This window comes from Yimella sp. RIT 621, from assembly GCF_004146205.1.
Classification (GTDB): Bacteria; Actinomycetota; Actinomycetes; order Actinomycetales; family Dermatophilaceae; genus Yimella; species Yimella lutea.
On record NZ_SEIP01000001.1, the window covers coordinates 111,885 to 168,642 of the forward strand.

A 56,758-nucleotide genomic window follows, 5' to 3' on the forward strand; every position below is an offset into this window, starting at 1 on the left:
AGATCAAACCGTGATGGACGCCCGTTCAAGACGAGTCGGGGTCAGGAGGCGCCGACGCGCTGACCGGAGCCGGTGAGCCGGTATACGTCGAACACGCCGTCCACCTTGCGCACTGCCCGGATCACGTGGTCGAGGTAGCCGGCGTCGCCCATCTCGAAAGTGAACCGGGAGACGGCGACGCGATTGTTCGCGGTCGACAGGTTCGCCGACAGGATGTTGACGTGCTGTTCGGACAGCACCCGGGTCACGTCGGAGAGCAGGCCCTTGCGGTCGAGCGCCTCGACCTGCAACTGCACCATGAACACGCTCGCCGCGGACGGCGCCCACGCGACCTCGACCAGCCGATCCGGCTGGGACTTCAACTGGGCGGCGTTCGTGCAGTCGTCGCGGTGCACGGACACGCCATGACCGGTGGTCACGAAGCCGAGGATGTCGTCGCCGGGCATCGGGGTGCAGCACCGGGCCAGCTTCACCCAGACGTCGTCGGTGCCCACGACCGTGACTCCCGGGTCGCCCGCACGCCGCCGCGTCTCGGCGCGGGTGATGATCGGAGCGCTCTCGGGAGTCTGCTGCGGCTCCGGCTCGTCCGGACCGACGGCCTCGCGCAGCAGCTTGGAGACGTGTTCGGCGGAGACGTGGTTGTCGCCGATCGCGGCGTACAGCGAGTCGACGTCCTGGTAGTGCAGACCGGTCGCGACCTTGGCCATGGTGTCGACATTGGTCAATCGCGCGATGCCCTGACCCTGTTTGCGCAGCGCCTTGGTCAGCTGGTCCTTGCCGGAGTCGATCGCTTCCTCGCGACGTTCGCGGGAGAACCACTGGCGGATCTTGCTTCGGGCGCGCGGGCTGGCGACGAAGCCCAGCCAGTCACGACTGGGCCCGGCGCCGTCCGCCTTGCTGGTGAGCACCTCGATGACGTCGCCGTTCTCGACCGGCGACTCCAGCGGCGCGAGCCGTCCGTTGATCCGGGCCCCGATCGTGTGGTGACCGACCTCGGTGTGCACCGCGTAGGCGAAGTCGACGGGGGTCGACCCGACGGGTAGACCGACGACCTCACCCTTGGGCGTGAAGACGTAGACCTCCTGACTGCCGACATCGAAGCGCAGGTTGTCGAGGAACTCGTCGGGGTCGGCGGTCTCGCGCTGCCATTCCAGCAACTGGCGGAACCAGGCCATTTCATCGAGCTGCCCGCCGTCGGACGCCGCCGGGACCGGCGCAGCAGCCGACTTCGCATCGTCCTTGTACTTCCAGTGCGCCGCAACGCCGTACTCGGCCCGGTGGTGCATCGCGTGGGTGCGGATCTGGATCTCCACCGACTTGCCGTCGGGCCCGATGATCGTCGTGTGCAACGACTGGTACATGTTCATCTTCGGGGTGGCGATGTAGTCCTTGAACCGCCCCGGCACCGGGCTCCACCGGGTGTGCAGGGTGCCGAGCACCGCGTAACAGTCGCGCACCGAGTCGACCAGGATGCGCACCGCGACCAGGTCGTAGATGTCCTTGAACTCCCGGCCGCGCACGATCATCTTCTGGTAGACCGAGTAGTAGTGCTTGGGCCGACTGGTGACCGTCGCGTCGATCCGCGCCGCCTTGAGGTCGGTACTGACCTGTTCGCGGAAACCCTGCAGATACTGCTCGCGCGCGGGTGCGGCGTCGGCCACCAACCGGGCGATCTCGTCGTACAGCTTGGGGTGCAGCACCGCGAAGCAGAGGTCTTCCAACTCCCACTTGATGGTGTTCATGCCCAGTCGATGCGCGAGCGGAGCGTAGATCTCGAGCGTCTCGTTGGCCTTGCGGGTCGCCGACTCCACCGACACGTAGCGCCAGGTGCGCGCGTTGTGCAGCCGGTCGGCGAGTTTGATGACCAGCACCCGGATGTCCTTGGCCATCGCGACGACCATCTTGCGGACGGTCTCGGCCTGCGCCGCGTCGCCGTACTTCATCTTGTCCAGCTTGGTGACGCCGTCGACCAGGAGGGCGATCTCCTCGCCGAAGTCCTCGCGCAACTGGGTCAGTGAGTAGTCGGTGTCCTCGACGGTGTCGTGCAGCAGCGCGGCGGCGAGCACGGCCGGCTGCATGCCGAGTTCGGCCAGGATCGTGGTGACCGCGAGCGGGTGGGTGATGTACGGGTCGCCGGACTTGCGGGTCTGCCCGCGGTGGGCGTGTTCGGCCACGGCATACGCGCGTTCCAGCAGCGTGACATCGGCCTTGGGGTGAGAGGCACGGACGGTGCGCAGCAGCGGGCCGAGCACCTTGTGCTGCGGTGTGCGCGGGGCGCCCAGCCGCACCAGACGGGCCCTGACCCGCGACCCGGAACGCTCCTGCTCGACCATGAATTGATCTTAGTGCCGCGGCGCGGCAGAACTGACCGCCGTGCCGTCACACGGTCGCGACGACCGAGACCTCGTGACCCTCCAGCAGCCGACGCCCCTCCAGGAACCCGACCTCGAGCAGGAACTCGATCCCGACGACCGCCGCGCCCGCCCGTTCCAGCAGCGAGACCGCAGCGGCGGCGGTGCCCCCGGTGGCCAGCACGTCGTCGACCAACAGCACGCGCTTGCCCTCGCACGCGTCGGCCGGGATCTCGATGGTGGCGGTGCCGTACTCCAGGTCGTACGTCTGGTCGATCGTCTCCCCCGGCAACTTGCCAGCCTTGCGCACCGGCAGGAAACCCACGCCCATCCGCTGGGCCAGCGCAGCGCCCACGACGAAGCCGCGAGCTTCGATGCCGGCGACCAGGTCGATCGTGCCCTCCCAGCCGGACGCCACCTCGCCGAGCACGAGAGCGAACGCGTCGGGGTCCGCGAACAGGGGGTTGAGGTCCTTGAACAACACGCCCGGCCGGGGGAAGTCGGGGATGTCGCGCACGCGCTCCAGGAGCACCTGCGAGGCGTTGCTCACGCGTCGTCCTTCGTGGCCCACGGGTGCACCTCACGCTTACGGGCGGTGCGTTCCTTGCGGGCGGCGACGAGTTCCTTCTCCCGCTCCGGGTCGACGACGCCGGACGAGGTCTCGGCGGTGCCTGCGTGGTCGGCTCCGGTCGCTTCCTGGTACTGCGCCGCGCGCCGGGCCAGTTCCTTGTTGGCGGGCTCACGGTTGCGCAGCGACACCAGCAGCGGAGTGGCGATGAAGATCGAGGAGTACGTGCCGACGGCGATGCCGATGAACAGCACCAGCGCGAGGTCGAGCAGGGTGCCCGGGCCGAGCATGGTGAATCCGACGACCAGCAACGCCAGGATCGGCAGCAACGCGACGACCGAGGTGTTGATCGAACGGACGAGCGTCTGGTTGACGGCGTAGTTGGCAGCCTGCGCGTAGGAACGCTTACCGGTGGCGTGCGCCTCGTCGACGTTCTCACGCACCTTGTCGAACACGACGACGGTGTCGTAGATCGAGTAACCGAGGATCGTCAGGAAGCCGATCATCGTGGCCGGCGAGACCTCGAACCCGGACAGCGCGTAAATGCCGACGGTGAACGCGAGGTCGTGCATCAACGCGACCAGCGCGGCGACCGCCATCGCCCACGTGCGGAAGTAGATCGCGAGCACGACGGAGACCAGCACCAGGAAGACGATCAACGCGATCAGGGCCTTGCGGGTGACGGTCTCACCCCAGGACGGTCCGATGTACGAACTGTCGATGGAGGTGGCCGGGACACCGAACTCCTCGGCCAGCGCGTTCGAGACCTTGTCGGTCGTCGCGGCCGAGTTGTCGCCGAGTTTCTTGGCCTGGATGCGCACCTGGTTGTCACCCAGTTTGGTGACGTTGAGCGAGTCGTTGGCACCGGTGGCGGAACTCACGGCGTCCTTGGCGCGCTCCTCGTAGTTGTCCATCTGGGTGACGCCCTGGACGCGAAGCTCCGAGCCGCCCTTGAACTCCAGGCCGAGGTTCAGACCCCGGCCGAGCAGGCCGGCGGCCGCGACGACGAGAAGGATCGCGGAGATGACGTACCAGGTCTTGCGGCGTCCGACGAAGTCGAATTGACGGCGTCCGGTGTAGAGGTCGTTACCGAACTGCGCGAAGCTCGCCATCAGAGCATTCCTCCTTCGGCCGCAGCGGCCTTGCGATCGGCGATCGTGACGCGTCCGCGCCCGGCGTAGGTCGCACCCTTGGCGCCCAGGCGCTCGGGGTCGAAGCCGGACCACTTGTGTCCGTCGCCGAAGAACTTGGTGCGGGCCAGCAGCGACAGCACCGGGTGGGTGAACATCACGACGACCAGCAGGTCGATCAGGGTTGTGACACCGAGGGTGAACGCGAACGCCTTCACGCTGGATTCGGACAACACGTACAGCACCGCGGCGGCGATGAAGTTCATCGCGTCGGAGATCAGGATCGTGCGGCGGGCACGGGCCCAACCCGTCTCGACGGCGGCACGCAATGGTCTTCCGGATCTGACTTCGTCCCTGACTCGTTCGAAGTAGACGATGAAGGAGTCGGCGGTGATACCGATCGCGACGATGAGGCCGGTGATGCCGGCCATGGTCAGACGGAAGTTGTTCGCGTAGCCCAGGAAGGTGACCGCACCGTAGGTGAGCAGACCGGCCACGATCAGCGAGGCCACGGTCACCAGGCCGAGCGCGCGGTACTGGAACAGCGAGTAGAGGACCACCAGGAGCAGACCGATCGCGCCGGCGATGAGTCCCTTCTGCAACTGGTCGGTGCCCAGCTGCGGGCTGATCTGGTCGGAGGTGAGTTCCTTGAAGCTGAACGGCAGCGCGCCGAACTTAAGTTGATCGGCGAGGGTCTTCGCGCTGTCGGAGGTGAAGCCTCCGCTGATCTCGGCGCGGCCGTCGACGATCGGGCCGTTCGTACCGGGAGCGGAGATGACGACCCCGTCGACGTTGATCGCGGAGCGGTTCTGGTCCTGCTGCAGGGAGGACAGACGACGGGTCATGTCGCCGAAGGCCTTCTTGCCCTCTTCGTTGAACTCCAGGTTGACCGCGACCTCACCGGTGGCGATGCCCTGCTGGTTGGTGCGCTGGCCGAAGGAAGCGTCGGTGATGGTGGAACCGTCCACCTCGACCGGACCCATCAGCAGAACCTCGTTGCCGTCCTTGGCACACGCGACGGAGGGCTCGTCCTCGGGCGCCTGCGCGGAGATCTCACGGAACTTCGCCGCGGTGGGGCCCTTCTTCGGGTCGGTGTTGCGGCAGCTGAACTGCGACATCAACTGCTGGTAAGTAGTGCCCTTCTTGGCCAGCCCGTTGGTCACCCAGATGTCGGCGACCGGCTTGGCGCCCCACTGCGGGTCGCTGGGCGTGGCCGGAATACCGGCGTCTTCGGCACCGGGCAGCGTCGGCTGCGCGGGAACCGGGTCGGCCGGAGCAGCGGGCGTAGTCGCGGCGGTCTTCGACGTGGTCGCAGGCTTGGAGGTCGCAGGCTTGGAGGTCGCAGGAGTGCTCGGCGCCGGAGTGCTCGGTGCGGCCTTGGCGTACGCCTCGGGGAACGGAGCGTTCGCAGAGGTCGATGCTGCCGGTGCAGAGGTGCTCGGCTTGGCCGGAGCGCTCGTGCTCGGCTTGGCCGGAGCGGTCGAGGGCGAGCCGGACGGAGTCGAGGGCGCGCTGCTGGTCGACGGCTTCGCCGTTGCAGCGGCATCCGCCACCGGCGGGGTCGTGGCGATGACCGGACGGATCGTCAGCTTGGAGGACTGCGCGAGAGAGTCGAGGATCTCCTTGGACGGGTTGCCCGGGATCGCCACCACGATGCTGCGGTCACCCAGGGTGCTGACCTCCGCCTCGGCGACGCCCGTGCCGTCGACGCGCTGGCGGATGATGTTCACCGCCTGGTTCACCTGGCCCGAACTGACCTGCTGGCCGCGTCCGAGCACCGGCTCGAGGACGACCTGGCGGCCACCTTCGAGATCGAGGCCGAGCTTCGGGGTCCATTGTCCGGCCGGCTTGGCCCAGACGGTGGTCGCCGCGATGCCGCCGAAGAGCGCGGCGATGATCAAGAAGAGCAGGATCAGCGTGCGCTTCGGTTTGGAAGCCGGTGCACGACGAGCACGGGTTGCACGGGTTGCCACGAACTCAGGCCTTCTTGTCGTTGGATTCGGGGGTCGCCTCAATGACCATGCTGCGCGGCACGACCGCCCGGCGGTCGAAACGAAGTTGTACACCGTCGGCGACCTCGAGCGTTGCGGTCTGGTCGTCCATGGCGACCAGTCGGCCGTACAGGCCGGACGTGGTGGTGACTTCGTCGCCTACCGTGATCTGCGACTGCGCCTGCGCGAACTGCTTCTGCCGGCGACGGCTGAACCAGAACATCACGGCGAGCAGCGCCAGCGGCAGCAGCAACAAGACCATGCCGCCCGAGTTCTGAGTGCCGGTCTCGGCGACGAGTGCGTGCATGTGAGTGGTGCTCCCTGCGATCGATAGATGTGGCGACGGCCCGGACGGTTGTGCTTCGCCGGTGCGATCGGACGCGTACGCCGACGGGTGAGTCTAAGTCAGGTGTGCGGCTGCCCCAACTTCGGGTGTGAGGCGTGTCATGCCCGAGTTCGAGCAATACCCGGCGGATGGATCGGAATGTTCAGTCCGAGAAACGACCTTCACCCTCAGGCAACGACAACTGCGTCGCCCACGTTCCGGCATCCTTGGGCGGCGTCAGCCCGAGGTGCGCCCACGCCTGCGCCGTCGCGGCACGTCCGCGCGGTGTGCGCAACAGATATCCCTCACGCACCAGGTACGGCTCGGCGACCGTCTCGACGGTGTCGGGTTCCTCGCCGACGGCCACCGCGAGGGTCGTGAGCCCGACCGGTCCCCCGCCGAACCGCTTGCACAACGTCTCCAGGACGCCGCGGTCGAGCCGGTCAAGGCCCTTCTCGTCGACGTCGAACAGCTTCAACGCAGCCATGGCGGACGGTTGATCGACGACCTCGCTGCCATGGATCTGCGCATAGTCGCGCACCCGCCGCAGCAACCGGTTGGCGATACGGGGTGTGCCGCGGGAGCGTCCGGCGATCTCGGCGATGCCCTGCCGGGTGGCGTCGACCCCGAGCAGACCGGCACTGCGGTGCAGGATGGCCGCGAGATCCTCGGGTGTGTAGAAGTCCAGGTGTCCGGTGAAGCCGAAGCGGTCTCGCAACGGGGCCGGCAGCAGACCGGCCCGGGTGGTCGCACCGACCACCGTGAACGGCGGCAGTTCGAGCGGGATCGCCGTTGCGCCAGGGCCCTTGCCGACGATGACATCGACGCGGAAGTCCTCCATCGCCAGGTACAACATCTCCTCGGCCGCACGGGCCATACGGTGGATCTCGTCGAGGAAGAGCACCTCGCCCTCGGCCAGCGAGGACAGGATCGCCGCCAGGTCACCGGCGTGCTGGATGGCGGGGCCGCTGGTGATGCGGATCGGCTGCTCGAGTTCGGCGGCGATGATCATCGCCAGGCTGGTCTTGCCGAGGCCGGGCGGACCGGACAGCAGGACGTGGTCGGGCGTCGTGCCGCGACGCTTCGCCGCCGCGAGCACGAGTCCGAGTTGCTCGCTGACCCGTGGCTGGCCGGGGAACTCCGCCAACCGCCTCGGACGCAGTGCCGCCTCGAAGTGGCGTTCATCGGGTGCGACGCCGGGGTCGACGATGCGGGCGCCGGCCTCGTAGGAGGAGTCGTCGTACTCGCTCATCGGCCCAGGCTACGAAGGGTCACTCGCAGCAGTTGCGAGACATCCGTGGGGGCGTCGTCGGCCTTGGTGACCTTGGCGACGGCGTCCTGCGCCTGTTTGGTGGACCAGCCGAGGCCGACGAGCGCATCGACGACCTGTTGTTGCGTCTCGTCGGCGGCAGGCACCTGCGGCTGCGGCAACGAGGAAGATCCGCCGCCGGTGAGGGCACCGACCTTGTCCTTGAGTTCCAGCACGATGCGCTCGGCGCCCTTCTTGCCGATACCGGGCACCTTCATCAGCGTGGGCACATCCCCACCGGCGATCGCCCCGCGTAGGGCATCCGGTGCGTGCACGGCGAGCATCGCCAGTGCGAGCCGGGGACCGACGCCGCTGACGGTCTGGACCAGTTCGAACAGCTTGCGTTCGGAGTCGTCGCCGAACCCGTACAACGTCAGGGAGTCCTCGCGCACGACCAGCGTGGTGAAGAAGGTCGCTTCGGTGCCGACGCGCGCTGACGCTGCATGCGCGGGCGTGGTGTGAACGAGCAGGCCCACTCCCCCGACCTCGACGACGACATTGTCGAGACCGGCACTCAACACGCTGCCGCGGATGGAAGAAATCATCGCGCGTACCTGTTTGACGCCCGGACCAACGGAGCCTCTTTCGGTCGTGAGTTTCGTTGTGCAGCAGCGGCGTTCGCAATGCGTGCCTGCGCACCCCCGCGCCAGACATGGCAGATCGCGAGAGCGAGTGCGTCCGCGGCGTCCGCCGGTTTGGGCGCGACCTCGAGCCGCAGGATACGGGTCACCATCGAAGTGACCTGGGCCTTGTCGGCCCGGCCGTTGCCGGTGACGGACGCCTTCACCTCACTGGGTGTGTGCATCACCAACGGCAACCCGCGACGCGCGGCGGCGAGCATCGGCACGGCGGACGCCTGCGCGGTGCCCATGATCCCTTTGATGTTCGCCTTGGCGAAGACCCGCTCGACCGCGACCACGTCCGGTTCGTAGTCGGACAACCACTGGTCGAGTTCGGTCTGCAGGGTGAGCAGTCGCTCGGCCGGGTCGTCGCCGACGGGCGTACGGATCACGCCGACGCCCACGAGCCGCACCGGTTGCCCGATGCCGCCGTCGACCACTCCGATGCCGCACCGGGTCAGCCCCGGGTCGACGCCGAGTACACGCACAGTCCACTCCTCGCACAAATGTTCGGTTCCAGGAACGTTAACCCGTACCGGCGGGGCGATTCACGCAGGCGCGCCGGACTGGGATGAGCCGGGTGCATCGACATCGAGCACGAGCGCCGCATGATCGGTGTGCCCCTCGATCCGCGGTGTCTGATCGCGGTCGCATCGCCGGACGACGGAGCCTTCGGTGACGAACGCGTGGTCGTATCGGCAGCCGAGTCCGGTGTGATCACGGCCGACGACATGACCGAGTACCCAGCCTGGCGGCAGACGGCCTCGATCAACCGTGACCCCTCGCCGCCGCCGATCTCGGTCAGCACCCACACGTCTTCTGCGCGCGGCCACAGCCAGTGCAGGAGCGCCTGCGCCTTCACGCGCGACGGATTGGAGAGATTCAGGGTCAGCAGTCCGGGCACCGACCCATCATCGAGGAAGAAACGACTCGACCCGGCGGAGCGAGTCTGCCGGGTCGAGTTCGAGGTGGAACGGGATCAGTCCTCGGCGTCGAGTTCGGCGAGCACCTCGTCCGACACGTCACCGTTGGCGAACACGTTCTGCACGTCGTCGGAGTCCTCGAGCGCCTCGATGACGCGGAACATCTTCTTGGCGCCTTCTTTGTCGAGCGGCACCTCGACGGTCGGCAGCCAGGACGACTCGGCGGAGTCATAGTCGACACCGGCCGCTTGCAGCGCCTCACGCACGGCAACGAAATCGCTTGCCTCGGAGACGATCTCGAACGATTCGCCGTGGTCGTTGATCTCCTCGGCGCCGGCGTCGAGCACGATCTCGAGCAGGTCGTCCTCGGTGTTGTCGCCCTTCGGGACGATGACGACACCCTTGCGATGGAACTGGAAGGCGACCGAGCCGGAGTCGGCCATCGAGCCGCCGTTCTTCTGCAGCGCGGTGCGCACCTCAGCCACGGCGCGGTTCTTGTTGTCGGTCAGGCACTCGATGAGCAGCGCGACTCCCCCGGGTGCGTAACCCTCGTACATCAGGCTCATGTACTCGGCGGCGCCCGCCTCGGCGCCCGAACCACGCTTGACGGCGCGGTCGATGTTGTCGTTGGGCACCGACGACTTCTTGGCCTTCTGGATCGCGTCGTACAGCGTGGGGTTACCGGCGGGGTCACCGCCGCCCTGACGCGCGGCCACCTCGATGTTCTTGATGAGCTTTGCGAAGAGCTTGCCCCGCTTGGCGTCGATCGCAGCCTTCTTGTGCTTGGTCGTCGCCCATTTGGAGTGACCGCTCATGTCTCCCTCTACACACTCGTACGTTCGCTTCGGCCCACAGGCCGTCGGCCATCCTAATTGACCGGACGGGCGTCAGGCGCCGACGGACGACGGCGCGCTCTCCCCGTCTCCTCCGGCGCGCAAGGCGATGATGGCCAGCGACAGCATCAACCGATCCCGCGGCTGCGTCAGCGAGCGCCCGGTGAGGTTCTCGATCTGCTTGAGGCGGTAGATGACGGTGTTGCGGTGACAGAACAGTTCCTGGGCGGCGTGGGTCGGTGAGCCCCCGTGCCGCAGCAACGCGCCGAGGGTTTCCAGCAACATCTGGCGCGTCGAGTCGGACTGCTGGTTCAGACGCCCGAGCGTCTCCTGGACCAGGAGCACGGTTGCCTCCGGGCTACCGGTGAGCAGAATCTCCGGCAGACGATCCCGGACGTCGACCACCTCGCGACTGCCACGGGGCAGCGAGGACGCGGCCCGCGAGGCCAGCTGTCGCGCGACCGCGAAACCCTTCAGACCGTCGCTGCACAGCGCGACGGCGGCCCGCCCCCGCGCCGCAACTTGGAGATGGTCGATGACCGGCGCCGGGTCACGACCGGCGAGGTCGATCAGCCCCACGGTCTGCGCGCCGAGTTGGAGCCAGTGCGACTGGACCCCGATCTGCTCCAGGCGTTCCTCGGCCCACCGGGTGGGCTGATCGGCCTCGTCGTCGTTGATGCAGCTGATCGCGAGCAGGTCCTCGTCGATACCGACGCTCAGTACCTGGCGGGCCTCCGAGGCGAAGTCAGGCTCGGACCCACGTCCCTGGACCAGCCCGTCCAGCACGGTGAGCTGGCGTTGCAGGTCCCGCCGTTGCAGCAGCGCTTCCTCGCGACGGTAGGACTCGCAGGCGGTTGCGTTCTGCACGTCGAGCGCGCTCCACAACTGTTGTCCCATCAGGATGAGCGTCTCCGCGCTCACCTCGCGCACGGTGCCGGAACCCTGGAGCAGCACGGTCTCCCACAGGGCTCTCGCGCCGTAGCTGTAGGCGTTCAACACTTGTTCCAGTGGCACGCCCTGTTGTGCGCGCCGGCGCCCGGTTTCGCGCCAGACGTGGATCGCGCGATCGTCCGGGGCTGCCAGGCCGGCCATCGTGAGCAATCCGGCCCGGACGTGGCGGCGGGTGCTGGTGCGAACCTCCTCACGCAGTTCGCTGGTCACCTGCTGGTAATAGGCCTCGTCGCGCCCGAACAGTTCGAGAGTGATCGCGTCCGCGATGATCTCGGCGTCGTCGAGCATGCTCGCCCACGCACGTCGGATCGCCTCCCGCTGGGCGGCGGGAATCTCGTGCCGGGAGGTCGACGGACTCGACTCGGTGGGCGCGGCCATGGGCCGAGAATGACACCGGCGCACAAAAAGCGCTAGAGGCAGATCCCCAGGATGATCGCCTGCACCACAGATATTGTGCGCTGCGCCCATACCCCTTCTTGTGCGTAGCGTCCAAAGTTGGGTCACCCGCACTTCCACCCCAGGAGTCAAAGTGAGCGCATCTGCACCAGACGGTGCACCGGACCGCGCAGCCCTCGCCTCGCCCACGACCATGCTCACGCTGCAGGACATCACCGTTCGCTTCGGCGGCATCGTCGCGCTCGACAGCGTCGGTCTCGAGGTCCGTCCGAGCGAGGTCCACGGCGTGATCGGTCCGAACGGCGCCGGCAAGACCACGTTGTTCAACGTCGCCTGCGGCTTCGTACAACCGTCCTCCGGCACGATCACCTGGAAGGGCGAGCAGCTCAACGGCCTGCGGCCCCACCACCTGGCCCGCCACGGCATCGCCCGCACCCTGCAGGGTCTCGGCCTGTTCGACGGCATCAGCGTGCTTGAGAACGTGATGGTCGGAGCCGACCGTCACGGCCGGGCCGGATTCTGGTCGGGTCTGCTGGCGATCCCACGCAGCACCGGCGACGAGAAGGCACTGCGCGAGCGCAGCCTCGAAGTGCTGCGTGAACTCGACATCGAGGGATACGCCGACCGTTCACCGGCCAGCCTCCCCTACCCGATCCGCAAGCGTGTCGCCCTGGCACGCGCCCTGGTCAGCGAGCCGGAGTTGCTGCTGCTGGACGAGCCGGCGTCCGGCCTGTCCGAGTCGGAGATGACCGAGCTCGGCGACATCATCCTCGGGCTGTCCGACCGGGTGTCGGTGATGCTCGTGGAGCACCACATGGATCTGGTCATGCGGGTGTGCAGCCGGATCACCGTGCTCGACTTCGGCCGAGTCATCGCCCGCGGCACACCGGACGAGGTCCGGGAGGACCCGGCCGTCCTCGCCGCCTACCTCGGCAACGAGGTGACCCACGACGACGGTGAGATCGACGACGACGCCGACGACCGCGACCCGAACCGTTCCCTCGACCGTGACGACGCGAACGGAGACCGACGTGCTTGAGGTCTCGGAACTCTCTGCCTCCTACGGACCGGTGAAGGCCCTGCAGGGCGTCTCCTTCGAGGTGCCCGACCGCACGATCACCGCCGTGCTGGGCGCCAACGGCGCCGGCAAGACCACACTGCTGCGCACCGTGTCCGGCCTGATCCGTCCGCAGTCCGGCACGGTGACCCTCGACGGCGCTGACATCACGCACGCGGCACCCGAACGCATGTCCCGCCTCGGCCTCACCCACGTCCCCGAGGGCCGCGGAGTGATCACCGAACTCACCGTGACCGAGAATCTCCGGCTGGGTGAACTGGGACGCGCCAGGAACGGTGACCCCGTCTCCATGGATCGCGTCTGGGAGATGTTCCCCAAGCTCGCCGACCGGCGCTCGGCCTTCGCCGGGACGCTGTCCGGTGGCGAGCGCCAGATGCTGGTCATCGCGCGAGCGCTGATGGCCACCCCGAAGGTGCTGCTGCTGGACGAACCCTCGCTCGGCCTTGCGCCGCGCATCGTGGCGCAGATCTTCGACCTGGTGCGCACGCTCGTCGACGAACAGGGCCTGTCGGTCCTGTTGGTCGAGCAGAACGCGCGCAGCGCGCTGTCCATTGCCGACCTCGGCGTCGTCCTCAACCTCGGCAAGGTCGTCACGACCCAGGAGGCGCACGCCCTCGCGGCGGACGAGGGTCTACGCCACGCCTACCTCGGGTTCTGAGAAGGGAACCGTCGTGCAACAGTTCGTCACAACCATCCTCAACGGCATCACCATGGGTGCCGTGTACTCGGCGTTCGCGCTGGCACTGGTGCTCATCTGGCGCTCCACCCGTATCGTCAACTTCGCGCAGGCACCGATGGCCATGGTCACCACCTACGTCGCGATGAACCTCATCGAACGCGGGATGAACTACTGGATCGCCTTCATCGCGGCGCTGGTCGCGGGCTTCCTGCTCGGCGCGTTCGTCGAACGAGTGATCGTCCGCCCGGTCGAAGGCAAGTCCGACATCAACGCGGTGATCCTGACCCTCGGTCTGTTCATCGTGCTGCACTCGGCGGCGGCGCTCATCTTCGGCAGCGACTACAAGTCCTTCCCGGCGGCCTTCGGAGTCCGCGGCATCACCGTGGGCGGCACGAACCTGGCGATCACCCCGTTCGGCATCTTCACCATCCTCGCGGTGTTCGCGGTGATGCTGTTACTGCTCGTGCTCTTCCAGAAGACCGACATCGGTCTGCAGATGCGCGCCTCCGCGTTCAACCCCGAGGTGGCCCGCCTGCTGGGCGTCCGGGTGAGCACGATGCTGACGCTCGGCTGGGCGCTCGCCGCACTGGTCGGTTCACTGTCCGGCCTGCTCATCGCGGGAGGCAACCTGGTGCACCCCGGCTACATGGACTCGGTCGTCGTCTTCGGCTTCGTGGCGGCTGTGATCGGTGGCCTCGACAGTCCGTTCGGTGCCGTCGCCGGCGGCATGATCATCGGGCTCAGCCTCAGCCTCGTCTCCGGATACCTAGGCTCCGGGCTGGTCTCCTTCGCCGCCCTCGTCATCCTGGTCCTGGTCCTGCTCGTGCGGCCCGGCGGCTTGTTCTCCCACACCTCCGAGCGGAAGGTCTGACATGCGTTCCGCAGTGACAACCGTCCGGGGCAACCCCCTGCTCCGGCACCTGCTCCTCGGCCTGCTGGCCGCGGCCCTCGTCATCCTCGTCATGGAATCGGTCGACCCGTTCCGGCAGGGACAGCTGGCGATGATGGCGTACTACGCCATAGCGGCCGGCGGTCTGACGATCCTCACCGGCCTGAACGGTCAACTCTCCCTGGGTCACGGCGCGTTCATGGCGATCGGCGCGTACACCACGGCCTTGTTGCTGCAGGATCGCGAAGGCGCCCTGCCGACGCTGTTGATCATCGCGCTCTCGGCACTGGCCGCCACCGTGATCGGCGCCGTGGTGGGGGTCGCCGCTGCTCGTCTGCACGGTCCGTACATCGCCGGTGCCACGCTCGCACTCGCCGTTGCCGTGCCCGCTCTGGCGCTGCATTTCTCCGAGACGCTCGGCGGTGAACAGGGCCTCAGCGTGATGGTGCCCGAGGTACCGAAACTCGCCGACGACGCGCTGTACTTCCTGACCGGCACGGAGACCACACCCTCGGAATGGGTCGCGTACTCGGGGTGGTTCCTGCTGATCTTCGTCTACATCCTGCTGGCGAACCTCTCCTCCAGCCGGGTCGGACGACGCTGGCGTGCAGTGCGTGACGACGAGGTCGCCGCGTCCCTGGCCGGGATCAACCTCGGCCGCGATCGGGTCATCGCGTTCGTCGTCAGTGCGGCGTGCGCCGGAATCGCGGGCGCTCTGCTCGCCCTCGCCAACCGGCTGGCGGCTCCCGGATCGTTCTCGTTGACACTGTCGCTCACCCTGCTCAGCGCGGTCGTGCTCGGCGGGCTGGGCAGTCTGACAGGAGCCCTGCTCGGTTCCGGATTGCTGGCCCTGCTGCCCAACTTCGCGACGAACGCGGGCACTTCGGCCGGTCTGACCGACATCCAGGCGGCTCAGCTCGCACCGCTGATCATCGGTCTGACCACGATGTTGGTCATTCTGCTCATGCCCGGCGGAATCGTCGGCGGCATCAGGAAACTGTGGGCTCGACGTCCGGGTCGTGGCGGTGGTCCCGGCGCAGCCGCGGACACCCCGACCGTGGAAGCCGACTCGGCCCACCCCCAGGACACCGGGAAGCACTCATCAGCTCCCGGAGCGGCGCCGGCCTCCCGCGCACCGCACACCGCAACACCCACCACTGACCTCGCCCGCGAGGAACAACCGCCGAGGAGGCACCAATGATGAGAAGGTCCAAGAAGGGCACGGTCGTCGTGAGCATGGCGCTCAGCACCGTTCTGCTCGCCGCTTGCGGCGCAGGCGGCCGCGACGACAAGGCTTCCGAGGACGGCGGGTCCGCCGGTTCCACGACCGGCGTCACCGACACCACGGTCAAGATCGGTGCGCACTACCCGCTCACCGGCGTCGCCGCACCCGGCTACAGCGAGATTCCGTCGGGCGCGAAGGCGTACTTCGACTACGTCAACTCCAAGGGCGGCATTCACGGGCGCAAGATCCAGTACGTCGTCAAGGACGACGGGTACATCCCCACCAACACCACACAGGCCGTCAACGAGCTGGTGCAGAAGGACCAGGTCTTCGCAGTCGTCGGTGGTCTCGGCACCCCCACCCACTCCGCGGTCGTCGACTTCCTCAACAGTGAGAAGGTGCCCGACCTGTTCGTCTCCTCGGGGTCGATCAAGTGGGGTGACGACCCGAAGAAGCGCCCGATGACGTTCGGCTGGCAGCCGGACTACGAGATCGAGGGCAAGATCATCGGGAAGTACATCAAGGAGAAGATGCCGAACGCCAAGATCGGCCTCTACCTCCAGGACGACGATCTCGGCGCCGACGGGGCCAAGGGCCTGAAGCAGTTCGCCGGTGGGCAGGTCGTCAAGGAGGTCAAGTACACGACGGGTAACACGGACGTCGCGCCGCAGATCGCCGCGCTGCAAGCGTCCAAGGCCGACCTCATCGTGGGCTTCAACGTCCCGTCCTACACCGCCCTCAGCCAGCTCACCGCGATGAAGCTGAACTACAAGCCGAAGTGGTTCTACACCAATGTCGGATCCGACCCGAAGCTCGTCGGGGAGTTGCTCGCGAAATTCTCCAAGGGCAGCGTGAAGAACGGCAGCTCGGCTCTCGACGGCATCATGACGACCGAGTACATCCCGGGTGTCGACTCGGCCGACGACCCGTGGGTCAAGCTGTGGCAGAAGGTCTGGAAGGAGTCCGGCGGCAAGGGCGAACTGACCAACTACCGCATCTACGGCATGTCCCAGGCGTACGCGTTCGTCTCGGCGCTGCAGGCCTCGGGCAAGAAGTTGACCCGTGAAGGCATCATCAAGGCGATCGAGCAGAACGGCGCGAAGTGGAAGGGCCCGCAGAAGCTGCCCTTCCGTTACTCGGCCGACAGCCACCTCGGTATCTCCGGTGTCGAGGTCGTCGAGATCCAGAACGGCATCGGCAAGGGTCTGCAGTCTCCGATGGTCACCGACCTGGGTGACGCGGCGATCAAGCCGGACGCCGGGACGGCCGCTCAGGCGCCGAACGCGTCCGGTCTGCCGGACGACATCAAGGCCACCGAGTGATCTCGCTGTCCTGATCGTCGATCAGTTCAGGAATGCCGCGGACGTTCGTCCGCGGCATTCCTGCGTCCGGCCTCAGGTGTGCCCGGACCATGTCGGCGAAGTAGGCGTGCACGCGGTGGTCACCGGTGACCTCAGGATGGAACGAGGTGGCGAGCAGGTTGCCCTGGCGCACCGCGACCGCTCGCCCCGACGCCGCACCATGACCCTGCGGGACCCGGGCGAGAACCTTCACGGCGTCGTCCGTGGCTTCGACCCATGGCGCTCGGATGAACACGGCGTGCACCGGGATGTCACCGAGCGCAGGCATTGGCAGGTCGCACTCGAACGAGTCCACTTGTCGGCCGAAAGCGTTGCGGCGCACCGTGATCGCCATACCGCCGAGAGTCTCCTGGTCAGCGGTGCCACCGACGATCGAGTCAGCCAGCAGGATCATCCCGGCACACGATCCGTAGACCGGCATCCCCTGTGCTACGCGCTCGCGGATCGGATTCCGCAGGTCGAAGATGCGCAGCAGCTTGTCGATCGTCGTCGACTCGCCACCGGGCAGCACAAGACCGTCGACTGCGTCGAGTTCGGCGGGCCGTCGCACCGCGACCGTGGCGACTCCCGCTGTGCGCAGGGCGTGCAGGTGTTCACGGACATCGCCCTGCAGAGCCAGGACGCCGACGGTAACCTGCCGAGCATCCGGCACCGATGCAGCGGTCACTTGGTTAGCCTCCTGTGGTGTCCGTGATCATCCGTCCTCGCCTCGAGTCGGACCTGCCGCAGCTGGTCGAGCAGCTGCGCGCCCAGCAACCGGTCTCCGAGTACCCCCTGCGCTGGCCACTGCCGTTGCCCCCTGAGCAGTTCATCGTCCGCGACACCGAGTTGGTTGCCTTCGTCGCGCAGATCGACGATCGGGTCGTGGGCCACGTGTCTGTCACCCGGGTGAGCGACGACCCGGACGGGGCGTTCTGGTCGCGCGGAACCGGCCGGCCGATCCAAGCGCTGGGCTGTCTCTCGGTGCTTTTCGTCGGACCGGAGGCTGCCGGACTCGGGGTCGGTGGACGACTGATGGACACCGCTGTCGCCGAGATCCGTGCCCGAGGTCTGACTCCTGTACTCGACGTCACCCAGAGCAGGTCGAGCGCCACCGCGGTCTATCGACACCGGGGCTGGCGATTCCTCGGCCACAGCCGTCCCGACTGGTTGCCCGACTGGGCGCCTGATGTCCAGTTCTTCGCCCTCCCCGACGATATCGGTCGAATTCTGTTGTCCGGCACAGTCGTTCGAGGTCATGGGGTTGCCTCCGGCACCGGCCGCGACGCGAGACATCCGGGTGGAACGATCGCCGCCCAGACGCCCCACTTCACCTCGCGCGGCGTCGACCTCGCCGGGCTCGAGCCCGCCACGATCAATCTCTCGCTCGACGCTGCCACCGTGCAGATGGTCCGCCCGACCATCACGCTGGCGGGCCTCGCATGGACCGATCAGCATGACGCGGAGACCTTCTCGCTCGTTCGGTGTTCTGCACTGAACGGTGATCAGCGGTTCGGGGGCTACCTCTATTGGCCGCACCCGGAGACCAAACCCGATCATTTCCAACCGGATTCAGTCATCGAGTTGCTCATGCCGCGCATCACTGGTCTGACGTACGGCGACCGCCTGACGGTAGACCTGCCCGCCGGCGCCATCCGGATCAGCTAGGACTACCAGCCCCGTTCGGCCAATCGGTGCGGCGCCGGGATGTCATCGACATTGATGCCGACCATGGCTTCTCCGAGGCCGCGCGAGACCTTGGCGATCACGTCCGGGTCGTCATGGAAGGTGGTCGCCTCCACGATCGCGGCTGCGCGCTCGGCGGGATTGCCGCTCTTGAAGATTCCCGACCCGACGAAGACGCCTTCCGCGCCCAGTTGCATCATCATCGCGGCGTCGGCCGGGGTGGCGATGCCTCCGGCGGTGAACAGGACGACGGGCAGCTTGCTGAGCTCGGCCACCTCCTTGACCAGCTCGTACGGTGCCTGCAGTTCCTTGGCGGCGACGTACAGCTCGTCCTCGGGCAGGTTCTGCAACCGACGCAGCTCCTGGCGGATCTGACGCATGTGCGTGGTCGCGTTGGAGACGTCGCCGGTGCCGGCCTCACCCTTGGAGCGGATCATCGCCGCACCCTCGGTGATGCGGCGCAACGCCTCGCCGAGGTTGGTGGCGCCGCAGACGAAGGGGACGGTGAACTCCCACTTGTCGATGTGGTTGGCGTAGTCGGCCGGGGTAAGCACCTCGGACTCGTCGATGTAGTCGACGCCGAGGCTCTGCAGCACCTGCGCCTCGACGAAGTGACCGATCCGTGCTTTCGCCATGACCGGGATGGAGACAGCCTCGATGATTGCGTCGATCATGTCCGGGTCGCTCATCCGGGAGACACCGCCCTGGGCGCGAATGTCGGCGGGAACGCGCTCCAGCGCCATCACCGCCACGGCTCCCGCGTCCTCGGCGATCCTCGCCTGTTCGGGGGTGACGACATCCATGATCACGCCGCCCTTGAGCATCTCGGCCATGCCGCGTTTGACGCGAGCGGTGCCGGTGCGCGTGAAATCGGTGGTGTGGTCGGCGACCTGGGTCACGGCGGAACTCCTCGTTCGAACCTCGGTGGTGTTGCTTGAAGGCTAGACCCGTGCGGAGTCCACTTCGAGCCACATCGTCGGATATGGCACCTTGCTGCCAAGGCAGCGTCCAGACAGCTCAGAAGCTGTCGATGGCCGCAGGGTCGGAGTCGAAGTCGACGACCCGCGGCATGGTGGTGCGGCCGGCGAGCCGGAAGGCACGGACCGGCGGCTGTGCCCGCACCCGACGCACGGCGCGTACTGCGTCGTCGTGGAACGCACGAGCCAGGACGACACGCTGGCCCGCCTGCTGCACCCGCTGCGTCAACGCGTGCCCACCCTTGTGCGTCTCGATCTCGCGGACCGCGTCCGGCGTGAGCGTGAGCCGCAGCGTTTGGCTGAGCGCAGACTCGGCGGTGGCTCGTTCCCGGTCGATGCCGAAGTCACGCACCTCGTCGTGCACCTCGGCGTCGTCGGCGAAGTCGAGCGAGCCGGTGGCCGCTTGCGCGAGCAACATCGAACTTGCGGGATCGAGTACACCGGAGTGCGCGAGTTCCATGACCGCCTCGGCCCGGCGCACCAACTGGGCATCCAGTGCCGACACCGAACCCTCCAGCCTGGAGTGCAAGCGGTCCAACCGTGCCGCGGTGTAGGAGAGGTACCAGGCGACGAGCGCGAGGACCGCAACGACGAGCATGACCCAGAACCACACACGCATCAGCTCTCGCCTCTCCACCAACGGACCGGACGGACATCGGATCTGCCCATCCTTGCCGGAACAGTTGCTGCACAAACGGTTTCGTACACCGAGAAAACGTCGGACGCGACCCGCGACCAGTCGAAGCGACGCGCACGTCTGCTCCCCTGTGCCGCGAGTTGCAATCGGTCGGCCGCGTTGGCGAGGAGTTCGAGGACGACGTCCGCGAGTTCACCCGGCTGCTCGTTGGCGAACAACGCACCCGCCCAGCCGTCGTCGAGCACCGCGCGGAAGGCCCTGATGTCACTGGCGACCACGGCGGCGCCGGCACTCATCGCCTCGACCAGGATGATGCCGAAGCTCTCGCCGCCGGTGTTGGGCGCGATGTAGCAGTCGACCGACCGCAGGAACGACTGCTTGTCGGCGTCGCTGATGGGGCCGAGGAACTCGCAGGCGTCGATGACCTTGCGCGGGCGTCCCTCGAGAACCTGCTTGGGGTCGCCCGGCCCGGCGACGATGAGGCGTAGCCCAGGTCGCGCAGCCAGCAGCGCAGGCATGGCGTCGAGCAGCACGTGCAGGCCCTTGCGCGGCTCCTCGATGCGCCCGAGGAACGCCAGCGTCGGACGCTCGTCGGTGCCCTGCCAGGCCGGATTGACCGGGGCGTTCGCGAACTGGTCCACGTACACCCCGTTCGGGATGATGACCGCGTCCCCGCCGATGTGTTCGTGGACGAACCGGCGCGCTTCCGCCGACACCGCGATGCGTCCCATGAGCTTCTCCAGGCCCGGTTGGAGCATCGGGCCGACAGCCAGCAGAGCCCGTGACTTGGTGTTGCTGGTGTGGAAGGTCGCCACGATCGGTCCTTCGGCGGCCCACATCGCGAGCATGGAGACGCTCGGACTCACCGGCTCGTGGACGTGCAGCACGTCGAAGCGGCCGCGTTCGATCCAGCGGGTCACGCGGCTCGCCGTCACCGGGCCGAAGGTCAGCCGCGCAACCGAGCCGTTGTAGGGCACCGGAAGCGCACTGCCCGCGCTCACCACGTACGGCGGCAACGGTGTGTCGGGTTCGGACGGCGCGAGCACCTCGACGTAGTGACCGCGTCCGATGAGGTAATCGGCAAGATCGCGCACGTGCAACTGGACGCCGCCCGGCACGTCGAACGAGTACGGGCTGACCAGCCCGATTCTCATCGCCGCTCCTGCAGGCCGCTGTCGAAGTCGTCGAGGAAGATGCGCTGCATCATGTGCCAGTCCTCGGGGCGCTGCCTGATCACGTCCCCGAGCGCGTCCACGCATTGCTGGGTCATCGCACGCACCTGGTCGGACCGGTCGCCGTCCGGCACGATCACCCGGTCGCCGAAGTGCGCGACCACGCGTTGTGCCGCCCGACCCGGCACGGGTTCGTAGGTGAGCGCGAGCGGGAACAGTGCTGCGCCGGTGTCGAGGGCCAATCGCGCCGGGCCGGTGGCCGCCTTGATGCGGTGGCCGAGCAACCGCACCTCGACGCCGTTGGACGTCAGGTCTCGATCGGACAGAAGCGGGACGAACCCGCCGGCGTCGAGGGCATCGACCAGGCGTCCGTAGGTGTTGTCGCCCCCTGTCAGCGGAAGGATCGTCATGCCCAAGGACTCCCGGAAGGCCAAGAACTCCCCGAACAGTTCCTCGGGCTTGAGGCGTTCGGCGACGGTCGTGACGGGCGCGAAGTAGGTGGTCGACCAGGCTCCGGCGAGGTCCCAGTTGCCCATGTGGCCGAGGAACAGGATGATCGGCTCGCCGCGCCCGACGATCGCCCTGGCCTGCTCGTCCGCGCCGGTCAGCCGCATCCGCTCGGCGAGTTCCTCGGGCGAGTGCACCGAGAGCCGGAAGGCGTCGCACCAGTACCGCATATAGGAACGAATCCCGTTGCGCACCAATGCATCCAGCTCGCCATCGGACAGTTCGGGACGAACTCTGGCGTAGTTGGACCGCATCCGCTCGACCGACTTGCCGCCGCGCTTGTAGGTGGCGTCGGCGATACGTTCGAAGAGTCCGTAGGCCGCGGACTCGGGCAGTCTGCAGACGAGTTTCCAGGCCGTCCGGAACCCGGCGACCTGCAGCGAATCGGCGAAACTCACAGAGCTTTGCCGAGCGCCTGTTGACGCACGGTGAGCATCCGCTGCAGCACGGTGATGAAGCTAGCCAGCGCGAGCAGGCCGAGGACGACGCCCATGATCCAGGTTTCCCAGGGCCGCAGAAACCATCCGCACAGTCCGGTGGCAACCAGCACGACGACCAGCCGTTCGGCGCGTTCGGCGATGCCGACATTCGCGGTCATACCGAGGCCTTCGGCGCGTGCCTTGGCGTAGGAGACCACGCTGCCGAAGATCAGACAGGCGAGTGCGAGCCCGGCCAGCAGCATGTTGTGGCCCTGGTCGCCGGCGTAGTACAGGACGAGTGCTCCGAAGATGGCTGCGTCGCCGACCCGGTCGAGGGTCGAGTCGAGGTAGGCGCCCCAGACGCTGGAGCGACCGGACATGCGAGCCATGACACCGTCGATCGTGTCGCTGAACACGAACGCGGTGATGACCAGCGTCCCGATCAGGAATTCGTGACGCGGGTAGAACGCCAGCGCGCCGAAGCAGACGCCGAGGGTGCCGATGATCGTCACGACGTCGGGGCTGATCCCCATCTTGAGGAAGAGCTTGGCGACAGGGGTGAAGACCTTCGTGAAAAACGCCCGGGCGTACTTGTTCAGCATGGTGGTCCCAGGTTACCGAGCGACCGGTTCAGTTCTTCGGCCATGCTTCGGCGAGCCGCGACCTGGCGTCCTCCAGCAGCTGGGGCAGCGCTTTGGTCCGGGCGATGATCGGCAGGAAGTTCGAGTCGCCGCCCCAGCGCGGCACGATGTGCTGGTGCAGGTGAGCGCCCACCCCGGCGCCGGCGACCTCGCCCTGGTTCATACCGAGGTTGAAACCCATCGGCGCCGACACGGCCTGCAGCGCGCGGATGCCCTCCTTGGTCAGCTTGGTGAACTCGGCCGTCTCCTCGTCGGTGAGGTCGAGGTACAGCGGCACGTGTCGGTAGGGGCAGACCAGCAGGTGACCGGGATTGTACGGGAACAGGTTCATCACCACGAAGCAGCGTTCGCCGCGGTGCACGATCAGCCCGTCGGCATCGTCCTTCTTCGGCGCCGCACAGAAGGGGCAGGCTTCGTCGTCGTGGTCGGCCGGCCGGTCTGCCTCGATGTAGACCATCCGGTGCGGGGTCCACAGGCGCTCGAAACCGTCGGGCGAGCCGGCGAAGTCGTCGGGTTTCTCGGACTGCACGGTCGAGTCGGTCGAATCGGTCGGATCGGTCACGGCGTCGATCCTAAGTGGCCCCATCTGGAATAGCCTCGGTGGCACCGGCCGTTGCCATGCATCATGGTGCGGACGGTTGCACCGCACGTACCGATCGACACGTTCGAAGGAGTTCGTCATGCCGTTGCAGGGTGAGTACGCGCTGGAGAAGACGCCATGGGTCGCGCAGCAGTTGGCCGCGATCGAGGATGCCGGCACCACCGAGGTGGCCGACGTGCAGGGAATGTCTGTGGTCGTCTACACGATCCGTGGCAAGAAGTCGGGTCTGCTGCGCCGGGTTCCGCTGATGCGGGTGGAGAAGGACGGCGTCTACGCCGCGGTGGCGTCCAAGGGTGGCGCTCCGGAACACCCGGCGTGGTATCACAACATCGTCGCGAACCCGGACGTCGAGGTTCAGGACGGCTCGCGTCACCTGGACGGTGTCGCGCGGCGGATCTCGGGCGCCGAACGGGACGAATGGTGGGAGCGCGCCGTTGCTGCTTTTCCGCCCTACGCCGAGTACCAGACCAAGACCGACCGGGAGATCCCGGTCCTCCTCATCGAGCCGAGCTGACCGCTGCCGGACGCAATTCCATCAGTCGCTCGTCGGGGGCGGTGAAGCCGAGCCGTTCGTACAGCGAACGTGCTGGCGGACGCGCCGTCAGCTGGTAGCGCTCGATCCCGTTGGTCGTACCCCAGGCGATCATCGCGCGCAGCATCTGTTCGGCGAGGTCGTTCCCACGCGCGGCCGGGGTGACGAACACCTTCTTCACGTGCACCCAACCGGTCGTCGGCCGACGCAGGCTGGGCAGTTTCGACACCCAGTTCGTCTGCACGAATCCGACCGCGGATCCGTCATCGCCGAACGCGACCCAGGTCGGCATGGATTCGAACTCCTCCAACCACGCATCCGCGAACTGCGCAATGAACCCGGCACGGTTCGTGCCGCCGTCCTCCAGATCGGCCTGCAGCGTCAACGCGCCCAGGATGAAGGCGTGTTCACGCTCGGCACGGACGATTCTGCTCACCTGGGCATCGAAGCACACCTGCGTCGAAGTCATGCAGAGCGCGCCGGATGTGGCGCGCTCTGCATGAGGCCCGTCAGTGCTGCGGAGCGGTGGTGATCTGCGCCTTGGACCCGATCGCGGCTCGGATCTCTTCGATCGCCTCGCCGACCGGCACACCGTTGCGCTGCGAGCCGTCGCGGTAGCGGAACGACACCGCGCCGGCGTCCTTGTCCTCGGCGCCGGCGATGAGCACGAACGGCGCCTTCGACTTCGACGCGTTGCGAATCTTCTTCGGAAAGCGGTCGTCGCTGTCGTCGAGCTCGACCCGAACTCCGTTGTCGCGCAACTGCTTCAGAACGTCGTTCAGGTAGTCGGCGAAGTCGTCGGCCACCGGCACACCGAGCACCTGCACCGGCGACAACCACACCGGGAAAGCCCCCGCGTAGTGCTCGACGAGCACACCGATGAACCGCTCGATCGAACCGAACTTGGCCGAGTGGATCATCACCGGCTCCTGGCGGCTGCCGTCCGCGGCCTGGAACTCCAGTCCGAAACGGTTCGGCTGGTTGAAGTCGTACTGGATCGTCGACATCTGCCAGGTGCGGCCGATCGCGTCCTTGGCCTGGACGGAGATCTTCGGTCCGTAGAACGCGGCACCGCCGGGGTCGGGCACGAGGTCGACCCCGAACTTTCGTGCGGTGTCCTCGAGTACCCTGGTCGCGGTCTCCCACTGCTCGTCCGAGCCGATGAACTTGTCCTTCTTGTCGCCCTCGGTGTCGCGCGTCGAGAGTTCGAAGTAGTAGTCGTTCAGCCCGAAGTCCTTGAGCAGGCCGACAACGAAGTTCAGCAGGTGCTCGATCTCGGCCGGTGCCTGCTCAGGGGTCACGTAGGAGTGCGAATCGTCCTGGGTCATCGCCCGGACGCGGGTCAGACCGTGCACCACACCGGACTTCTCGTTGCGATAGACCGAACCGAACTCGAAGAACCGCAGCGGGAGTTCACGGTACGAACGGCCCCGCGACCTGAAGATCAGGTTGTGCATCGGGCAGTTCATCGCCTTCAGCCGGTACTCCGCGTTCTCCATCTCCATCGGCGGGAACATGGTGTCGGCGTAGTACGGCAGGTGCCCCGAGGTGTGGAAGAGCCCCTCCTTGGAGATGTGCGGGGTGCTGACGTAGGAGAACCCCTCCTCCAGGTGCCGGCGACGGACGTAGTCCTCCATCTCCCGCTTGATGACACCGCCCTTGGGGTGGAAAACGACCATGCCCGAACCCAATTCGTCCGGGAAGGAGTACAGGTCGAGTTCGGCTCCGAGCTTGCGGTGGTCGCGCTTCTCGGCCTCGGCGATGCGGTCGAGGTAGGCCTTGAGTTCGTCCTTGCTGGCCCAGGCGGTGCCGTAGATGCGCTGCAACTGCGGGTTCTTCTCGCTGCCGCGCCAGTACGCGGCGGCCGAACGCATGATCTTGAACGCGTTGCCGAGCACCTTGGTCGACGGCACGTGCGGTCCGCGGCACAGGTCGCCCCAGGCACGCTCACCGTCGCGGCGGATGTTGTCGTAGATCGTGAGTTCGCCGGCGCCGACCTCGGCCTCAGCACCCTCGGCGGCGTCGGCGGCATTGCCCTTCAGCCCGATGAGCTCCAGCTTGTACGGCTCCTGCGCGAGTTCGGCACGGGCTTCTTCGTCGCTGACGACCCGGCGCGAGAAGGTCTGGCCCTCGTTGACGATCTTCTGCATCGCCTTCTCGAGCGCCTTCAGGTCATCGGGTTGGAACGGGGTCTCGACGTCGAAGTCGTAGTAGAAGCCGTCCTTGACCGGCGGGCCGATGCCGAGCTTGGCATCCGGGTTCACCTGCTGCACGGCCTGCGCCAGGACGTGCGCGGCGGAGTGGCGCAGGATGTCGAGGCCGTCCTGCTGGGACAGGTCGACCGCCTCGACGACGGCGCCGTCCGGGATCTCGCGGAAGAGGTCCTGGAGCCGACCGTCGACGCGCATCGCGACGACGCTGCGGTCGCCGCCGAACAGGTCGGAGCCGGTAGTGCCCTGCTGCACCGCTCGCTCGCTTCCGGCGACGGACACGGTGATCTGGCTGGACACGTGGTGCTCCTTGATCTGGGTTCGGATTGAACCCCGCAAGGTTATCGGTCGATCAACGTTGCTCTCGACCGGATATCACTGTCCCCCGGCAACCGCCCGCAGCACGGTCAGCCGGTGACCAGTTGCTGCGCGAACTGCTGGTGTCGCGCCATGACCGCTTCGAGGTGGAGCCCTTCGTCCTTCTCCCCCAACGACATCGACCCGCGCGTCAGCAAAGCACGTCCACCCAGTCGCCGCACGGCGTCGACCTCGATGTCGTCCCGTCCCGGGCACGAAGAAGCCCGGGCGCCTTTCGGCACCCGGGCTTCTTCAATTCCAGACTCAGTTGAGCGGACCCGGGCGGTCGATCGGGTCCGGGCGGTCCAGCGGGTCGACCGGGTCGGGCACGTGTCCCGGACGACGACCGGCGGTGCCGGCGTCCGGCGCTCCCGCCGTGCCGGGGGCACCGGTCGTACCGGTGGCGTCCGTGGTGAATCCGCCGGCGGCCGTCGCGTCGGTGCCGGTCGGGTTCACACCCGGCGTCGGCTTGTGCGCCTGCTTCTGCACGGTTTCCTCGACCTTGTTGCCGGCAGTCTGGATCTTGTCGGTGTACTTGCCCTTGGTGACCTTGTCGGCCGTCTGGGTGACCTTGTCGATGCCCCCGCGCACCTTGTCGGGGTTCTCGGCAGCAGCCTTCTTCACCTTGTCGACGCCGCCGATCGCAGCCTTCTTGGCCTTGTCGAACAGGTCCTTCGCCTGACCGGAGTTGCTCATGTCGTCCTCCTCGTGGGATGGGCACACCCGCGGCCGCAGCCGCGGGAACTGGGTATGCACCCAGGTTGCCAAACTCCGCACCCGAAAAGTGGCTAAGAGATCAGCAACTCGACTTCGTGACGCCGGGCAGTTCACCGCGATGAGCCATCTCACGCAACCGGATCCGGGACGGAACTCCGTCGACCGGCCGGCGCCAGCACGCCTGCCGGTCGGTCGCGCCTCACTCGAGCTCACTGTCGGTGGAGCGCAGGACGACCAGGAGCAACGCGCGCAGTTCCTCGCGTTGGTCGGCACTCAGGACGTCGAACATCGCGTCATCACGTTCGCGGCGCGAGGTGTCGAGGGTGCGCCACAGGCGGACGCCTTCATCCGTCAGCGACAACACCTTGGCCCGACGGTCGTCCGGATCAGGGCTGCGCAGCACGAGGCCACGCTCCGCCAGTCCGTCGACGACCTCCGTCGCCGAACGCGGGGACACCCGAAGACGCTGCGCGAGCTCTGCTGCCCGCATGCCCGAATCCTCTTGCGCGGCAATCACATTCAACGCTCGAGCCAGGTGCGGGCTCAGACCGTACGGCTCCAGATCGGCGAGCCACGCCCGTCGGGAGACGTGCGCGACGCGCATCAACAGTTGGCGCAGCGGCAGTTCTTCGGACGACTCGTGGGAAGGCACGGGAACATCCTATCGATTGTGGAGGTTACGACATGTTGAAGTAACCTCAGCACATCTCCGACCGAAGGGAGTCCGCATGGCAGCCGGATCCCAACCCATGACCGCCTCAGGACGCGGCGGTCCCGGACGCGTGGCGCACAAGAGCGCCTCCGACGTCCGCCAACTCGATGACCACCCGGTCGAACTCGCGCGCATCACGGCGCTGTTTCGCCCCTACCGCAGCCGGCTCGCCGCTGTGTGCGCGCTCATCGTCCTCACTTCCCTGATCGGTCTCGCATCGCCCTTCCTGGTGAAGCACCTGATCGACGACGCGATCCCTGCCCAGAACGTGCCGCTGCTGCTGGCCCTGGTCGGCGGCATGCTCACGATCACGGTCTCCACCCAACTGCTCGGCGTCCTGCAGACGTGGCTGTCGACCCGCATCGGCCAGCAGGTGATGCACGACCTGCGCACCCGCCTGTTCGCCCACCTGCAACGGATGCCGCTCGGCTTCTTCACCCGCACCCGCAGCGGTGAGGTGCAATCCCGCGTCACCAACGACATCAGCGCGATGCAGGCGGTCGTCACCGACTCCGCGACATCGATCGCATCGAATGTCACCACCGCCGTCGGCACAGCCACAGCGATGGCCTTCCTGTCCTGGAAGCTGTCGCTGCTCAGCCTGGTCGTGCTGCCGCCGGCCATCTGGCTGACCCGCCGCGTCGCCCACCAGCGGCGTGCCATCCAAGGCAAGGCACAGCGCACGCTCGCCGACATGCAGACCCAGATCGAGGAGTCGTTGTCGATCAACGGTGTCATCCTCGCCAAGACGCTCGGCTCCGGACCCGCTCTCTCCCAGCGGTTCTCCGGTTCCTCGACCACCCTCACCGAACTCGAGGTGCAGTCACAGCTCGCCGGACGCTGGCGCATGGGCACGATGGCGATCATCTTCTCCGCGATCCCCGCCCTCATCTACCTCGCGGCCGGACTCCCAGCCACCGGCGGCGGCATGACGATCGGCACCTTGGTCGCCTTCGTCGCGCTGCAGACCCAGTTGTTCCGCCCCCTGATGGGCGTGCTCAACGTCGGCGCCCAAGTGGTCACCTCGATGGCGCTGTTCAGCCGCATCTTCGAATACCTCGACCTTCCCGTCGAGATCGACGACCCGGCCGATCCGGCCCCGCTGCAGCCCGATCGGGCGCGCGGTGAGATCAGATTCGACGGGGTCACCGTCACCTATCCGGACGCCGACCGCCCCGCTCTCGACAGCATCGACCTCACCGTCCCGGCGGGGTCGACGGTCGCGGTCGTCGGCGCCACCGGCTCGGGCAAGTCCACCCTGGCAGCCCTCGTCTCACGTCTGCACGACCCGACGAACGGGCGGGTGCTCATCGACGGCCACGACCTGCGCGACCTGCGTCTGACCGACATCGCCGGCCTGGTCGGTGTCGTCACCCAGGAGAGCTACCTGTTGCACGCGTCGGTCGCCGACAACCTGCGGTACGCCCGTCCGGATGCCACGGACCAACAGATGATCGAAGCAGCCCAGGCAACGCAGGTACACGAACTGATCGAGTCACTCCCGCAGGGTTACGACACCGTCGTCGGTGCTCGCGGGTACCGCTTCTCCGGCGGCGAGAAGCAGCGGATCGCGTTGGCGCGCACCATTCTTCGCAATCCGAGGATTCTGGTGCTGGACGAGGCCACCTCGGCGCTGGACAACTCCACCGAACGCGCCGTGCAACGCGCGTTGGACGCGGCCGGCACCGGACGCACGACGCTGACCATCGCGCACCGCCTGTCGACCGTCCGCGACGCCGACCTCATCGTCGTACTCGACCGGGGACGCATCGCCGAGCAGGGCACCCACGAGCAGTTGTTGCTGCGCGGCGGCCACTACGCACGTCTGTGGGACGCACAGCTCTGCGCTGCCGCGGCCTGAGATTCAGCCCGTCCGCGCCACGGACAGCAGGACAACGCTGTCGGCGTGCGCATCGAGGCGATGCTTGGTCTGCGGGATGACCGTGTACTCCCCCGCCTTCAGCTGGGCGGACCCGTCCGCCCAGCCCAGAGTGACCTCACCGGACAGGACCAGCAGGGTCGCCTCACCCGGGTTGTTGTGGTCTGCCAACTGCGACCCGGCGTTCATGGTCAGCAGCACCTGGCTGAGAGTCTGGCCACCGCCACCTTTCAAGGTCAGCGCGCTGCGACCGACCTTCGACTCATCGGCGCGCTCGCGCTCATCGGGATACACATCGTCCAACCGCACAGTCTTCATGAGTCCATCGTGCACCGCCTGGCACGACGAAGGCCCGGGACCAACGTCCCGGGCCTTCGTGCGCGCATCATCCGGCGCGCAGGTGCTCAACCGCCAGCGCGACGAGCTCGGACGGTGTGTGCGCGAGGTCGAGGGTGATTCCCGCCTCGTCCTCCTCCAGCGGCTCGAGCGTCGCGAACTGGGAATCGAGCAGACTTCCCGGCATGAAGTGACCCTGGCGAGCGAGGAGTCGCGAACCGATCAGTTCCTTCGACCCGGCGAGGTGAACGAAGTCGAGTTGGGCCCCGCTGCTGCGCAGGATGTCCCGGTAGCGACGACGCAGAGCCGAACAGGCCAGGACGGTGCTGGTGCCGGCGGCGTCCCGCTCGGCGATCCAGTCGGCCAAGGTCTGCAGCCACGGCAGCCGGTCGTCGTCGTCCAACGGGGTGCCGGCGCGCATCTTCTCCACGTTCGCCTCGGGGTGGAACAGGTCGGCCTCGCCGAACTCCCATCCCAGTTCCCGGGCGACGCCCATGGCGACCGTGGTCTTTCCGCTGCCGGACACGCCCATCAGGACAGCGTGCCGCACGCTCCCGGTCACAGGATCGCGCTCACGAGAGCGGCGAAGGTGAAGCCGACGACACCGATGAGCGTCTCCATGACGGTCCAGGTGCGCAGCGTGGTCTTCTCGTCCATGCCGAGGAACCGACCGACCAGCCAGAAGCCGGAGTCGTTGACGTGCGACAACACGGTCGCGCCACCGGCGATCGCGATGACGATGCAGGCCAGGTCGATCGAGGACAGTCCGCCGGTCGCAGCCACCGTCGGCGCCATGAGCCCGGCGGTCGTGGTGAGGGCGACGGTCGCCGAACCCTGCGCCACGCGCAGTGCGGTCGCGACCACGAACGCGGCGACGATGACGGGCAGACCCGTCGACTCGAGCGAGCCGGCCAGCGCCTGGCCGATGCCGCTGGCGCGAAGGACGCCACCGAACATGCCACCGGCACCGGTGATCAGGATGATCGCGCAGACCGGGCCGAGTGCCCCGTTGACGATCTCCTCGATGTCGGCCTTCGAGCGGCGTCCCATGCCGAGGAGGATCATCGCGACCAGCACGGTGATCAGCAAAGCGATCGGGGTCTGACCGAACATGCGCAGCAGGCGAACCCACGTCGCGTCACCGTCGATCGTCTTGTTGGTGGCCAACGTGTTCAGTCCGGTGTTGAGGAAGATCAGCACCAGGGGCAGCAACAGCACGAACAGCACGAGGCCGAACGACGGCTTCGACCCACCGGCCTTGCCCTCCTCGACGTCGCCACCGGAGAGCAGCTCCGGCACCGGGATGTGGACGCGCTTGCCCGCCCAGAGACCGAACAGGTAGGAGGAGATGTACCAAGTCGGCAGACCGATGATGATGCCGAGCACCAGGACGAGGCCGAGGTCGGCGCCGAGCAACTCACCTGCGGCGACCGGACCGGGGTGCGGCGGGACGAACGCGTGCATCACCGCGAATGCACCCGCGGCAGGCAGCGCGTAGGTCAGCACGCTGCCGCCGAAGCGACGGGCGACCGAGAAGATGATCGGGAGCATGACGACCAGGCCGGCGTCGAAGAAGATCGGGAATCCGAACAGCAGCGAGGCGACCCCGAGCGCGAGCGGTGCGCGCTTCTCGCCGAATCGTGCGATCAAGGTGTCGGCGAGCACCTGAGCACCACCGGTCACTTCCAGCAGTCGTCCGATCATCGCGCCGAACCCGACCAGCAGGGCGACGTTCGCGAGCGTCGATCCGAACCCGTCCAGCAAGGTCGGCACGACCTTCTCGAACGGAACCTTCGTGGCCAGGGCGGTCAGGAAGCTGACCAGCACGAGCGCCACGAAGGCGTGCAACTTGAAACGCATGATCAGCAGGAGCAGGACTGCCACCGCCGCTGCGGCGATGAGGAGCAGGACGCCCGAGCTGTATGCGGGCTGCACCTCTTCTGCGGTCAGGAACATCGAGGGTCCTTCGTCGAGTGTGATGAATCACGTGGTGTGGGTCACACGACTGTAGAGTTATTCGTAGTACTTAATCAAGCAATATGAGTATTTTTAATACGGGCGTGGCGCCGCAACGTAGGCTCGGTCGCATTCACCAGGCCGAGGGCAGTTGCCGAGAGAAGCCGAGAGGGGACGCCGATGTCGGGTATCGAGCAGGCCGTCCGGACGCCGTCCGCGCCGCTGCTGCACCGCGCGCCCGCGCGCGAACTCGGCATCGAGATCATCGAGGGCAGAATCGCGGTCGACGCCGGCATGACGCTGGACGACCTGCAACGCCGCTTCGGGATCTCGCGCACCGTGGCGCGCGAGGTCGTCCGCGAACTGGAGACGCTGCACCTGGTCACTTCGCGTCGCCGGGTCGGCATCGTCGTGCAGGACCGCGCCGGCTGGAATGCGTTGCACCCCACCCTGATCGACTGGCGCCTACACTCGACCGACCGCCCCAAGCAGTTGCGCGATCTCACCGAACTGCGGCACGTCGTCGAGCCGGCCGCAGCCGGTGCGGCCGCCCGCCTGGCAACCGTCGAGGCCCGCGCAGCCCTCCCCCCGCTTGCTGCCCGGATGCGTGAGCTGGGCGAGGCCGGACGCCTCGAGGAGTTCATGACCCTCGACATCCGGATGCACCGGACGATCCTGGAATCGAGCGGCAACGACCTGTTCGCCGCGATGGCGGACCTCGTCGAGGTGGTGCTCATCGGTCGCACGCAGTTGTCCCTCATGCCGCAGCAGCCCAAGCCGGAGGCGCTGGACGCGCACGAGGACGTCGCGGACGCCATCTGGCGAGGCGACACCCGGGCCGCGCAATCGGCGATGACAGCGATCACCGCCGAAGTGCTCGCTGCATTCACGGACGCTGCCGACTGACCGAACGCCGAAGGACCCGACCAAACGTGTCGGGTCCTTCAGTGCATGTCGGTGGATGTAAAGGGACTCGAACCCCTGACCTCTCGCGTGTGAAGCGAACGCTCTAACCAACTGAGCTATACATCCGTGCGGATCGCAGCCCGCCCGGGCTGCGAGGAAGTACTTTACCCGCCGTTCAAGTCGCCGCCTAATCGGGCCTGTGCGCTCAGCCGAGGCCGGGCATCTGCTGCAGGAAGTCCTTGGCCGAGCCGGGCAGAAAGCCGGGAATGCCGCCGAGCTTGAGGGTCAGCCAGACGACGAAGCACACGAACGCGAACGTCAGCAACGCGACAATGCCCTTGAACCACAACGGTTTCGGACGCATCCAGTCGTTCCAGGCTTCGACCTTCTCCCGGGCGAAGTTGAGCAGACGCGCGGCCCACATGAACTCGGTCGCCCAGATGCCGAGGCCGAGGAAGACGATCAACCAGCCCGGACCCGGGAACGGGATGGCGACGACGCCGACGCCGGTCACGATGAACCCGACGACACCGACCACGATTCGGTAGGTGTGGTTGGAGACCGGGTTCGCCGCGAGCTTGCGACGCCAGGCGAACTTGTATGTCTTGGGTGAGAAGGGCTCCTGGAAGTCCCCGTCCGCGCGTCGCTTCGGTGCCACGGCGGTGCTCCCGCCGTCGCCGCCGGACACGACGTGCTCGTCCGCCACCTGCTCCCCCACTGCAGTCTCCTTCTTCGTCACGCCAATGTTGCTGCTCGTGCCCGGAACGCGTCCGCGACCCGTGCTGTGACGGGACCGGGAGCGTCCATGTTCCGTTCGTCAACGCGCGACACGGCTTGCACGTCCCGAGTGGACGAGGTGATGAACACCTCGTCTGCAGTCTGGAGGATCGCCAGCGGCAGCGCGACCTCCTTGACCGTGATGCCCTCTTCGCGAGCGGCGAGGATGGCGAGATCGCGGGTGATCCCGGGCAGCAGGCCGGAGTCGGTCGGTGGGGTGAGCACGTCGCCGTCGACGACGACGAAGATGTTGCTGCCGGTGCCCTCGCACAGTTCGCCGCGGGTGTTGGCGAAGATCGCCTCGCTGCCGCCGCGTTCCTTCGCGTAGGCGAGCGCAACGACGTTCTCGGCGTACGAGGTGGTTTTCAGTCCGACGACTGCGCTGTTCTCGTTCCGGGTCCACGGAACGGTCGTGATCGCGGTCGTCCGCGGCGGACGCGGCACAGACCCCGCGAGGACGATGTACGTCGCCTCGGTGTCGTCACGGTCGGAGCCGAGCGGTCCCGGGCCGGCCGTCACGCTGTAACGAACACGCCCGAACTCCAACGGTTCTGACAGGACAGCGGCGATTCCCTCGTCCAGCCGGTCCCGGTCCGCGGGCGGCAGACCGAGGCCCTTGAGCGAGTTGTCGAGACGGTCGTGGTGCCGCTCCCGCGCGAACACCTCGTTGTTCTCGACCTTGCAGGTCTCGAACACCCCGTCGCCGACAGTGACGCCGTGGTCGAGCGCGCTGATGCTGCCTCGGTCGCCGACCAGCTCGCCGTTCACCCACACTCGAACCGTCATGACGTCCTCTCCTCCAACGCGACCTCGGCCAACCCGATCAGTCGTCTCGCCTTGAGCAGCGTTTCACACCACTCCGCCTCGGGGTCGGAGCCCCAGGTGATTCCGGCGCCCGTCCCGAACTTCAGCACCCGGCGTGGGGGCAAGGACTGCATCCAGAAGGTACGGATACCCACCGCCAACCGGGCGGTGGCAGTCTCGTTGTCGACGTACCCGATGGCACCGCAGTACGGTCCCCGCGACACTCGCTCGAGATCCCGAATTGCTTGCAGGGCAGTGATTTTCGGCGCACCTGACACCGACCCGGGCGGGAACGACGCACCGAGGATGTCCGGCCAACCGACTCCTGGACGCAGCCGCGAACGCACGGTCGAGACCAGGTGGACCAGGCCGGGATGCTGTTCGACCGCGCACAAGCCGTCGACTTCGACCGTGCCCGGCACGCTGACCGGTGCCAGGTCGTTGCGCACCAGGTCGGTGATCATGACGTTCTCGGTGAAGTCCTTCGGCAGCAACTCTTGCTCGGTCGGGGCGGTGCCCTTGATCGGCGCCGATGCAAGCCGGTCGCCGTCCAGCTCGAGGTACAGCTCCGGACTGGCACAGACGATCTCGAGTCCGGCTGTCGGCAGGTTGATCAGGGCGGCGTAGGGGGCCGGGTTTCCCGCCAGCAGGACGTCCGCCAGACGCCGCAGGTCGAACGTCGCCGGCACATCGCGGGACAGCACCCGACAGATGTTCGCCTGGTAGACCTCTCCGAGGGCGACGCGGCGGCGGACCTCCTCGACCGCAGCCTCGTACTGCGCATGGCTGAGCGAACTGCGCCAGGAATGCTCACCGTTGTCGGCGGCCGGCGTCGACCGGGTCGCTCGAACAGCGGGCCGAACGACCCGGTCGACATGTTGCATCCGGACGGCGGTGAGTTGCCCCTCGAAAGTGATCACGACCACCCACACGCCGGGTTCGTCCAGCGCTGCGGCGTCGTGGCGGATCTCCGCGATGCCACTGGCCGACAGCCCGTCGAACTCTGCGTGTTCACCGGGCACTACCGACCTCCTTGGCGCCGAGCCCATCTGGGTACCCGATCCGGGCCGGGGCGTCGTTGCCAAGTCAACCACCCCTGCGGCCTCCGGGGTATGCGGTTGTGACGAGCAGAGAGGCCCCGGCTCATGCCGGGGCCTCTTGCTCATGGTGGGCGATACTGGGTTTGAACCAGTGACCTCTTCCGTGTCAAGGAAGCGCGCTACCGCTGCGCCAATCGCCCTTGGAAATGAAGAGAGCGGACAACCGGGCTCGAACCGGCGACCTCAACCTTGGCAAGGTTGCGCTCTACCAACTGAGCTATGTCCGCCTGTGCCCTTGCGGGCAACGGGAAGACAATACCCGACAGTTCGCCCACTCTCCAAAACGAGTCCTTCGGGCCACGGAAGGGTTCAATGGATGGCATGCCCGAACCAGCCGATGCCACACCGGGGCCCGAGACCGAGTCCGGTGCGCGAACCGCATTTCCCCGAGCCGTCGAGTCGATCGGTTCACGCGACCTCCGCCGTTGGACGACATGGGCGGGCAGACTGTTGCTACGCGCCTTCCGGTGGCTGGAGCGCGCGATTCGCCGGTACTCCGCGGACGGCAGTCTCTCCCTCGCAGCCCTGATCACGGCCGCGCTGGGCGTCCTCCTGCTCGGTGCTTCGCAGGCGATCGCAGCGCAGGTGTACGACAACGTGCTCGACCACAACGGAGTCGCCGGGTGGGACCGCCCGGTGCTCGACCGGATGGTTTCGTGGCGCTCCCCCGGTGCCGACGCTGCAGTCACGCACTTCACCGACATCGGTGGAAAGGTCGGCGGCCCGATCCTCGGCGTGGTGCTGACCGCCCTGCTGTGCCTGCTGTGGCGCCGTCGGACGCCGGCCGTGCTCATGGGAATCGCGATGACGGGATCGCTGCTGGTGACCGTCCTCGGCAAGGAAGCGACCGCCCGCCTGCGCCCGCCGACGCAGCTCGCGGTGCCGCCCTTCGAGTCCTCGCCGTCCTTCCCGTCCGGCCACACCCTGAACATGACGGTGATGATGGGCATCGCGGCGTACGTCTTGCTGGTCTGGTCGCACCGCACCTGGGCCCGCGTCGCCACGGTGCTCCTGACGGCGGCGATGACGATCACCATGGGTCTGTCCCGCGTCTATCTCGGGCACCACTGGCTCACCGACGTGATCGCGGCGTGGTTCCTCGGCATCGGCTGGGTGGTCGCCGTGGTGACCGTGCACCGGCTGACGATCACCGTGCGGCGCACGCGCGCCGACCATATCGCCGGGCGGCGTGAACTCTTCGAGGTCGCCGGGGTCCGACCGCCCGAGGACGAGCCCTCGCACTGAGCACGACATCCAAAAACGCAGCAGGTCCCGGCCGAGAACGACCGGGACCTGCTTGCGTACTGGTGGGCGATACTGGGTTTGAACCAGTGACCTCTTCCGTGTCAAGGAAGCGCGCTACCGCTGCGCCAATCGCCCGAGGTGGCGACGGGATTCGAACCCGTGTAGACGGCTTTGCAGGCCGTTGCCTAAGCCTCTCGGCCACGCCACCGGAGATCTCACGACAAGGCGAGACCAGAGCGGACAACCGGGCTCGAACCGGCGACCTCAACCTTGGCAAGGTTGCGCTCTACCAACTGAGCTATGTCCGCGTGCGCCTGAAGGTGCGCTTGTCGAAACGCTTTCAGGTGCGGTGCATGAGGCTAACCGATGGACGCCGCCGAATCCAGCCGGGGTGCGGGTGTGTCGCCGTCGCCATCGGTGCTCGCCTTCCGATTAGTCGGGAACTCTTCGTCGTCCGGATCTTGTGACCGCGCGGCGGGTGCTGGGTTGACCTTCTTGCCGGCGGATCCGTTGCGGGCCAGCGGGATCGGTCCCGTGCGGACGTCATTGACGCGGGCACGGGTTCGTGACACACCGTCGCTGAGCAGTTCGCGGGCCCGGTGATGAGCCGGCGAGAACTCTTCGACCGGCCAGAGCTTCATCGTGGCGGCGTTCAGCGCTGCCCCGATGAGCACCGCGATGCCGAGGAAGTACAGGAAGATCAGCACCACGATCGCCGCCGCGAGCGGCCCGTAGATGCTGGTGCTACCGACCGACGCACCGAGCAGGAAGCGCAGCGCCATGGCCGACAGCACCCAGATCATCAGGGTGAGGACGGCCCCCGGGAGGTCGCGTACCCACGGCGTCTTGATGGGCGTGGCGAGATAGAAGAGCGTCGCGAAACCAAGGATCGTAAGGCCCCCCACAAGGGGCCAGTAAAAGATCATCAGCACCTGCAGCCGCGCCGGCAACCATTCACTGAGCAACTGCGGACCGATGACGATCAACGGCACGACGACGGCTCCGAAGGCAAGCGTGACGAAGTACAGGCTCAGGCTCATCAACCGGGTGCGGACAATGCCTCGTTTGCCGCCCTGCCCGTACATGATCGAGACGGTGTCGAGCAGCACGTTGAGTGCACGTGATCCCGACCAGAGCGACAACAGGAAACCGGCGGAGATGACGTCGGGTCTTCCGCCGCGCAGCGCGTCGGAGATCGTGGGCATCAGGACATCACGCAACGAGTTCTCGGTGAGGAACTGGGACGAGTAGGCCTCGATCGCCTCGGTGACACGAGTCACAGCGTTCTCACCGATCCACCCACCGAGATAACCGACCCCGCCGAGCAATCCGAACACCAGCGGCGGGAACGACAGGAGGGCGAAGAAACCGGCTTCCGCCGCCAGGCCGGTCACCCGGTATTGCATGCACAAACGCACGGTTTCGCGGATCAGACGTGCCAGCGCGAGTGCCCCTGGGATCCGCCCGAGTGCGCGTCTTGCGCGGCTGCGCGGACTCACCCGCACGCCCCGGACGCCGACCCCGTGAAGCACATGTCACCCACGGTAATGGTCAGAACGGCTCCCGCCGTGCACCACAATGGCGTGCCATGGACATCTGGCCGGGACAGCCCTATCCGCTCGGCGCCACCTTCGACGGTTCTGGCGTCAACTTCGCGATCTTCTCCTCCGTCGCCGAAAGGGTGGAACTGTGCCTGCTCACCCCCGGTGAAGAGCCGGGTGAGGACGGCGAACAGACCTGGGACGAGAAGCGCATCGATCTGACCGAGGTCGACGGACACGTCTGGCACGCCTACCTGCCCGGGGTGCAGCCCGGTCAGCGGTACGGCTTCCGGGTGCACGGCCCCTACGACCCAGAGCTCGGCCACCGCTGCAATCCCTCGAAACTGCTGCTCGACCCGTACGCGAAGGCGATCGACGGGCAGATCGACGGCGACGAGTCGCTCTTCTCCTACCGTTTCGACGACCCGGACGCATTCAACGACGACGACTCGCTCGACCACACGATGCTCTCGGTGGTGGTGAACCCCTTCTTCGACTGGGGCCACGACCGTCCGCCCAGGCACGAGTACCACGACAGCGTCATCTACGAGATGCACGTCAAGGGCCTGACGATGACCCACCCGGACGTGCCCGAGGAGATCCGCGGCACCTACGCCGCCGTCGCGCACCCGGCGATCATCGACCACCTGCAGCAACTCGGCGTGACGGCGGTCGAACTCCTGCCGGTGCACCAGTTCGTCCAGGACTCGACCCTGGTCGACAAGGGCCTGTCGAACTACTGGGGCTACAACACCATCGGTTTCCTCGCGCCGCACAACGCGTACAGCGCCGGCGGGAGCGAAGGTCAGCAGGTCACGGAGTTCAAGGCGATGGTGAAGGCGCTGCACGCTGCCGACATCGAGGTCATCCTCGACGTCGTCTACAACCACACCGCCGAGGGCAACCAGCTCGGTCCGACGCTGGCGTTCCGCGGCCTGGACAACGCCCACTACTACCGGCTGGTCGACAGCGACCCGGCGCACTACTACGACACCACCGGCACCGGCAACAGCCTGCTGATGCGCAGCCCGCACGTGCTGCAGCTGATCATGGACTCGCTGCGGTACTGGGTCACCGAGATGCATGTCGACGGTTTCCGGTTCGACCTCGCCGCCACGCTGGCGCGACAGTTCCACGAGGTCGACCGCCTGTCGGCGTTCTTCGACATCATCCAGCAGGACCCGATCATCAGTCAGGTGAAGCTGATCGCAGAGCCCTGGGACCTGGGCGACGGTGGCTATCAGGTCGGCAACTTCCCGCCGCTGTGGACCGAGTGGAACGGCAAGTACCGCGACACCGTCCGTGACTTCTGGCGCGGTGAGCCATCGACACTGGCCGAATTCGCTTCTCGCATCACCGGATCCAGCGACCTGTACGCACACTCGGGACGCCGTCCGATCGCGTCGATCAACTTCATCACCGCCCACGACGGCTTCACGTTGCGTGACCTGGTCAGCTACAACGAGAAGCACAACGAGGCCAACGGCGAGGGCGGCAACGACGGCGAGGCGCACAACCGGTCCTGGAACTGCGGCGTCGAGGGCGAGACCGACGACCCGCAGGTCCGCTCGCTGCGGGCGCGTCAGCAGCGCAACTTCCTCACCACGCTGCTGCTGAGCCAGGGTGTGCCGATGCTCGCTCACGGCGACGAACTCGGCCGTACGCAGCTCGGCAACAACAACGTGTACTGCCAGGACAACGAACTGGCGTGGTTCGACTGGGACCTCGACGAGGACGAGCAGTCGCTGCTGGACTTCGCGAGCAAGGTCATCTCGCTACGTCGCGAGCACCCGACCTTCCGCCGGCGCCGGTTCTTCTCCGGCGACGCCGGACACGGCGGTGAGAGCACCCTCGGCGACATCGGCTGGTTCACGCCCGACGGCAACCACATGACCCAGATCGACTGGCGCAACGGCCTGGCACGTGAGGTCGCGGTGTTCCTCAACGGTGCAGCGATCCAGGCGCCGGACCCCCAGGGGCGACGGGTCATCGACGACCACTTCCTGCTGCTGTTCAACGCCGGCGACCAGGAGACGACGTTCACCGTCCCGACCGTGGTCGAGGACGCGGAGTGGAGCGTCGTGCTCGACACCGCCGACGAAGCCATCGATGAGACCGAGGAGCGCGTGGCCACCGGTGGGTACGAACTCACCCTGGCCGGCCGGTCCATCGTGGTGCTCAGCTGCACCCCGGACGAGGAGCAGTGAACCGGACCTGACAACCCGTGAAGGGCTCCCCGATCGCTCGGGGAGCCCTTCACTGCGGAGTTCGGCTTCAGGACGCTTCGAGACGCGCCTTCTGTTCCTCGACGTCGAAGTCGGCGTCCGGCCAGGGCTGGTCGAGTTCACGCAGGTGCTGCAGCAGGATCTGCTGGACAGCCAACCGCGCGTACCACTTGCGGTTCGCGGGCACCACGTACCAGGCAGCGCTGTCGGTGGAGGTCTTGTCCAACGCGGCCTGGTAGGCCTCCTGGTAGGCGTCCCAGAGCTCGCGCTCATCGATGTCGCCCGGGTTGAACTTCCACCACTTGTCGCTGCGATCGAGCCGCTCCATCAGGCGCGCCTTCTGCTCGTCGGCGTCGATGTGCAACATCACCTTGATGATCCGGGTGCCGTTGTCGGTCACCGACTTCTCGAAGGTGTTGATCTGCGAGTACCGCCGCTGCCAGGTAGTGGCCGGAACGAGATTGCGCACCCGTGCGATAAGCACGTCCTCGTAGTGCGACCGGTCGAAGACACCGATCATCCCAGGTTTCGGCAACGCCTTGCGGATCCGCCACAGGAACGGGTGCTTGCGCTCCTCGGCGTTCGGCGCCTTGAAAGAGGTTAGCGAAACTCCCTGCGGGTCAACGCTTCCCACGACGTGACGCATGATCCCGCCCTTGCCCGAGGTGTCCATGCCCTGGATCACCAACAGGACGGACGTGCCGTCGCCGTCACGGCCGTTGGCGTAGAGGCGCTCCTGCAGTTCGCCGAGCTCGGCGACGCTCGCCGCGAGCAGTTCCTCCGCTTCCGCCTTGTCACCCTTGTAGCCGGGAGTGGACGAGGCATCCAGGGAGCTGAGCTCGAATCCTGGTGCGACGCAGAGCTTCTCGGTGATCTTGGCTGCGAGATCGCCGGACTTCTTGAGCTGCTCGTCCGACTTCTTGCCGGACTTCTTCGTCTTCTTCTTGGCCATACGGGATGGTCTCACGATTGGATGACCGACATGAGGAAACTGCTCCCCGACCACGCAGCAATCACGCCCGGTGATCTGCCGGACGCCTACGAATGCGGCGTCGATCGCGGCTGGTTCGTGCGGCTGAACTTCGTTGCGACAGTGGACGGTTCGGTTGTCGGCGGGGATCATCGGTCGGGGTCGATCAACAATGACGTCGACGGGCTCGTCTTCCACATGCTGCGGGCGTGGGCCGATGTCGTCGCGGTCGGCGCAGGCACTGCACGCGCCGAGCAGTACGACGCACCAATCACCGACGAGCGGTGGCGATCGCTGCGTGCAGGGCGCCCGGAACACCCCGCGATGGCCGTGCTGAGCACCGAAGCGGAACTGCCGCCGGGGATGGACACGATGGGTCGTGATGACGTCTTCGCGGTCGACAGCAGCGGCCCGGACGGAGTGCGAACGGCTCTGCACCGTCTGCGCCGACGCGGCTACGACCGCGTGCTGCTCGAAGGCGGCCCGACGATTGCGGGCCTCGCCCTCGGGGACGACCTGATCGACGAGATCTGCCTGACCACCTCGCCGTTGTTGGTGGGCGGCTCGGCCCACCGGATGGTCGACGGAGCACCGCTCGACCTGCGCGCGAGGCTGGTCGGACTGATCGAATCCGAGTCGACGCTGCTGGCTCGTTGGTCAGTGCGCTGAGGCCGGCGCACAGAAGTTACGCACGACCTTCTCCCAGCGCTCACTGTCGACATTCCACTCCCGGCAATGCCGTGCCACCTCGAAGGTCTCCAGACGCACCAGATCGGGTCGTGCGTCGGCCAGGTCCTGCGATGGTTCGAAGGGCACGAAGTCGTCGTCGACCGAGTGGATCAGCAGCGTCGGCTTCGTCAGTTCCTCCGCTCGGGTGACCCAGTCGGCCCGAGTGACGTCGAGTGGCTCGGCCAACCCGATCAGGTTGCGGTGCAACGGTCCTCGCATCAGGTCGAGCCCGATCCGACTGACGACACCGGGCAGCTTGTTGAGCCCCGCGTGGAAGGCCAGCACGTGCCGCCAATTGATCACCGGGGCGTCCAGCACGATCCGGCTGACATGCTCGGCCAGCGGCGATCGATCGACGGTCTGCAGTACGGTGGCGCCACCCATCGACCACCCGAACAACTGGATGTCGGCGGCACCCGCGTCCAGGACGTAGCGCATGGCCGCTTCGACGTCCTGCCACTCGGTGAGGCCGAGGTTGTACAGACCGTCGGCTCCGGACGGGACCCCTGGATCGTTGCGATAGCTGATGATCAATGCGTTGATGCCGCAACGTTGCAGGGTCGGCAGCGCTCGCAGACACTCCGAGCGCAGCGCGCCGCGCCCGTGCACCAGGACGGCCCACCGGGTGGAGTCGGGCACGTCCATCCGCCAGGCCGGCATCTCCCCCACCGGGCTGCGATAGACCACCTCGCGCAGATCGATACCGAGGGAGTCCGCCGGCGGTCCGACGAAGTAGCTGCCGTTGACCCGGGCCGGTCCGGCATCGAGCTCACCGAAGTCGACGCCGAGCAGTTCACGGGTGACCTCCTCGCCCTCCACGGCGAGCACGTCCCCGATGCGGGCGTGGGTGTCGTACCCACCGACGAAGAGTCCGTATCGGCCGGGCGCAACCGTCTCGTCGTTGACGCCGAGGGTGATCGTGAGGTCGTTGAACGTCCTGATCACGCTCTTGTCGGCCGGCGGCTCGGGTGTGAGCACCTTGCGGGCGAAGACGGCGGCAGCCGACGTTACGGCTCCGGCCCCCATGAGGGCTCCGGCGCCGAGCATGGAGGCGGCACGAACGATGTGGCGAGGCTGCACCTGTCCATCGTGACATCCGGGCAGCACAATGGCGGGCATGACCGTGCCGTTCGAGACCCCGATCACGCCGATGCTGGCCAAGGCCACTCCCGCGGTGCCCACGCCCGACGACACCAAGCGGTACTTGTACGAACCCAAGTGGGACGGCTTCCGGTGTGTTCTGGTGAAGGACGGGGACGAGGTCGAATTGGAGTCGCGTGGCTCCAAACCGCTCACCCGTTACTTCCCCGAACTGATCGAAGCGGCTCGTCGGCTGCTGCCGCAGCAGTGTGTCCTGGACGGCGAGATCGTCGTTCGCTCCGGCGCACCGGGTGCGCAGCGCCTGTCGTTCGAAGCGCTCGGACAGCGCATCCACCCGGCCGCCTCGAGGGTGACCAAGCTGTCGGTGGAGACACCCGCCGAGGTGATCTTCTTCGACTGCCTGTGGACCGGCGGCGACTCGTTGATGGAACAACCGTTCGCCGAACGCCGCTCCGCGCTGGCGGAGGCACTCGACGGTCTGCCCATCGACGGCCCCTTCCACCTGACCCGCGTGACCGAGGATCCACAGGTCGCGCAGCAGTGGTTCGAACAGTTCGAGGGAGCCGGTCTGGACGGCGTGATCGCCAAGGATGTCACCAGCCCGTACCAGCCGGGCAAGCGCACGATGCTGAAGATCAAGCACAGCCGCACGTGTGAGGCGGTGCTGCTCGGTTATCGAATTCACAAGAGCGGCAATGGAGTCGGCTCGCTCCTGCTCGGGCTGTACGACGACGACGGCAACCTGCGCAACGTCGGCGGCATTCTTGCATTCACCGCGAAGCGACGGGTGGAGCTGATCGACGAACTCTCCGACCTCGTGGTCACCGACGACGAGGGAGAGACGGTTCGTGGCGAGACCGACCGGTCGCGGTTCAGCAGCAACAAGGACGTGTCGTTCGTACGCCTTCGTCCGGAGCGCGTGGTCGAGGTGAAGTTCGATCAACTCGAGGGCTCTCGTTTCCGGCACGGCGTGACGTTCCTGCGCTGGCGGCCCGATCGCGACCCCGAATCGTGCATGCTGGACCAGGTGGAGCGTGCCCCGGCATACGACCTCGGCGCGGTACTCAGCCGCTGATCATCACCGGACGAAGATCGGCGCCGGACCTCCCCCGAGGATCCGGCGCCGATCTCTTGCCCCCACGAACATCTTGTCGATCGGCAGCCGGGGTGACCATGGGGAGAACTCCCCATGGGCTGCTCGGGCAGGCCCGACACAACCCGCCGGTCGAGTGGTGAGGCAGGGTCACCGACCGAGCGCGATCGAGACCTGGTTCCGGTGAACGTAAACCCGGCCGAATCGATACCCCTTCATCGAAATTCGGGATCCGGCAGGTCGTTGCGTTTCTTGCTCGGTTGGACGCGGCGCGGCTCGCCGGGCATCTTCGGATAATCGGGAGGAAAGTTCAGTTCGCCGAGCCCACGTTCCTGAACGTCTCTGTCCCACAACGCGATCGCGGCAGCGATATCGCCGGGCTCGCCGCGATCGGCCCACGCATCACCTTCGGATTCGACGATGCCGGGAGCGGTGCGCACGGTGAACTCGCGCGGGTCGGCGTCCGCCAGCCGTTCCCAGGTGAGCGGCATGGAGACAGGAGCACCGGGCAAAGGACGTGGCGAGTACGCGCCGGCGATCGTGCGATCCCGGCACGCCTGGTTGAAGTCGACGAAGACTCGCTCGCCTCGTTCTTCCTTCCACCACGCCGTGGTCACCAGATCGGGCAGGCGGCGCTCGAGTTCGCGAGCGATACCGATGACGCCGTGGCGGACGTCGAGGAACTCGTGCGTCGGTTCGATCGAGGCGTACACGTGGACTCCCCGGTTGCCGGAGGTCTTCACTCGCGGTTGGAAGCCGAGTTCGGTGAGCAGGTCGCGCAATGGGAAGGCTGCTTCGACAGCATCCTTGAAACCGCGCCCGGGTTGCGGGTCGAGGTCGATGCGCAGTTCGTCCGGGTTGTCGTTGTCATCGGCGCAGACCGGCCACGGATGGAAGGTGACGGTGTTCATCTGTGCACACCACACCGCGGCAGCCGGCTCGTCGAGCACCAACTGCGGGTGCTTGCGTCCGGAGGGGTAGGTACACATGACCGAGCGCATGTACTCGGGCACTCCGCGGGGTGGGTTCTTGGAGAAGAACTGCTCCCCCTCGATGCCCTCCGGAAACCGTTCCAGCGCGACGGGCCTGTTGCCGTTGGCGTGGATGAACACCTCGCCGACGGCGACCAGATACTGGGCCAGATCGAGCTTGGTGATCCCGTCCTGGGGATAGATCAGTCGGTCCGGACTGGAGATCTTCACCGTCCGGACGCCGGCCGGTCCGTCGACCTCGAGCATCACCGGCTTCGCAGCTGCCATGTATGCACCCTAGGGGCCTGGCACGCCGGCAGCCCGGGTGTTCCGATCCGCGGTTCGCACAGTTGGGCCCGGCGACTTTGCCATCTCATGACCGAACCGTTGCCGGACATTCACCGAAACCGGAGGGGAAGGACGTCGGGACGACCTAGCGTCGGAACTGCCCCGTCCCAAGACCCAGTCAGATTCCCCCGGAGTGCCCCGATGCCTTCTCGTTCGTTGTTCCGCCTCGCCGTGGCAGGCTCTGCCGCCACCCTCGCCGCCGCAGGCGCGGTGTCACTTGCGCCCTCTGCTCAAGCCGTCTCCTCGTCCGTCGTCATCTCGGAGGTGTACGGCGGTGGCGGCAACTCCGGCGCCGTCCACAACAGCGACTTCGTCGAGCTGTACAACCTCAGCGGTACCCCGGTCGACCTGAATGGCTGGAGCGTCCAGTATTGGTCGGCGAACGGCACCACCGCCCAGCGCACCCCGCTGAGCGGCACGGTCGCGCCGGCCACGAGCTTCCTGGTCAAGGAAGCATCCGGAGCGAACACGTCGGCCACTCCCCTGCCCACGCCGGACGTCGTCGGCACCATTCCGATGAGCGCATCGGGTGGACGGGTCGCGATCGTCGACCCGTCCGGCAAGGTCGTCGACCTGCTCGGATGGGGCAGCGCGTCGACCGCAGAGGGCAGCCCGGCTGCCGCCACCTCCAACCCGACGTCCGTCGCACGCACCTCCACGTGCACCGACACCGACAACAATTCGGTCGACTTCGCCGTGGGCTCCCCGAGTCCTCGCAATTCGGCTGCCGGACAACAGGACTGCAGCCCGACGCCGCCCGACGACGGCACTGTCGCAACGGTCGCGCAGATCCAGGGCAGTTCACACACCTCCCCCCTGGCCGGCACGAAGGTCAAGGACGTCGAGGGCGTCGTCACCGCGGTCAAGAGTTCCGGCTTCTGGATCCAGTCGCTCACTCCGGACGGCGACGACTCGACCAGCGAAGGCATCTACGTCTTCACCCGGACGGCACCGACGGTGAAGGCGGGCGACAAGGTTTCTGTTGTCGGTACCGTCGCCGAGTACCGCCCCGGCGGCTCGGGCGGCACCACCAACCTGACCACCACCGAAATCGACGGTCCGACGGTCACCGTCACGGGCACCGCTGCGCTGCCCGCGCCGGTCGTGCTCGGCGTCGACCGCGTCGCTCCGCAGCAAACGATCTTCGCCGGCGACCCCGGCAACATCGAACTGCCCGGCGTCCCGTTCGAACCCGCGCAGAACGCCATCGATTTCAACGAGTCGATGGAAGGAATGCGTCTGGCGCTGAAGGACGCTCGCGCTGTGGGACCGACGAACACGCGCTACGGCGAAACCCCGGTCGTTCCCGGCCAGAACGTCGACGCGGTCAACTCACCCCGCGGCGGCGTCGTGTACAGCTCCTATGCCCACCCCAACGCCATGCGGCTGATCCTCAACGACTCGCTCGTCAAGGGTCAGATCGGTGCGGCGAACGTCGGCGACGTGTTCAGCGGCACCACGACGGGCGTCCTGGACTACTCGTTCGCCAACTACACCCTGGTCGCGACCGACCCCGGCATGCTGACCGACAACGGCCTGCAGCGTGAGGTCACCGCGTCCCCGCGCGGCAACGAGATGGCTGTCGCGACGTTCAACGTCGAGAACCTCGCGCCGTCCGACCCTGCGGAGAAGTACTCACGGCTGGCCGGACAGATCGTCACCAACCTCAAGTCGCCCGACATCCTGGCGCTCGAGGAGATCCAGGACAACAGCGGCTCTCGCAACGACGGCACGGTCGACTCGACCGCGACCAGCGACACGCTGATCGCCGCCATCAAAGCGGCCGGTGGACCGGCGTACGAGGCCAAGTGGGTCAATCCGAACAACCTGACCGACGGTGGCCAGCCGGGAGGCAACATCCGCCAGGTCTTCCTGTTCCGCACCGACCGAGGCGTCTGGTTCGTCGACAAGCCCGGTGCAACCGCGAACACCTCGACGGACGTCGTCGGCACCGGCCGCGGCACCTCACTGACCCAGTCTCCGGGACGCATCGACGTCGGCAACGCCGCGTGGGACAACTCGCGCAAGCCGCTGGTCGGACAGTTCAGCTACAACGACCGCAGTGTGTTCGTCATCGCCAACCACTTCGCATCCAAAGGTGGCGACGACCCACTGTTCGGCCGCTTCCAGCAGCCGGTGCGTGGTTCGGAGGCCCAGCGACACAGCCAGGCACAGGTGGTGCGTGGATTCGTCGACAAGCTGCTCGCCGCCGACCCGAACGCGAACGTCATCGTCCTCGGTGACATCAACGACTTCGAGTTCAGCCGCACCAGCGACATCCTGGTGGGGTCCGGTTCGAGCGCACTGACCGATCTGCCGCGGACGCTGCCGGCGCGCGAGCGGTACACCTATGTGTTCCAGGGCAACAGCCAGGTGCTCGACCACATCCTGCTCAGCCGGAACCTGGTGCGCACGATGGCCAACAAACGCTACTCCTACGACATCGTCCACACGAATGCCGAGTTCCACGACCAGGATTCCGACCACGACCCGCAGGTCGTCCGTCTGCCCGTGCAGGTGACCCGGTAGTTCCCACCAGCAGGTTCCCGCTGCTCGCATCGGACCCAGGCGTCCGGCTGTCTTGACAAGATGGCCGCACGCCCGGCGTTTCCAGCGCTCGGACACGGACCAAGTGCGAGGGGTCGCAGATGACGTCGGACACCGCAACACTGGATGAGTCACCATCACCGAACGAGGATTCCGAGCTCAACCAGAGCATCTCGGGCAAGCTGCTGTACTTCTACGTGCTCGGGGACGTGCTCGGGTCCGGCATCTACGTCCTGATCGGGCTGGTCGCCGCCGCCGTCGGTGGCGCGTTCTGGACCGCGTTCGCCGTCGGCGTCACGGTCGCCACCATCACCGGCCTGGCGTATGCCGAGCTGGTCACCAAGTACCCGCAGGCCGCCGGCGCAGCGTTGTACGTGCACAAAGCGTTCGGCAAGAAGCCCCTCACCTTCTTCATCACGTTCTGCATGCTCTCGGCCAGCTTCGCCGCCGCAGGCTCGCTGGCCAACGGCTTCGCGAAGTACTTCAACGAGATCTGGAAGGAAGCACCCAGCCTCATCGTCGCGCTCGGCTTCATCGTGATGCTCGCGATCATCAACGCCATCGGCATCACCGAATCGGTCGTTGCGAACATGGTCATGACCTTCATCGAGGTGGCCGGCCTGATCATCGTCCTGATCACCGGTGCGATCGTGGTCAGCAAGGGCGATGCGAACTTCAACGTCCTGACCGAGTTCTCCGCCGGTGACAACCCCGCCCTCGGCCTGCTTGCCGGTGTGGCGTTGTCCTTCTTCGCGATGACCGGTTTCGAGAACGCCGCGAATGTCGCCGAGGAGACCCGCGACCCGGTCCGCACCTTCCCCAAGGCGCTCATCGCAGGAATGGCGACCGCCGGCGTGCTCTACGTCGTGATCGCCATCACGGCTGCGATCTCGGTGCCGATCGCGAAGTTGTCGGAGTCCGAAGCCGCGCTGATGGAGGTCGTCCGAACCGACGTGCTGCCCATCTCACTCGAGGTAATGACCACGATGTTCGCGATCATCGCGATGGTCGCCATCACCAACACCTGCCTGGTCTGCCTCGTCACCGAGTCGCGCATCCTCTACGGCATGGCGCGCGAGGACGTCGTCCCCGGATTCTTCGCCAAGGTGAGCGGCCGTCAGGTGCCGTGGATCGCGACGATCTTCTCCCTGTTGGTCATCGGTGGCCTCCTCGTCTCCCCCGCCGACCTGGAGAAGCTGGCCAATGTCACTGTCCTGTTCACGCTGTTGATCTACGCGTTGGTGATCGTCTCGGCGATCAAACTGGACAAGGACGACCGCACCTCGGGCGGGTTCAGAGCACCTCGGGCGTTGCTGTACGTCGGCATCATCGCCAACTTCGTCATCCTCGGATACGTGATCTGGGACGACTCGAGTTCGTTGATCTACTGCGCCGCTCTGCTGGGAATCGGGTTGGTGCTGTTCATCATCGAGCGACTCACCGGAAGCCGGGACCGATCCGGCGACGACCTGAAGGACCTGGAGGCCTGACCGTGCACGTCATCATCGCGACCGACGGATCGAAACAGTCGCTGCGGGCGGCTCGTTATTTCAAGACCTTCGCCGACGAGGAGAAGATCACCGAGATCTCGGTGCTCGCGGTCATTCGCCCCCTCGCCTCGCTGCCGTTCATCGACGAGATCTCGCAGGGTGCCAAGGCGCCGGTCGCCATGGAGAAGCAGTCGTTCCGCGCCGCGGCCGCCGCCGCGGTCGACGTGGTGGCAGCGGAGTTCGCGGATTGGCAGGACACCGTCGTCCGCAAGAAGATCCGCAGCGGCACGCCGTCCACCGAGATCGTCCGCGCTGCTGTCGCCGGCGATGCCGAACTCGTGGTCATGGCGAGCGGCAGTCGCGGTCTCAGCGAGGCGGTCTTGATGGGCAGTACTGCCCAGCGCGTCCAATACGCGGCTCCGTGCCCCGTGCTGGTCGTGCGGCCCACCCCCCGTCGTAAGCGGAAGATCAGCAAGGCGGCGAAGGGGTCCACCGCAGCATCCTGATCGATCGGCACCCGTCGGAATCAGCGGCCGCCGGACGGTGTTGCACGAGCTGAATCGAGACGAAGGAGACGTCATGGCCAAGGTGAGCAAGACCGACCAGGAGTGGCGCGAGCAGCTCAGCCCGGCGGAGTACGCAGTGTTGCGCGAGGGTGGTACCGAACGACCGTTCACGGGCGAGTACACCGACACCGAGACCGAGGGCGTGTACAGCTGTCGCGCGTGCGGTGTGGAACTGTTCCGCAGCACCACCAAGTTCCACAGCAACTGTGGTTGGCCGTCGTTCTACGCCCCGTCGCAGGACGACAACGTGAACCTCATCGAGGACCGCTCGATGGGCATGGTGCGCACCGAAGTGCGTTGCGGCAGTTGCGATTCGCACCTCGGACACGTGTTCGAGGGCGAGGGCTACCCGACACCGACCGACCAGCGGTACTGCATCAACTCGGTCAGCCTGACGCTCGAACCACAGAACTGATCTGCTCTCGAAAGGGAGGCCTTCGCGATGATCGCGAAGGCCTCCTTTCGTGTCCGACCGGACGCTCAGCGCATCCGGTCGGCGAGGTCCTTGAGGTTGGTCGCCGGCCCGGTGAAGAAGGGCACTTCCTCACGCACGTGCAGGCGTGCGTCGACGGCGCGTAGTTCGCGCATGAGGTCGACGATGCGGTGCAGTTCGTCGGCCTCGAAGCACAGCAGCCACTCGTAGTCACCGAGCGCGAACGAAGAAATGGTGTTGGCGCGCACGTCGGCGTAGTCGCGGGCGGCCTCGCCGTGCTCGCGCAGCATGCGACGGCGGTCCTCCTCGGGCAGGACGTACCAGTCGTAGGAGCGCACGAACGGGTACACACACGCGTACTGCCGGGCCGGCTCACCTGACAGGAACGCCGGCACGTGGCCACGGTTGAACTCTGCGGCCCGGTGCAGTCCGACGTTCGACCAGACCGGGTCGAAGCTCTTGCCGAGTTCGGTGGCCAGAAAACCGCGGTAGGCGTCCTGCAGGATCTCCACGCTCGCTCCGTGCCACCAGATCATCAGGTCGGCGTCGGCGCGCAGACCCCCGACGTCGTACAGACCGCGGACCGTGACGCCCTTGTCCTGCAGGCCGGCGACGAACTTCTCGGCCTCCTTCACCGCCTTCTTGAGGTTGGCGGGCTTGGGTCGTACAGCCTTGAACACCGAGTACATCGCGTACTCGATGTTGGCGTTGATCGCCTCGGCTTCTTCTTCGGTGGGCTGGTGGTGCACCTGGTCGGTCATGACCGTCCTTTACGTGATTCCGGTGGGGTTCAACTGAGCGAGAACGTTACGTGCTGCCGTCCGGCCGGAACCGATGCAGGCCGGGATGCCGACGCCGTCGTAGGCAGCTCCGGCGACGGAAACCGCCGGCAGAGCGGCAAGTTCGTCACGGATCCGCGCCACCAGATCGACGTGCCCGACGGCGTACTGCGGCAATCCGCCACCCCATCGCTGCACGTGTGCCGCGACGGGAGCAGGAATGTCGCCGAGCGCGGCGCGTAGTTCGGCGATGCCGTCCGCAGCCAGTTGCGCGTCGGACCGCTGGAGCGTGTGTGCCTCTCGGAAGCGTCCGGCCGAGACGCGGACGAAGACGAGGTCGGTTCGCTCCTGGCCCAGCCACGGCCACTTCAGCGAACTGAAGGTGGACGCCTTGATCCGGCGCTGCTCCACCGGAGGCACCAGGAACCCCGAACGTTCACCGAGGGCCGGCGCGATCTGGACCGGGAAGGCGTAGGTGACGACAGCCATCGAGGAGTACTCGATCGCGCGCAATTCGGTTGCTACCTGCGGCGCGAGCGGGTTGAGCAACTTCGCCGCCGCCGGCGCAGGGGTGGCGAAGACGATTGCCTCGACATGCATCGTGGTGCCGTCGGCCAGGACGAGTCGCCACTGTTCGCCGTCCCGATCGACCCCGGTGACGGTGGTCGACGTGCGCACGATGGCTCCTTCGGCCGCCAGCGCATCAGCAAGCAGCATCGGCAAAGAACCGATCCCGCCGCGTAGGCCGGCGAACACCGGCGGCTGGTCGTCATCGTCCGGCGCCGCCGGATGACGGGTCGCATTCGCCGCGGCTTCCTGCAGGGAGCCACCGCGGTGGACGACGTCGTACAGCGCCGGTACACACGCTCGCAGCGAGAGGTAACGCGCGTCGCCTGCGTACACCCCGCCCAGCAGTGGTTCGACGAGCCGGTCGACGACCGCCGGGCCGAAGGCCTGCTCGACGGCGTCCCCCACCGAAATGTCACCGTCACTGCGCACAGTTACCTCGTCGGCGGCGCGGGCAACCTCATCGGGCTCCAGCAGTCCTGCGAGACCCTGTGCATTCGAGGGCACGCCCATGAGCGTGCCGCGGGGCATCGGGCACAGCTCGCCCCGGCTCCATATGGATGCACCGACCTGTGCCGTCCCGACTATGTCGAGACCGAGTTCGGCTACCAGAGAACGGGTTTCGGGCCGCCGACCGAGCATCGACTCGGCTCCGACGTCGACCTGAGTGCCGGCAACCTTCTCGGTGCGCAGCTTGCCGCCGACCCGGTCGGTGGACTCCAGCACGGTGACTTCGGCTCCGGCGCCGACCAACTCCCACGCGGCACTCAAACCTGCGATTCCGCCTCCGACGACGGCCACTGCAACCACGGCCCAAGCTTGTCACACCGACCCCTCACCTCCTACTCGGGGTAGTACTCACGCAATGGCAGGTTCGCCGACTGCGCCCACCGTGCGAGCGGCGTGCAATCCCGCAGTCGGGGCCGGCGCGGCCTGAATCAGATCGGCGTTCGCCGGATCGGCCGATTCGTCCCATAGCGGCTCCTGCCCGTCGTCGACCGGCCCACCGGGCACGGTGACGGTCGTCCCCGAACCCCGCCTGGCCTGTGCGAACCCGCGCTCGAATTTTCCGGGATGCTTGAGCCATGAGCACGATCGCCCGGCCGACGCCTCGCCGCGAACTGGCCAACCTGTCCCCCATCGCGCAGTTGCATGCCGGCCGCCTGCCTCGGCGACTTGTGCAGTTGTTCGTCGGGTTGTCGATGTACGGGCTGGCGATGGCGATGATGGTGCGCGCCGGCATCGGCCTCGACCCGTGGGACGTCTTTCACTACGGAGTCTTCCTGCACACCGGCTGGACGCTGGGCGTGACGGTGATCGTGGTGAGCATTCCGGTGCTGCTGCTGTGGGCACCGCTGCGCCAATGGCCCGGCCTCGGCACCGTCGCCAACGCCATCTGGATCGGCGTGGCGACCGATCTCTCGCTCGCCGTCGTACCCACCGCCCACGAAATCGGTTGGCAGGCAGGCATGTTCGTGTCGGGCCTCGTCATCAATGCCCTCGGCGGAGCGCTCTACATCGGCAGCCAACTCGGGCCGGGGCCACGCGACGGACTCATGACCGGACTGCACCGCCGCACCGGCCTCAGCCTGCGCCTGGTGCGCACCGGGCTCGAAGTCACCGTGTTGGCGATCGGTTGGCTGCTCGGTGGCATCGTCGGCGTCGGCACCGTGCTCTACGCCGTCCTGATCGGACCGCTGGTGCAGTTCTTCCTGCCCTGGTCGATCGTCACCTTGCCCGGTCAGCGACCGGCGCCCAGCGCGGAGGAGCTCGCCGAACGCGGCGATTGAGCCGGCGTGCGGTTCAGCGAGCCGAGTGTTCGTGCACCAGTTCCACGACTCGGGTGAGTACATCCGGGTCGGTGCTCGGCAGCACTCCGTGGCCGAGGTTGAAGATGTGCCCGGGTGCGACCTTGCCTGATTCCAGGATTTCGATCACCTTGTCGCGCAACGGTTCCCAGGGAGCGAACAGCAGTGCCGGGTCGAGGTTGCCCTGTAGGGCGTAGGTCGGGCCGATCCGTCGTGCAGCCTCGTCCAACGGAATGCGGAAGTCGACGCCGACGACGTCCGCGCCGGCCTCGCCCATCGCCGGGAGCAGCTCTCCGGTGCCGACGCCGAAGTGGATGCGCGGGACGTCGAGCTCACCCAACGCCGACAGCACGGCCGCCGAATGCGGCTGCACGTACGTCAGGTAGTCGACGCGGCTGAGTGCACCGACCCACGAGTCGAACAACTGGATCGCGGAGGCACCGGCTTGCACCTGCACCTTCAGGAAGGTGGAGGAGATGCGGGCGAGCTTGGCGCACAACGCATTCCACGCTTCCGGGTCGCCATACATCATCGCCTTGGTGTGTTCGTGGTTCTTGGACGGACCGCCCTCGACCAGGTAGCTGGCAAGCGTGAACGGCGCACCGGCGAAGCCGATCAGCGGAGTGCCGCCGAGCTCGGCGGTCAGCATGCCGACGGACGTCGCGATGTCGTCGATCTGCGAGGGGTCGAGTTCCGGCAGTGCGTCGACATCGGCTCGCGAACGCACCGGCGACGCAACGACGGGGCCGGTACCCGGAACGATGTCGAGGTCGATCCCGGCTGCGGCGAGCGGCACGACGATGTCGCTGAAGAAGATCGCCGCGTCCACCTTGTGCCGCCGCACCGGCTGGAGCGTGATCTCGGTGACCAGTTCGGGTGTGCGGCACGACTGCAGCATCGGGACGCCCTCGCGCACCTTTCGGTACTCAGGCAGGGAGCGCCCGGCCTGGCGCATGAACCACACCGGGGTGTGGTCGACGGACTGGCCGCGAGCGGCACGGACGAGGGCGCTGTCGCGCGGGTCAGACGATGCAACGGTCACGCCGCCGATCCTCCCACGACCGCAGCGGTGCTCAGCCCACGACCAACGCGATGCCGCCGAGCGTTGCTGCCACCCCCGCGACCTGGACGGGACGTAATCGCTCGTCCAGCAGCACCCGTGCCCAGATGAGCGTGACGACCGGGTAAAGCGACCCGAGAACACTGACCACGCTCACCATTCCCTGCGCAGCGGCGAAGCTGAACAGTGCGTTGGCTGCCAGATCGCCGACTCCGACGAGCATGATCATCGGCACATCACGGCGAGGCACCCGTGCGCCCACCGGGCCACCCGGCCAAAAGCGCCAGGCGAGCAGCAGAGCCGACACGCTCGCGATCCGCATCGCCCACAGTGCGGGGATGACGTCGACCTCGGCGGCGCGATCCATGCAGAACAGCGACAACCCGAACGCGACGGCCGCCACGAACGCGAGCAGCACCGGTGTCCGTCCGGCGCCGCCACCGAGCTCAGGACCGGATGCGAGCACCACGCCGAACAGCATGAGTGCCAACCCGATTCCGACCGCCACGCCGATCCGGTCACCGGTGGCCAGCCCCGCCGCGACCGGCACGACCGCACCCATCGAGGCGATCGGCGAGACGACGCCCATGGTGCCCATCGACAGCGCGGCGTAGAAGCAGACCAGGCCGACCGCGCCGGTCAGGCCGGCCAACGCCCCGTAGAGGTGCCAGGGCCCGTCCGCGATCGCGACGCCCTGCGCGACCCGGACGCCGAGCACGACACACATCGTGAGCAGGCCGCCGATCTGCGCCACGGCGACGACCCGGACGGCGGCGATGCGCTTGGCGAACAGACCGCCCGCGAAGTCCGAGGTGCCCCAGACCAGACTGGAACCGAGAGCCAGGAGAGCGACCATCCGCCCATCCTGCTGTACCCGTCCGGGCTCACGGCGTGCCGTTCCGCGATTCGTAGGCATGTTCGACATACCCTCGACGACGTGGGTTCGAAGAATGCCAGCAGCGACATCGGGTCGCACTTCTCTCGCGTCGTCCGCGAGCTCGAGACCGTGCGCCTTCGGCCCGAGGTCAGCCTGACCGAGGTTCCGGCGCCCGGGCGCATCGCGCCGTACTCCGTCGCCATGACCGCCGAGGTGGCGAACTCCCCCGACGACGACGAACTCGCCTCGGGACGCTTCGTCGTGCTGCACGACCCCAGTTGCCCCGAGCCCTGGGCAGGCGACTGGCGCATCGTCACCTTCGCGCGCGCCGAACTGGAACCGGAACTGGCGTCCGACCCGATGCTCGGAGAGGTCGGCTGGACCTGGCTGATCGACTCCCTGGCCGAGGCCGGCGCCGAGTTCACCGCCGAGGCCGGCACCGTCACCCGCGTCCTGTCACAGGGCTTCGGTGGCCTCGCCGACAACGGCACCACGGTCGAGATGGAGATCCGCGCCTCGTGGACCCCAACCACCGAGGACCTCGCGTCTCACCTGCAGGCCTGGGGTGCGATGTTGTGCACGATCGCCGGTCTGCCCCCGCTGCCCGAGGGCGTCGTGGCGCTGCCGGGGCAGCGTCGATGACCGACGAAGTCGCCGAACCCACCACCTACCCACTGCTGGCCGCCCCCGCTGACGGGGTCCCGGCGGTCGTCGACACCGAACGCGCGCTGACGCAGACTGCGAAGGCGCTCGCCGGCGGTGAAGGTCCGGTCGCGATCGACGCCGAGCGTGCGTCCGGGTTCCGCTACGGAAACCGTGCCTATCTCGTCCAGATCCGCCGGGAAGGATCCGGCACTCACCTGATCGACCCGAT

The 56,758-nt window shown here is 67.0% G+C and carries 56 protein-coding genes, 6 tRNA genes and 1 pseudogene (1 of these 63 running past the window's edge); 20 read left to right on the plus strand and 43 right to left on the minus strand.

Annotated elements, in window-relative coordinates; translation table 11 throughout:
- Positions 1–41: 41 nt before the first annotated feature.
- The 10 genes from EU513_RS00575 to EU513_RS00620 form a co-directional block, all read right to left on the minus strand.
- On the minus strand, positions 42–2,333 hold the full coding sequence (locus EU513_RS00575) for a bifunctional (p)ppGpp synthetase/guanosine-3',5'-bis(diphosphate) 3'-pyrophosphohydrolase (protein WP_129623921.1): 2,292 nt from the start codon (positions 2,331–2,333) through the stop codon (positions 42–44).
- A gap of 46 nt (positions 2,334–2,379) precedes the next feature.
- The gene (locus EU513_RS00580) at positions 2,380–2,901 is read right to left on the minus strand and encodes an adenine phosphoribosyltransferase (RefSeq protein WP_129623922.1); all 522 of its coding nucleotides are present in this window, start codon (positions 2,899–2,901) and stop codon (positions 2,380–2,382) included.
- Entirely contained in the window at positions 2,898–4,031 is a 1,134-nt protein-coding gene (secF, locus tag EU513_RS00585) for a protein translocase subunit SecF (RefSeq protein ID WP_129623923.1), read from the minus strand. The genes EU513_RS00580 and secF overlap by 4 nt, the downstream gene beginning before the upstream one ends.
- Positions 4,031–6,022, minus strand: coding sequence for a protein translocase subunit SecD (gene secD, locus EU513_RS00590; protein ID WP_129623924.1), 1,992 nt, complete (start codon positions 6,020–6,022; stop codon positions 4,031–4,033). Before secD ends, secF begins: the two co-directional genes overlap by 1 nt.
- Before the next feature lie 4 nt (positions 6,023–6,026).
- On the minus strand, positions 6,027–6,347 hold the full coding sequence (gene yajC, locus EU513_RS00595) for a preprotein translocase subunit YajC (RefSeq protein ID WP_129623925.1): 321 nt from the start codon (positions 6,345–6,347) through the stop codon (positions 6,027–6,029).
- A gap of 181 nt (positions 6,348–6,528) precedes the next feature.
- Positions 6,529–7,617, minus strand: a complete 1,089-nt coding sequence (gene ruvB, locus EU513_RS00600; RefSeq protein ID WP_129623926.1) for a Holliday junction branch migration DNA helicase RuvB — start codon at positions 7,615–7,617, stop codon at positions 6,529–6,531.
- Positions 7,614–8,219 (minus strand): Holliday junction branch migration protein RuvA, encoded by a 606-nt coding sequence (ruvA, locus tag EU513_RS00605; protein WP_129623927.1) that lies wholly within the window; start codon positions 8,217–8,219, stop codon positions 7,614–7,616. Before ruvA ends, ruvB begins: the two co-directional genes overlap by 4 nt.
- Entirely contained in the window at positions 8,216–8,782 is a 567-nt protein-coding gene (ruvC, locus tag EU513_RS00610) for a crossover junction endodeoxyribonuclease RuvC (RefSeq protein WP_129623928.1), read from the minus strand. Before ruvC ends, ruvA begins: the two co-directional genes overlap by 4 nt.
- 491 nt (positions 8,783–9,273) lie before the next feature.
- On the minus strand, positions 9,274–10,032 hold the full coding sequence (locus EU513_RS00615) for a YebC/PmpR family DNA-binding transcriptional regulator (protein WP_129623929.1): 759 nt from the start codon (positions 10,030–10,032) through the stop codon (positions 9,274–9,276).
- A 72-nt stretch (positions 10,033–10,104) separates the two neighbouring features.
- Complete coding sequence (locus EU513_RS00620; protein ID WP_168990081.1) at positions 10,105–11,379, minus strand: CdaR family transcriptional regulator; 1,275 nt, start codon at positions 11,377–11,379, stop codon at positions 10,105–10,107.
- A gap of 151 nt (positions 11,380–11,530) precedes the next feature.
- Here EU513_RS00620 and EU513_RS00625 point away from each other — a divergent pair, with 151 nt between their 5' ends.
- From EU513_RS00625 to EU513_RS00645, 5 genes are read left to right on the plus strand one after another with little or no spacing between them, the layout of a single operon-like run.
- Entirely contained in the window at positions 11,531–12,436 is a 906-nt protein-coding gene (locus EU513_RS00625) for an ABC transporter ATP-binding protein (RefSeq protein ID WP_239701940.1), read from the plus strand.
- The gene (locus EU513_RS00630) at positions 12,429–13,133 is read left to right on the plus strand and encodes an ABC transporter ATP-binding protein (protein WP_129623932.1); all 705 of its coding nucleotides are present in this window, start codon (positions 12,429–12,431) and stop codon (positions 13,131–13,133) included. Before EU513_RS00625 ends, EU513_RS00630 begins: the two co-directional genes overlap by 8 nt.
- A 13-nt stretch (positions 13,134–13,146) precedes the next feature.
- On the plus strand, positions 13,147–14,025 hold the full coding sequence (locus EU513_RS00635; RefSeq protein WP_129623933.1) for a branched-chain amino acid ABC transporter permease: 879 nt from the start codon (positions 13,147–13,149) through the stop codon (positions 14,023–14,025).
- Position 14,026: 1 nt separating this feature from the next.
- A complete protein-coding gene (locus EU513_RS00640) occupies positions 14,027–15,244 on the plus strand; it encodes a branched-chain amino acid ABC transporter permease (protein WP_129623934.1) in 1,218 nt (405 codons plus the stop codon).
- Complete coding sequence (locus EU513_RS00645; RefSeq protein ID WP_239701942.1) at positions 15,241–16,590, plus strand: ABC transporter substrate-binding protein; 1,350 nt, start codon at positions 15,241–15,243, stop codon at positions 16,588–16,590. Before EU513_RS00640 ends, EU513_RS00645 begins: the two co-directional genes overlap by 4 nt.
- Here the strand turns inward: EU513_RS00645 and pdxT are convergent.
- Positions 16,574–17,296: a pyridoxal 5'-phosphate synthase glutaminase subunit PdxT gene (pdxT, locus tag EU513_RS00650; RefSeq protein WP_240795856.1), complete on the minus strand. Its 723-nt coding sequence runs from the start codon at positions 17,294–17,296 to the stop codon at positions 16,574–16,576. The two genes, EU513_RS00645 and pdxT, sit on opposite strands and share 17 nt — an antisense overlap.
- 17 nt (positions 17,297–17,313) lie before the next feature.
- On the opposite strand from pdxT, the gene EU513_RS00655 reads away from it, so the two are divergent.
- The gene (locus EU513_RS00655) at positions 17,314–18,276 is read left to right on the plus strand and encodes a GNAT family N-acetyltransferase (protein ID WP_240795857.1); all 963 of its coding nucleotides are present in this window, start codon (positions 17,314–17,316) and stop codon (positions 18,274–18,276) included.
- Positions 18,277–18,278: 2 nt separating this feature from the next.
- Here EU513_RS00655 and pdxS read toward each other — a convergent pair whose 3' ends face one another.
- From pdxS to EU513_RS00685, 6 genes are all read right to left on the minus strand, one after another.
- The gene (pdxS, locus tag EU513_RS00660) at positions 18,279–19,193 is read right to left on the minus strand and encodes a pyridoxal 5'-phosphate synthase lyase subunit PdxS (protein ID WP_129623936.1); all 915 of its coding nucleotides are present in this window, start codon (positions 19,191–19,193) and stop codon (positions 18,279–18,281) included.
- A 118-nt stretch (positions 19,194–19,311) separates the two neighbouring features.
- Complete coding sequence (locus EU513_RS00665) at positions 19,312–19,890, minus strand: hypothetical protein (RefSeq protein ID WP_129623937.1); 579 nt, start codon at positions 19,888–19,890, stop codon at positions 19,312–19,314.
- Positions 19,890–21,062, minus strand: a complete 1,173-nt coding sequence (locus tag EU513_RS00670) for a glycosyltransferase family 4 protein (protein WP_129623938.1) — start codon at positions 21,060–21,062, stop codon at positions 19,890–19,892. The genes EU513_RS00665 and EU513_RS00670 overlap by 1 nt, the downstream gene beginning before the upstream one ends.
- The gene (locus EU513_RS00675) at positions 21,059–21,985 is read right to left on the minus strand and encodes a phosphatidylinositol mannoside acyltransferase (RefSeq protein ID WP_129623939.1); all 927 of its coding nucleotides are present in this window, start codon (positions 21,983–21,985) and stop codon (positions 21,059–21,061) included. The genes EU513_RS00670 and EU513_RS00675 overlap by 4 nt, the downstream gene beginning before the upstream one ends.
- The gene (gene pgsA, locus EU513_RS00680; protein WP_129623940.1) at positions 21,982–22,608 is read right to left on the minus strand and encodes a phosphatidylinositol phosphate synthase; all 627 of its coding nucleotides are present in this window, start codon (positions 22,606–22,608) and stop codon (positions 21,982–21,984) included. Before pgsA ends, EU513_RS00675 begins: the two co-directional genes overlap by 4 nt.
- Before the next feature lie 28 nt (positions 22,609–22,636).
- Complete coding sequence (locus tag EU513_RS00685; protein ID WP_370447326.1) at positions 22,637–23,209, minus strand: HIT domain-containing protein; 573 nt, start codon at positions 23,207–23,209, stop codon at positions 22,637–22,639.
- A 118-nt stretch (positions 23,210–23,327) separates the two neighbouring features.
- Here EU513_RS00685 and EU513_RS00690 point away from each other — a divergent pair, with 118 nt between their 5' ends.
- Positions 23,328–23,762, plus strand: coding sequence for a nitroreductase family deazaflavin-dependent oxidoreductase (locus EU513_RS00690; RefSeq protein ID WP_129623942.1), 435 nt, complete (start codon positions 23,328–23,330; stop codon positions 23,760–23,762).
- Here the strand turns inward: EU513_RS00690 and EU513_RS00695 are convergent.
- The 6 genes and pseudogenes from EU513_RS00695 to EU513_RS00720 all read right to left on the minus strand — a co-directional run bounded on the left by EU513_RS00695 (position 23,746) and on the right by EU513_RS00720 (position 27,716).
- Entirely contained in the window at positions 23,746–24,216 is a 471-nt protein-coding gene (locus tag EU513_RS00695; protein WP_168990082.1) for a GNAT family N-acetyltransferase, read from the minus strand. The genes EU513_RS00690 and EU513_RS00695 overlap by 17 nt on opposite strands.
- 73 nt (positions 24,217–24,289) lie before the next feature.
- Positions 24,290–26,290 (minus strand): threonine--tRNA ligase, encoded by a 2,001-nt coding sequence (gene thrS, locus EU513_RS00700; RefSeq protein WP_129623944.1) that lies wholly within the window; start codon positions 26,288–26,290, stop codon positions 24,290–24,292.
- A gap of 107 nt (positions 26,291–26,397) precedes the next feature.
- Positions 26,398–26,589, minus strand: coding sequence for a hypothetical protein (locus EU513_RS00705; protein WP_129623945.1), 192 nt, complete (start codon positions 26,587–26,589; stop codon positions 26,398–26,400).
- A gap of 22 nt (positions 26,590–26,611) precedes the next feature.
- Positions 26,612–27,043: an antitoxin gene (locus tag EU513_RS00710; RefSeq protein WP_129623946.1), complete on the minus strand. Its 432-nt coding sequence runs from the start codon at positions 27,041–27,043 to the stop codon at positions 26,612–26,614.
- A gap of 100 nt (positions 27,044–27,143) precedes the next feature.
- A pseudogene (locus tag EU513_RS16605) lies at positions 27,144–27,236 on the minus strand (30S ribosomal protein S14); the annotation flags it as partial.
- 27 nt (positions 27,237–27,263) lie between these two features.
- Complete coding sequence (locus EU513_RS00720; protein WP_205744616.1) at positions 27,264–27,716, minus strand: MarR family winged helix-turn-helix transcriptional regulator; 453 nt, start codon at positions 27,714–27,716, stop codon at positions 27,264–27,266.
- A 76-nt stretch (positions 27,717–27,792) separates the two neighbouring features.
- Between EU513_RS00720 and EU513_RS00725 the strand changes: the two genes are divergently transcribed.
- Entirely contained in the window at positions 27,793–29,637 is a 1,845-nt protein-coding gene (locus tag EU513_RS00725; protein ID WP_240795858.1) for an ABC transporter ATP-binding protein, read from the plus strand.
- A gap of 3 nt (positions 29,638–29,640) precedes the next feature.
- On the opposite strand, the gene EU513_RS00730 is transcribed toward EU513_RS00725, so the two are convergent.
- The 3 genes from EU513_RS00730 to EU513_RS00740 form a co-directional block, all read right to left on the minus strand.
- Entirely contained in the window at positions 29,641–29,973 is a 333-nt protein-coding gene (locus EU513_RS00730; protein WP_205744617.1) for a cupin domain-containing protein, read from the minus strand.
- A gap of 67 nt (positions 29,974–30,040) precedes the next feature.
- Complete coding sequence (locus tag EU513_RS00735; RefSeq protein WP_129623947.1) at positions 30,041–30,523, minus strand: gluconokinase; 483 nt, start codon at positions 30,521–30,523, stop codon at positions 30,041–30,043.
- 26 nt (positions 30,524–30,549) lie between these two features.
- Positions 30,550–31,947, minus strand: coding sequence for a GntP family permease (locus EU513_RS00740; protein WP_129623948.1), 1,398 nt, complete (start codon positions 31,945–31,947; stop codon positions 30,550–30,552).
- A gap of 180 nt (positions 31,948–32,127) precedes the next feature.
- Here EU513_RS00740 and EU513_RS00745 point away from each other — a divergent pair, with 180 nt between their 5' ends.
- Positions 32,128–32,853 (plus strand): FadR/GntR family transcriptional regulator, encoded by a 726-nt coding sequence (locus EU513_RS00745; protein WP_129623949.1) that lies wholly within the window; start codon positions 32,128–32,130, stop codon positions 32,851–32,853.
- 52 nt (positions 32,854–32,905) lie between these two features.
- On the opposite strand, the gene EU513_RS00750 is transcribed toward EU513_RS00745, so the two are convergent.
- The 6 genes from EU513_RS00750 to EU513_RS00775 all read right to left on the minus strand — a co-directional run bounded on the left by EU513_RS00750 (position 32,906) and on the right by EU513_RS00775 (position 35,761).
- Positions 32,906–32,979 (minus strand) — tRNA-Val (locus tag EU513_RS00750).
- Between the two features lie 79 nt (positions 32,980–33,058).
- The gene (locus EU513_RS00755) at positions 33,059–33,592 is read right to left on the minus strand and encodes a TIGR02611 family protein (RefSeq protein ID WP_205744618.1); all 534 of its coding nucleotides are present in this window, start codon (positions 33,590–33,592) and stop codon (positions 33,059–33,061) included.
- A complete protein-coding gene (locus EU513_RS00760; RefSeq protein ID WP_129623951.1) occupies positions 33,589–34,416 on the minus strand; it encodes an aminotransferase class IV in 828 nt (275 codons plus the stop codon). Before EU513_RS00760 ends, EU513_RS00755 begins: the two co-directional genes overlap by 4 nt.
- On the minus strand, positions 34,413–35,456 hold the full coding sequence (locus EU513_RS00765; RefSeq protein ID WP_240795859.1) for an anthranilate synthase component I family protein: 1,044 nt from the start codon (positions 35,454–35,456) through the stop codon (positions 34,413–34,415). Before EU513_RS00765 ends, EU513_RS00760 begins: the two co-directional genes overlap by 4 nt.
- A gap of 143 nt (positions 35,457–35,599) precedes the next feature.
- A tRNA-Val gene (locus tag EU513_RS00770) sits at positions 35,600–35,674 on the minus strand.
- A 14-nt stretch (positions 35,675–35,688) separates the two neighbouring features.
- Positions 35,689–35,761, minus strand: a tRNA-Gly gene (locus tag EU513_RS00775).
- A gap of 94 nt (positions 35,762–35,855) precedes the next feature.
- Here EU513_RS00775 and EU513_RS00780 point away from each other — a divergent pair.
- The gene (locus EU513_RS00780; protein WP_129623952.1) at positions 35,856–36,779 is read left to right on the plus strand and encodes a phosphatase PAP2 family protein; all 924 of its coding nucleotides are present in this window, start codon (positions 35,856–35,858) and stop codon (positions 36,777–36,779) included.
- A 60-nt stretch (positions 36,780–36,839) separates the two neighbouring features.
- Here EU513_RS00780 and EU513_RS00785 read toward each other — a convergent pair.
- The 4 genes from EU513_RS00785 to EU513_RS00800 form a co-directional block, all read right to left on the minus strand.
- A tRNA-Val gene (locus tag EU513_RS00785) sits at positions 36,840–36,914 on the minus strand.
- A gap of 1 nt (position 36,915) precedes the next feature.
- A tRNA-Cys gene (locus tag EU513_RS00790) sits at positions 36,916–36,987 on the minus strand.
- Positions 36,988–37,014: 27 nt separating this feature from the next.
- Positions 37,015–37,087: transfer RNA gene (locus tag EU513_RS00795), tRNA-Gly, on the minus strand.
- 51 nt (positions 37,088–37,138) lie between these two features.
- The gene (locus EU513_RS00800) at positions 37,139–38,185 is read right to left on the minus strand and encodes a YihY/virulence factor BrkB family protein (protein ID WP_129623953.1); all 1,047 of its coding nucleotides are present in this window, start codon (positions 38,183–38,185) and stop codon (positions 37,139–37,141) included.
- A gap of 182 nt (positions 38,186–38,367) precedes the next feature.
- Between EU513_RS00800 and glgX the strand changes: the two genes are divergently transcribed.
- Positions 38,368–40,527 carry a glycogen debranching protein GlgX gene (glgX, locus tag EU513_RS00805; RefSeq protein ID WP_129623954.1) on the plus strand — a complete coding sequence of 720 codons (2,160 nt, stop codon included), beginning with the start codon at positions 38,368–38,370 and terminating at the stop codon, positions 40,525–40,527.
- Between the two features lie 67 nt (positions 40,528–40,594).
- Here glgX and EU513_RS00810 read toward each other — a convergent pair whose 3' ends face one another.
- Positions 40,595–41,497 (minus strand): polyphosphate kinase 2 family protein, encoded by a 903-nt coding sequence (locus tag EU513_RS00810; protein WP_129623955.1) that lies wholly within the window; start codon positions 41,495–41,497, stop codon positions 40,595–40,597.
- Between the two features lie 30 nt (positions 41,498–41,527).
- Between EU513_RS00810 and EU513_RS00815 the strand changes: the two genes are divergently transcribed.
- Positions 41,528–42,184, plus strand: coding sequence for a dihydrofolate reductase family protein (locus EU513_RS00815; protein ID WP_168990084.1), 657 nt, complete (start codon positions 41,528–41,530; stop codon positions 42,182–42,184).
- On the opposite strand, the gene EU513_RS00820 is transcribed toward EU513_RS00815, so the two are convergent.
- Positions 42,173–43,324, minus strand: a complete 1,152-nt coding sequence (locus EU513_RS00820; protein WP_240795860.1) for a S9 family peptidase — start codon at positions 43,322–43,324, stop codon at positions 42,173–42,175. The genes EU513_RS00815 and EU513_RS00820 overlap by 12 nt on opposite strands.
- A gap of 37 nt (positions 43,325–43,361) precedes the next feature.
- Here EU513_RS00820 and EU513_RS00825 point away from each other — a divergent pair, with 37 nt between their 5' ends.
- Positions 43,362–44,420 carry an ATP-dependent DNA ligase gene (locus tag EU513_RS00825; protein WP_129623957.1) on the plus strand — a complete coding sequence of 353 codons (1,059 nt, stop codon included), beginning with the start codon at positions 43,362–43,364 and terminating at the stop codon, positions 44,418–44,420.
- 233 nt (positions 44,421–44,653) lie between these two features.
- Here EU513_RS00825 and ligD read toward each other — a convergent pair whose 3' ends face one another.
- Positions 44,654–45,697, minus strand: a complete 1,044-nt coding sequence (ligD, locus tag EU513_RS00830) for a non-homologous end-joining DNA ligase (protein WP_205744619.1) — start codon at positions 45,695–45,697, stop codon at positions 44,654–44,656.
- A gap of 201 nt (positions 45,698–45,898) precedes the next feature.
- On the opposite strand from ligD, the gene EU513_RS00835 reads away from it, so the two are divergent.
- The 4 genes from EU513_RS00835 to msrB all read left to right on the plus strand — a co-directional run bounded on the left by EU513_RS00835 (position 45,899) and on the right by msrB (position 50,775).
- On the plus strand, positions 45,899–48,286 hold the full coding sequence (locus tag EU513_RS00835) for a lamin tail domain-containing protein (RefSeq protein ID WP_129623958.1): 2,388 nt from the start codon (positions 45,899–45,901) through the stop codon (positions 48,284–48,286).
- A 119-nt stretch (positions 48,287–48,405) separates the two neighbouring features.
- Positions 48,406–49,794: an APC family permease gene (locus EU513_RS00840; protein WP_129623959.1), complete on the plus strand. Its 1,389-nt coding sequence runs from the start codon at positions 48,406–48,408 to the stop codon at positions 49,792–49,794.
- Positions 49,795–49,796: 2 nt separating this feature from the next.
- Entirely contained in the window at positions 49,797–50,300 is a 504-nt protein-coding gene (locus EU513_RS00845; RefSeq protein WP_129623960.1) for a universal stress protein, read from the plus strand.
- Positions 50,301–50,373: 73 nt separating this feature from the next.
- Complete coding sequence (gene msrB, locus EU513_RS00850; protein WP_129623961.1) at positions 50,374–50,775, plus strand: peptide-methionine (R)-S-oxide reductase MsrB; 402 nt, start codon at positions 50,374–50,376, stop codon at positions 50,773–50,775.
- A gap of 65 nt (positions 50,776–50,840) precedes the next feature.
- Here msrB and hemQ read toward each other — a convergent pair whose 3' ends face one another.
- Positions 50,841–51,554: a hydrogen peroxide-dependent heme synthase gene (gene hemQ / locus EU513_RS00855; protein WP_129623962.1), complete on the minus strand. Its 714-nt coding sequence runs from the start codon at positions 51,552–51,554 to the stop codon at positions 50,841–50,843.
- 9 nt (positions 51,555–51,563) lie between these two features.
- Positions 51,564–52,949, minus strand: coding sequence for a protoporphyrinogen oxidase (gene hemG / locus EU513_RS00860; RefSeq protein ID WP_129623963.1), 1,386 nt, complete (start codon positions 52,947–52,949; stop codon positions 51,564–51,566).
- Between the two features lie 275 nt (positions 52,950–53,224).
- Between hemG and EU513_RS00865 the strand changes: the two genes are divergently transcribed.
- A complete protein-coding gene (locus EU513_RS00865) occupies positions 53,225–53,929 on the plus strand; it encodes a YitT family protein (protein ID WP_129623964.1) in 705 nt (234 codons plus the stop codon).
- A gap of 13 nt (positions 53,930–53,942) precedes the next feature.
- On the opposite strand, the gene hemE is transcribed toward EU513_RS00865, so the two are convergent.
- Both hemE and EU513_RS00875 read right to left on the minus strand, forming a co-directional pair.
- Positions 53,943–54,998 carry a uroporphyrinogen decarboxylase gene (gene hemE / locus EU513_RS00870; protein ID WP_129624139.1) on the minus strand — a complete coding sequence of 352 codons (1,056 nt, stop codon included), beginning with the start codon at positions 54,996–54,998 and terminating at the stop codon, positions 53,943–53,945.
- Positions 54,999–55,020: 22 nt separating this feature from the next.
- A complete protein-coding gene (locus EU513_RS00875; protein ID WP_129623965.1) occupies positions 55,021–55,863 on the minus strand; it encodes a DMT family transporter in 843 nt (280 codons plus the stop codon).
- 81 nt (positions 55,864–55,944) lie between these two features.
- Between EU513_RS00875 and EU513_RS00880 the strand changes: the two genes are divergently transcribed.
- Positions 55,945–56,526, plus strand: a complete 582-nt coding sequence (locus EU513_RS00880) for a DUF3000 domain-containing protein (RefSeq protein WP_129623966.1) — start codon at positions 55,945–55,947, stop codon at positions 56,524–56,526.
- Positions 56,523–56,758, plus strand: partial view of a ribonuclease D gene (locus tag EU513_RS00885; RefSeq protein ID WP_129623967.1) — the start only. Its footprint extends 1,018 nt past the window's final position; the window shows 236 of its 1,254 coding nt (coding positions 1–236); its start codon is at positions 56,523–56,525; its stop codon lies beyond the right edge, outside the window. The genes EU513_RS00880 and EU513_RS00885 overlap by 4 nt, the downstream gene beginning before the upstream one ends.

Bases quoted from the DNA above. Each gene is read 5' to 3' on its own strand.
- EU513_RS00575 (WP_129623921.1), bottom strand. From the start codon at position 2,333: ATGGTCGAGCAGGAGCGTTCCGGGTCGCGGGTCAGGGCCCGTCTGGTG.
- secF (WP_129623923.1), bottom strand. From the start codon at position 4,031: ATGGCGAGCTTCGCGCAGTTCGGTAACGACCTCTACACCGGACGCCGT.
- yajC (WP_129623925.1), bottom strand. From the start codon at position 6,347: ATGCACGCACTCGTCGCCGAGACCGGCACTCAGAACTCGGGCGGCATG.
- ruvB (WP_129623926.1), bottom strand. From the start codon at position 7,617: ATGAGCGAGTACGACGACTCCTCCTACGAGGCCGGCGCCCGCATCGTC.
- ruvA (WP_129623927.1), bottom strand. From the start codon at position 8,219: ATGATTTCTTCCATCCGCGGCAGCGTGTTGAGTGCCGGTCTCGACAAT.
- EU513_RS00615 (WP_129623929.1), bottom strand. From the start codon at position 10,032: ATGAGCGGTCACTCCAAATGGGCGACGACCAAGCACAAGAAGGCTGCG.
- EU513_RS00620 (WP_168990081.1), bottom strand. From the start codon at position 11,379: ATGGCCGCGCCCACCGAGTCGAGTCCGTCGACCTCCCGGCACGAGATT.
- EU513_RS00640 (WP_129623934.1), top strand. From the start codon at position 14,027: ATGCGTTCCGCAGTGACAACCGTCCGGGGCAACCCCCTGCTCCGGCAC.
- EU513_RS00645 (WP_239701942.1), top strand. From the start codon at position 15,241: ATGATGAGAAGGTCCAAGAAGGGCACGGTCGTCGTGAGCATGGCGCTC.
- EU513_RS00665 (WP_129623937.1), bottom strand. From the start codon at position 19,890: ATGCGTGTGTGGTTCTGGGTCATGCTCGTCGTTGCGGTCCTCGCGCTC.
- EU513_RS00670 (WP_129623938.1), bottom strand. From the start codon at position 21,062: ATGAGAATCGGGCTGGTCAGCCCGTACTCGTTCGACGTGCCGGGCGGC.
- pgsA (WP_129623940.1), bottom strand. From the start codon at position 22,608: ATGCTGAACAAGTACGCCCGGGCGTTTTTCACGAAGGTCTTCACCCCT.
- EU513_RS00690 (WP_129623942.1), top strand. From the start codon at position 23,328: ATGCCGTTGCAGGGTGAGTACGCGCTGGAGAAGACGCCATGGGTCGCG.
- EU513_RS00710 (WP_129623946.1), bottom strand. From the start codon at position 27,043: ATGAGCAACTCCGGTCAGGCGAAGGACCTGTTCGACAAGGCCAAGAAG.
- EU513_RS00725 (WP_240795858.1), top strand. From the start codon at position 27,793: ATGGCAGCCGGATCCCAACCCATGACCGCCTCAGGACGCGGCGGTCCC.
- EU513_RS00730 (WP_205744617.1), bottom strand. From the start codon at position 29,973: ATGAAGACTGTGCGGTTGGACGATGTGTATCCCGATGAGCGCGAGCGC.
- EU513_RS00735 (WP_129623947.1), bottom strand. From the start codon at position 30,523: ATGGGCGTGTCCGGCAGCGGAAAGACCACGGTCGCCATGGGCGTCGCC.
- EU513_RS00740 (WP_129623948.1), bottom strand. From the start codon at position 31,947: ATGTTCCTGACCGCAGAAGAGGTGCAGCCCGCATACAGCTCGGGCGTC.
- EU513_RS00745 (WP_129623949.1), top strand. From the start codon at position 32,128: ATGTCGGGTATCGAGCAGGCCGTCCGGACGCCGTCCGCGCCGCTGCTG.
- EU513_RS00760 (WP_129623951.1), bottom strand. From the start codon at position 34,416: ATGACGGTTCGAGTGTGGGTGAACGGCGAGCTGGTCGGCGACCGAGGC.
- EU513_RS00780 (WP_129623952.1), top strand. From the start codon at position 35,856: ATGCCCGAACCAGCCGATGCCACACCGGGGCCCGAGACCGAGTCCGGT.
- EU513_RS00800 (WP_129623953.1), bottom strand. From the start codon at position 38,185: ATGCAATACCGGGTGACCGGCCTGGCGGCGGAAGCCGGTTTCTTCGCC.
- glgX (WP_129623954.1), top strand. From the start codon at position 38,368: ATGGACATCTGGCCGGGACAGCCCTATCCGCTCGGCGCCACCTTCGAC.
- EU513_RS00810 (WP_129623955.1), bottom strand. From the start codon at position 41,497: ATGGCCAAGAAGAAGACGAAGAAGTCCGGCAAGAAGTCGGACGAGCAG.
- EU513_RS00815 (WP_168990084.1), top strand. From the start codon at position 41,528: ATGAGGAAACTGCTCCCCGACCACGCAGCAATCACGCCCGGTGATCTG.
- EU513_RS00825 (WP_129623957.1), top strand. From the start codon at position 43,362: ATGACCGTGCCGTTCGAGACCCCGATCACGCCGATGCTGGCCAAGGCC.
- ligD (WP_205744619.1), bottom strand. From the start codon at position 45,697: ATGGCAGCTGCGAAGCCGGTGATGCTCGAGGTCGACGGACCGGCCGGC.
- EU513_RS00835 (WP_129623958.1), top strand. From the start codon at position 45,899: ATGCCTTCTCGTTCGTTGTTCCGCCTCGCCGTGGCAGGCTCTGCCGCC.
- EU513_RS00840 (WP_129623959.1), top strand. From the start codon at position 48,406: ATGACGTCGGACACCGCAACACTGGATGAGTCACCATCACCGAACGAG.
- msrB (WP_129623961.1), top strand. From the start codon at position 50,374: ATGGCCAAGGTGAGCAAGACCGACCAGGAGTGGCGCGAGCAGCTCAGC.
- hemQ (WP_129623962.1), bottom strand. From the start codon at position 51,554: ATGACCGACCAGGTGCACCACCAGCCCACCGAAGAAGAAGCCGAGGCG.
- EU513_RS00865 (WP_129623964.1), top strand. From the start codon at position 53,225: ATGAGCACGATCGCCCGGCCGACGCCTCGCCGCGAACTGGCCAACCTG.
- EU513_RS00875 (WP_129623965.1), bottom strand. From the start codon at position 55,863: ATGGTCGCTCTCCTGGCTCTCGGTTCCAGTCTGGTCTGGGGCACCTCG.